Origin of the sequence: Phyllobacterium sp. 21LDTY02-6, from assembly GCF_023554255.2 — a bacterium.
GTDB lineage: Bacteria > Pseudomonadota > Alphaproteobacteria > Rhizobiales > Rhizobiaceae > Phyllobacterium.
Genome location: NZ_JAMJWD020000002.1, coordinates 56,262 through 112,715, shown reverse-complemented (window position 1 = coordinate 112,715; position 56,454 = coordinate 56,262). Strand labels below are relative to the sequence as shown.

Annotated in this window: 55 protein-coding genes (2 of these 55 running past the window's edge); 38 read left to right on the top strand and 17 right to left on the bottom strand. The window is 61.6% G+C overall.

All coding sequences use genetic code 11. The features are described 5' to 3' along the window. Together M8997_RS07030 and M8997_RS07025 are read right to left on the bottom strand one after the other, a co-directional pair. Positions 1 to 1,287, bottom strand: the 5' portion of a protein-coding gene (locus M8997_RS07030) for a phospholipase D-like domain-containing protein (RefSeq protein WP_250019217.1). The gene continues 174 nt to the left of window position 1, outside the view; the window shows 1,287 of its 1,461 coding nt (coding positions 1-1,287); it begins with the start codon at positions 1,285 to 1,287; its stop codon lies off the left edge, out of view. 73 nt (positions 1,288 to 1,360) lie between these two features. Then, positions 1,361 to 2,860, bottom strand: a complete 1,500-nt coding sequence (locus M8997_RS07025) for a HAMP domain-containing sensor histidine kinase (protein ID WP_250019216.1) — start codon at positions 2,858 to 2,860, stop codon at positions 1,361 to 1,363. Positions 2,861 to 3,110: 250 nt separating this feature from the next. Between M8997_RS07025 and rpmH the strand changes: the two genes are divergently transcribed. From rpmH to argB, 5 genes are all read left to right on the top strand, one after another. Then, positions 3,111 to 3,245 (top strand): 50S ribosomal protein L34, encoded by a 135-nt coding sequence (gene rpmH, locus M8997_RS07020; protein WP_040853797.1) that lies wholly within the window; start codon positions 3,111 to 3,113, stop codon positions 3,243 to 3,245. 37 nt (positions 3,246 to 3,282) lie between these two features. Then, a complete protein-coding gene (gene rnpA / locus M8997_RS07015; RefSeq protein WP_250019215.1) occupies positions 3,283 to 3,645 on the top strand; it encodes a ribonuclease P protein component in 363 nt (120 codons plus the stop codon). A gap of 31 nt (positions 3,646 to 3,676) precedes the next feature. After that, positions 3,677 to 5,503 (top strand): membrane protein insertase YidC, encoded by a 1,827-nt coding sequence (gene yidC, locus M8997_RS07010; RefSeq protein WP_250019214.1) that lies wholly within the window; start codon positions 3,677 to 3,679, stop codon positions 5,501 to 5,503. Between the two features lie 171 nt (positions 5,504 to 5,674). Further along, complete coding sequence (yihA, locus tag M8997_RS07005; protein ID WP_250019246.1) at positions 5,675 to 6,298, top strand: ribosome biogenesis GTP-binding protein YihA/YsxC; 624 nt, start codon at positions 5,675 to 5,677, stop codon at positions 6,296 to 6,298. Between the two features lie 112 nt (positions 6,299 to 6,410). Then, positions 6,411 to 7,313 (top strand): acetylglutamate kinase, encoded by a 903-nt coding sequence (argB, locus tag M8997_RS07000; RefSeq protein WP_250019213.1) that lies wholly within the window; start codon positions 6,411 to 6,413, stop codon positions 7,311 to 7,313. Positions 7,314 to 7,322: 9 nt separating this feature from the next. Here the strand turns inward: argB and M8997_RS06995 are convergent, their stop codons facing one another. After that, complete coding sequence (locus M8997_RS06995) at positions 7,323 to 8,078, bottom strand: GGDEF domain-containing protein (RefSeq protein ID WP_250019212.1); 756 nt, start codon at positions 8,076 to 8,078, stop codon at positions 7,323 to 7,325. Positions 8,079 to 8,234: 156 nt separating this feature from the next. Between M8997_RS06995 and M8997_RS06990 the strand changes: the two genes are divergently transcribed. Then, positions 8,235 to 8,960, top strand: a complete 726-nt coding sequence (locus M8997_RS06990; RefSeq protein WP_250019211.1) for a pyrimidine 5'-nucleotidase — start codon at positions 8,235 to 8,237, stop codon at positions 8,958 to 8,960. Beyond that, positions 8,957 to 9,844 (top strand): DUF817 family protein, encoded by an 888-nt coding sequence (locus M8997_RS06985; RefSeq protein ID WP_250019210.1) that lies wholly within the window; start codon positions 8,957 to 8,959, stop codon positions 9,842 to 9,844. The genes M8997_RS06990 and M8997_RS06985 overlap by 4 nt, the downstream gene beginning before the upstream one ends. On the opposite strand, the gene M8997_RS06980 is transcribed toward M8997_RS06985, so the two are convergent. Beyond that, on the bottom strand, positions 9,820 to 10,671 hold the full coding sequence (locus tag M8997_RS06980; protein ID WP_250019209.1) for an LOG family protein: 852 nt from the start codon (positions 10,669 to 10,671) through the stop codon (positions 9,820 to 9,822). The two genes, M8997_RS06985 and M8997_RS06980, sit on opposite strands and share 25 nt — an antisense overlap. 155 nt (positions 10,672 to 10,826) lie before the next feature. On the opposite strand from M8997_RS06980, the gene dapD reads away from it, so the two are divergent. Continuing rightward, positions 10,827 to 11,681, top strand: coding sequence for a 2,3,4,5-tetrahydropyridine-2,6-dicarboxylate N-succinyltransferase (dapD, locus tag M8997_RS06975; protein ID WP_250019208.1), 855 nt, complete (start codon positions 10,827 to 10,829; stop codon positions 11,679 to 11,681). 15 nt (positions 11,682 to 11,696) lie between these two features. Here the strand turns inward: dapD and M8997_RS06970 are convergent, their stop codons facing one another. Further along, positions 11,697 to 12,734 (bottom strand): 2-dehydropantoate 2-reductase, encoded by a 1,038-nt coding sequence (locus M8997_RS06970; RefSeq protein ID WP_250019207.1) that lies wholly within the window; start codon positions 12,732 to 12,734, stop codon positions 11,697 to 11,699. A 61-nt stretch (positions 12,735 to 12,795) separates the two neighbouring features. Between M8997_RS06970 and dapE the strand changes: the two genes are divergently transcribed. Together dapE and M8997_RS06960 are read left to right on the top strand one after the other, a co-directional pair. Next, positions 12,796 to 13,983: a succinyl-diaminopimelate desuccinylase gene (gene dapE / locus M8997_RS06965; RefSeq protein WP_250019206.1), complete on the top strand. Its 1,188-nt coding sequence runs from the start codon at positions 12,796 to 12,798 to the stop codon at positions 13,981 to 13,983. Between the two features lie 7 nt (positions 13,984 to 13,990). Beyond that, positions 13,991 to 14,611 carry a hypothetical protein gene (locus tag M8997_RS06960; RefSeq protein WP_250019205.1) on the top strand — a complete coding sequence of 207 codons (621 nt, stop codon included), beginning with the start codon at positions 13,991 to 13,993 and terminating at the stop codon, positions 14,609 to 14,611. On the opposite strand, the gene truA is transcribed toward M8997_RS06960, so the two are convergent. Genes truA through def form a run of 3 tightly spaced genes read right to left on the bottom strand, consistent with a single transcriptional unit; the run spans position 14,563 to position 16,831 of the window. Continuing rightward, positions 14,563 to 15,348 (bottom strand): tRNA pseudouridine(38-40) synthase TruA, encoded by a 786-nt coding sequence (truA, locus tag M8997_RS06955; protein ID WP_250019204.1) that lies wholly within the window; start codon positions 15,346 to 15,348, stop codon positions 14,563 to 14,565. The two genes, M8997_RS06960 and truA, sit on opposite strands and share 49 nt — an antisense overlap. Before the next feature lie 13 nt (positions 15,349 to 15,361). Continuing rightward, positions 15,362 to 16,291: a methionyl-tRNA formyltransferase gene (gene fmt / locus M8997_RS06950; RefSeq protein WP_250019245.1), complete on the bottom strand. Its 930-nt coding sequence runs from the start codon at positions 16,289 to 16,291 to the stop codon at positions 15,362 to 15,364. Positions 16,292 to 16,300: 9 nt separating this feature from the next. Continuing rightward, on the bottom strand, positions 16,301 to 16,831 hold the full coding sequence (gene def, locus M8997_RS06945) for a peptide deformylase (RefSeq protein WP_250019203.1): 531 nt from the start codon (positions 16,829 to 16,831) through the stop codon (positions 16,301 to 16,303). Between the two features lie 112 nt (positions 16,832 to 16,943). Here def and M8997_RS06940 point away from each other — a divergent pair, with 112 nt between their 5' ends. After that, on the top strand, positions 16,944 to 18,176 hold the full coding sequence (locus tag M8997_RS06940; protein WP_250019202.1) for a DNA recombination protein RmuC: 1,233 nt from the start codon (positions 16,944 to 16,946) through the stop codon (positions 18,174 to 18,176). Between the two features lie 3 nt (positions 18,177 to 18,179). On the opposite strand, the gene M8997_RS06935 is transcribed toward M8997_RS06940, so the two are convergent. Continuing rightward, a complete protein-coding gene (locus M8997_RS06935) occupies positions 18,180 to 19,142 on the bottom strand; it encodes a cation diffusion facilitator family transporter (protein ID WP_250019201.1) in 963 nt (320 codons plus the stop codon). Between the two features lie 127 nt (positions 19,143 to 19,269). Here M8997_RS06935 and M8997_RS06930 point away from each other — a divergent pair, with 127 nt between their 5' ends. The 16 genes from M8997_RS06930 (at position 19,270) to M8997_RS06855 (ending at position 37,283) form a co-directional block, all read left to right on the top strand. Beyond that, positions 19,270 to 21,282 carry a hydantoinase/oxoprolinase family protein gene (locus M8997_RS06930; protein WP_250019200.1) on the top strand — a complete coding sequence of 671 codons (2,013 nt, stop codon included), beginning with the start codon at positions 19,270 to 19,272 and terminating at the stop codon, positions 21,280 to 21,282. 97 nt (positions 21,283 to 21,379) lie between these two features. After that, entirely contained in the window at positions 21,380 to 23,566 is a 2,187-nt protein-coding gene (locus M8997_RS06925) for a malate synthase G (protein WP_250019199.1), read from the top strand. A 50-nt stretch (positions 23,567 to 23,616) separates the two neighbouring features. Continuing rightward, the gene (gene tsaB / locus M8997_RS06920) at positions 23,617 to 24,303 is read left to right on the top strand and encodes a tRNA (adenosine(37)-N6)-threonylcarbamoyltransferase complex dimerization subunit type 1 TsaB (RefSeq protein WP_250019198.1); all 687 of its coding nucleotides are present in this window, start codon (positions 23,617 to 23,619) and stop codon (positions 24,301 to 24,303) included. Continuing rightward, positions 24,303 to 24,803: a ribosomal protein S18-alanine N-acetyltransferase gene (gene rimI / locus M8997_RS06915; protein WP_371929553.1), complete on the top strand. Its 501-nt coding sequence runs from the start codon at positions 24,303 to 24,305 to the stop codon at positions 24,801 to 24,803. Before tsaB ends, rimI begins: the two co-directional genes overlap by 1 nt. 1 nt (position 24,804) lies before the next feature. Beyond that, a complete protein-coding gene (locus tag M8997_RS06910) occupies positions 24,805 to 25,653 on the top strand; it encodes a 1-acyl-sn-glycerol-3-phosphate acyltransferase (RefSeq protein WP_250019196.1) in 849 nt (282 codons plus the stop codon). Positions 25,654 to 25,662: 9 nt separating this feature from the next. Continuing rightward, positions 25,663 to 27,102 carry a tRNA (N6-isopentenyl adenosine(37)-C2)-methylthiotransferase MiaB gene (miaB, locus tag M8997_RS06905; protein ID WP_250019195.1) on the top strand — a complete coding sequence of 480 codons (1,440 nt, stop codon included), beginning with the start codon at positions 25,663 to 25,665 and terminating at the stop codon, positions 27,100 to 27,102. 25 nt (positions 27,103 to 27,127) lie between these two features. After that, on the top strand, positions 27,128 to 28,144 hold the full coding sequence (locus tag M8997_RS06900) for a PhoH family protein (protein WP_250019194.1): 1,017 nt from the start codon (positions 27,128 to 27,130) through the stop codon (positions 28,142 to 28,144). A 62-nt stretch (positions 28,145 to 28,206) separates the two neighbouring features. Next, entirely contained in the window at positions 28,207 to 28,704 is a 498-nt protein-coding gene (ybeY, locus tag M8997_RS06895) for an rRNA maturation RNase YbeY (protein WP_250019193.1), read from the top strand. Positions 28,705 to 28,709: 5 nt separating this feature from the next. Further along, a complete protein-coding gene (locus tag M8997_RS06890; protein ID WP_250019192.1) occupies positions 28,710 to 29,804 on the top strand; it encodes a hemolysin family protein in 1,095 nt (364 codons plus the stop codon). Between the two features lie 32 nt (positions 29,805 to 29,836). After that, complete coding sequence (lnt, locus tag M8997_RS06885; protein WP_250019244.1) at positions 29,837 to 31,453, top strand: apolipoprotein N-acyltransferase; 1,617 nt, start codon at positions 29,837 to 29,839, stop codon at positions 31,451 to 31,453. Between the two features lie 100 nt (positions 31,454 to 31,553). Next, a complete protein-coding gene (locus M8997_RS06880) occupies positions 31,554 to 31,970 on the top strand; it encodes a helix-turn-helix domain-containing protein (protein WP_250019191.1) in 417 nt (138 codons plus the stop codon). 136 nt (positions 31,971 to 32,106) lie between these two features. Continuing rightward, positions 32,107 to 33,372 carry a methionine adenosyltransferase gene (gene metK, locus M8997_RS06875; protein ID WP_250019190.1) on the top strand — a complete coding sequence of 422 codons (1,266 nt, stop codon included), beginning with the start codon at positions 32,107 to 32,109 and terminating at the stop codon, positions 33,370 to 33,372. Between the two features lie 19 nt (positions 33,373 to 33,391). Continuing rightward, positions 33,392 to 34,090, top strand: a complete 699-nt coding sequence (locus M8997_RS06870; RefSeq protein ID WP_250019243.1) for a tRNA (guanosine(46)-N(7))-methyltransferase TrmB — start codon at positions 33,392 to 33,394, stop codon at positions 34,088 to 34,090. 208 nt (positions 34,091 to 34,298) lie between these two features. Next, positions 34,299 to 35,249 (top strand): tripartite tricarboxylate transporter substrate binding protein, encoded by a 951-nt coding sequence (locus M8997_RS06865; RefSeq protein ID WP_250019189.1) that lies wholly within the window; start codon positions 34,299 to 34,301, stop codon positions 35,247 to 35,249. Beyond that, the gene (locus M8997_RS06860) at positions 35,246 to 35,734 is read left to right on the top strand and encodes a tripartite tricarboxylate transporter TctB family protein (RefSeq protein WP_250019188.1); all 489 of its coding nucleotides are present in this window, start codon (positions 35,246 to 35,248) and stop codon (positions 35,732 to 35,734) included. Before M8997_RS06865 ends, M8997_RS06860 begins: the two co-directional genes overlap by 4 nt. 4 nt (positions 35,735 to 35,738) lie before the next feature. Continuing rightward, on the top strand, positions 35,739 to 37,283 hold the full coding sequence (locus M8997_RS06855) for a tripartite tricarboxylate transporter permease (RefSeq protein ID WP_250019187.1): 1,545 nt from the start codon (positions 35,739 to 35,741) through the stop codon (positions 37,281 to 37,283). 18 nt (positions 37,284 to 37,301) lie between these two features. Here M8997_RS06855 and M8997_RS06850 read toward each other — a convergent pair whose 3' ends face one another. Then, positions 37,302 to 37,466, bottom strand: a complete 165-nt coding sequence (locus tag M8997_RS06850; protein WP_250019186.1) for a hypothetical protein — start codon at positions 37,464 to 37,466, stop codon at positions 37,302 to 37,304. Between the two features lie 247 nt (positions 37,467 to 37,713). Between M8997_RS06850 and rimP the strand changes: the two genes are divergently transcribed. The 9 genes from rimP to M8997_RS06805 all read left to right on the top strand — a co-directional run bounded on the left by rimP (position 37,714) and on the right by M8997_RS06805 (position 48,877). Further along, the gene (gene rimP / locus M8997_RS06845; RefSeq protein ID WP_250019185.1) at positions 37,714 to 38,352 is read left to right on the top strand and encodes a ribosome maturation factor RimP; all 639 of its coding nucleotides are present in this window, start codon (positions 37,714 to 37,716) and stop codon (positions 38,350 to 38,352) included. A 51-nt stretch (positions 38,353 to 38,403) separates the two neighbouring features. Then, positions 38,404 to 40,011: a transcription termination factor NusA gene (gene nusA / locus M8997_RS06840; RefSeq protein ID WP_250019184.1), complete on the top strand. Its 1,608-nt coding sequence runs from the start codon at positions 38,404 to 38,406 to the stop codon at positions 40,009 to 40,011. A 29-nt stretch (positions 40,012 to 40,040) separates the two neighbouring features. Further along, positions 40,041 to 40,682, top strand: a complete 642-nt coding sequence (locus M8997_RS06835) for an RNA-binding protein (protein WP_250019183.1) — start codon at positions 40,041 to 40,043, stop codon at positions 40,680 to 40,682. Continuing rightward, positions 40,679 to 43,435 carry a translation initiation factor IF-2 gene (gene infB / locus M8997_RS06830; RefSeq protein ID WP_250019182.1) on the top strand — a complete coding sequence of 919 codons (2,757 nt, stop codon included), beginning with the start codon at positions 40,679 to 40,681 and terminating at the stop codon, positions 43,433 to 43,435. Before M8997_RS06835 ends, infB begins: the two co-directional genes overlap by 4 nt. Before the next feature lie 72 nt (positions 43,436 to 43,507). Beyond that, complete coding sequence (gene rbfA / locus M8997_RS06825) at positions 43,508 to 43,963, top strand: 30S ribosome-binding factor RbfA (RefSeq protein ID WP_250019181.1); 456 nt, start codon at positions 43,508 to 43,510, stop codon at positions 43,961 to 43,963. 15 nt (positions 43,964 to 43,978) lie between these two features. After that, on the top strand, positions 43,979 to 44,944 hold the full coding sequence (truB, locus tag M8997_RS06820) for a tRNA pseudouridine(55) synthase TruB (RefSeq protein WP_250019180.1): 966 nt from the start codon (positions 43,979 to 43,981) through the stop codon (positions 44,942 to 44,944). Between the two features lie 189 nt (positions 44,945 to 45,133). Next, a complete protein-coding gene (gene rpsO, locus M8997_RS06815) occupies positions 45,134 to 45,403 on the top strand; it encodes a 30S ribosomal protein S15 (protein WP_250019179.1) in 270 nt (89 codons plus the stop codon). A 209-nt stretch (positions 45,404 to 45,612) separates the two neighbouring features. Continuing rightward, on the top strand, positions 45,613 to 47,757 hold the full coding sequence (gene pnp, locus M8997_RS06810) for a polyribonucleotide nucleotidyltransferase (RefSeq protein WP_250019178.1): 2,145 nt from the start codon (positions 45,613 to 45,615) through the stop codon (positions 47,755 to 47,757). A 103-nt stretch (positions 47,758 to 47,860) separates the two neighbouring features. Continuing rightward, positions 47,861 to 48,877, top strand: coding sequence for a class I SAM-dependent methyltransferase (locus tag M8997_RS06805; RefSeq protein WP_250019177.1), 1,017 nt, complete (start codon positions 47,861 to 47,863; stop codon positions 48,875 to 48,877). A 36-nt stretch (positions 48,878 to 48,913) separates the two neighbouring features. Here M8997_RS06805 and fabI read toward each other — a convergent pair whose 3' ends face one another. The 3 genes from fabI to fabA are packed head-to-tail and all read right to left on the bottom strand — an operon-like array spanning position 48,914 to position 51,508. After that, positions 48,914 to 49,729 carry an enoyl-ACP reductase FabI gene (gene fabI / locus M8997_RS06800; protein ID WP_250019176.1) on the bottom strand — a complete coding sequence of 272 codons (816 nt, stop codon included), beginning with the start codon at positions 49,727 to 49,729 and terminating at the stop codon, positions 48,914 to 48,916. 9 nt (positions 49,730 to 49,738) lie between these two features. Next, positions 49,739 to 50,965, bottom strand: a complete 1,227-nt coding sequence (fabB, locus tag M8997_RS06795; RefSeq protein WP_250019175.1) for a beta-ketoacyl-ACP synthase I — start codon at positions 50,963 to 50,965, stop codon at positions 49,739 to 49,741. Between the two features lie 27 nt (positions 50,966 to 50,992). Further along, positions 50,993 to 51,508: a 3-hydroxyacyl-[acyl-carrier-protein] dehydratase FabA gene (gene fabA, locus M8997_RS06790; protein WP_250019174.1), complete on the bottom strand. Its 516-nt coding sequence runs from the start codon at positions 51,506 to 51,508 to the stop codon at positions 50,993 to 50,995. A gap of 311 nt (positions 51,509 to 51,819) precedes the next feature. Between fabA and irrA the strand changes: the two genes are divergently transcribed. Further along, a complete protein-coding gene (irrA, locus tag M8997_RS06785; protein ID WP_250019241.1) occupies positions 51,820 to 52,251 on the top strand; it encodes an iron response transcriptional regulator IrrA in 432 nt (143 codons plus the stop codon). 27 nt (positions 52,252 to 52,278) lie between these two features. Here irrA and M8997_RS06780 read toward each other — a convergent pair whose 3' ends face one another. Continuing rightward, complete coding sequence (locus tag M8997_RS06780) at positions 52,279 to 52,842, bottom strand: SH3 domain-containing protein (protein ID WP_371929519.1); 564 nt, start codon at positions 52,840 to 52,842, stop codon at positions 52,279 to 52,281. Between the two features lie 178 nt (positions 52,843 to 53,020). Here M8997_RS06780 and M8997_RS06775 point away from each other — a divergent pair, with 178 nt between their 5' ends. After that, a complete protein-coding gene (locus tag M8997_RS06775; protein WP_250019239.1) occupies positions 53,021 to 54,022 on the top strand; it encodes a D-glycerate dehydrogenase in 1,002 nt (333 codons plus the stop codon). 9 nt (positions 54,023 to 54,031) lie between these two features. On the opposite strand, the gene M8997_RS06770 is transcribed toward M8997_RS06775, so the two are convergent. The 3 genes in view from M8997_RS06770 to M8997_RS06760 are tightly spaced (at most 33 nt apart) and all read right to left on the bottom strand, a layout consistent with a single transcriptional unit that may run on beyond the window. Next, positions 54,032 to 54,436: an aconitase X swivel domain-containing protein gene (locus M8997_RS06770; RefSeq protein ID WP_250019173.1), complete on the bottom strand. Its 405-nt coding sequence runs from the start codon at positions 54,434 to 54,436 to the stop codon at positions 54,032 to 54,034. Further along, positions 54,433 to 55,689 (bottom strand): aconitase X catalytic domain-containing protein, encoded by a 1,257-nt coding sequence (locus tag M8997_RS06765; RefSeq protein ID WP_250019172.1) that lies wholly within the window; start codon positions 55,687 to 55,689, stop codon positions 54,433 to 54,435. Before M8997_RS06765 ends, M8997_RS06770 begins: the two co-directional genes overlap by 4 nt. Before the next feature lie 33 nt (positions 55,690 to 55,722). Then, positions 55,723 to 56,454: the 3' portion of a molybdopterin-synthase adenylyltransferase MoeB gene (locus tag M8997_RS06760; RefSeq protein ID WP_250019171.1), read on the bottom strand. The gene runs 48 nt beyond the window's last position; the window shows 732 of its 780 coding nt (coding positions 49-780); the start codon falls outside the window, past its right edge — the gene reads right to left on this strand; it ends in the stop codon at positions 55,723 to 55,725.

Genomic DNA, 56,454 nt, shown 5'->3' with positions numbered 1-56,454 from the left:
AAGGCGCAGCGAGCGCGGGTCGAGGTTTGAGGAGCCGACATAGGCCCAGGTGCCATCCACCGCCAAAAGCTTCGAATGGTTGAAATTGCCGCTTGCGCGCCAGATCCGGCAATGGCTCTTCAATATCTGGTCGAACTGCGCCGTCATCGCCCTATCGACCAGCTTGAGATTGTTGATCGAGGGGATGACGATATCGACCTCGACTCCGCGGCGGGCGGCGGTCACGAGCGCACTGATAAGCTCGCGGTCGGGCAGGAAATAGGGCGACATGATGCGAATATGGCTCTGGGCGATGGAAAAGGCGCCCATCAGCATGCGGTGATTGGCTTCGAGGCTCTTGTCGGGGCCCGAGGGCACGGCACGGATGAAGACGCGCTCCCCCGGCTGCTTCTCCGGCGTGGCGATATGCCAGGCTTCGCCGGCAAGCCGTTCTCCAGTGGCAAAGCGCCAGTCCTCGGAAGCGATGTGGAACAGGTCGGTGATGATCGGCCCGGTCAGTTCGAAATGCGTATCGCGGGCATTGTCCTCGCCGACGATCTCCGCCGAAAATCCCGCACGGATATTCATTCCGCCGGTAAAGGCCTTCCGGCCATCGATGACGATGATCTTGCGGTGGGTGCGAAGATTGGCATAGGGGAGCCGCAGCCCCATGATGATGTTGCCATTGAAGACATCGACCCTCACGCCGCGCCTCGACAGATAGCCGACAATGCTGGGTATCGAATATCGTGCGCCGACGGCATCGATGAGCACGCGCACCTGGACGCCGCGCTTTGCTGCGGCGATCAGCGCATCGGCGAAGCGCAGCCCGATCTTGTCGCGGTCGAAAATATAGGTTTCGACCAGAATGCTGCGTTTCGCGGCATTTATCGCGTCGATCATGGCGCGATAGGCGTCATCGCCGCTTTGCAGCATGGTTATGTCATTGCCTGTCGTCAGCTTGCAGCGGCTGACGCGGTCGCCAAGGGTCTTCATCGCGGCGAAGCGCTTCTCGAACCGGTCGAGCACATTCTGCTCGCTCGCATCGTAGCGGAGGAATTGCCCCTGGCCGATTTCGTGCAGAAAGCGGCGCTGGGAGGAGATAGAGGAGCGGCGGATGCGGTTTATGCCCACCACCGCATAGATCAACGCGCCGATGACCGGCGACAGGACGATCACGCCGACCCACCCGATGGCGGCCCGCACCTCTTCCTTGGTCATGGTGGCATGGATGGCCGCCGGCACCCCCAGTACGAATGAGAGCACGAAGAGGATTTGCGGCCAGTAGGTCGGGAGGTAGTCAGACATCGATGCTCAACTCTAGAGCCTTTCACGGTTGAATAGAAGCGGCACGGTTCCGGATGGCACAGCCATGAAGGTTCTAATGCGAGGCGGTATTGCGGCGCGAGCGCCACTCCGTGAGTGACACCGGCTGGTCTGGAATCCTGATCTCGAAGCTCGTTCCGGGTCCATCGCCGTCGCGCAGTTCGATCGTGCCGCCATGGGCACGCACCAGCTCGTGCACGATGGCGAGGCCAAGCCCGGTGCCGCCGGACCGCGCCGAGCCCTTGAACGCCGTGAAGAGGTTGTCGCGTGCCTTGGCAGGCAGGCCCGGTCCCGTATCTTCCACGCCGATGATCGACGTTGCGCCGATCTGCCCCGCGGTGATCGTCAGGCGCTTGATGATGGCGGGATCGCTCCTTGTATCGGCGGCCATCGCCTCGATCGAATTGCGGCACAAATTCGAGATGACGCGGAAGAACTGGTCGGGATCGACGTCGATCTCGAAGTTTTCCGGCACGAGGTTCTTGAACTCGATATTGGACTTGGCGTCGAGATCCAGCATGTCCTCGACATCGCGCACGATGGTGTGGAGATTGACGCGCCGACGCTGTGGCGGCGCTTCCTGCGTCGCGCCATAGGCGAGGACCGCCTGCGAATAATGCACGGCGCGGTCGATGGTGCGCACCAGCTTGGGAATGAAGCGCTGAATGGCGGGATCGCTGCTATGGGCGAGGTGATCCGACATCAATTGTGCCGATGCCAATATGTTGCGCATGTCGTGATTGATCTTGGAGACGGCGAGACCGAGATCGGCGAGATGTTTCTGTTCCGCAAGCGTGCGCTGCAATTGCCGCTGCATGGAACTCAGTTCCCGCTGCGCGATCCCAAGCTCGTCCTCGCGCTCGTCCGGCGTGATGATCCTTTGCGGATCGTCCGGCGCCTGCGCGAATTCAAGCATGTTCGTCGTCATGCGCTGGATCGGCGTGATCAGCATGCGGCTGATGGCGAGGAAGACCAGCGTGGCGGTGATCACCGAGATGAACAGGGATATCAGCGCCACATTGCGGGCATAGAGCAGCATCGCATTGCGCAATGGCGTATCGGAAGTCAGGAGTTCGATGACCTTGCCGGTGTCGCCGATCGGCCCATAGACGCGGATGACGCGATTGCCGCCATTGATGAGCTCATCGAAGGCGTCGCGGATCATCGTCACCGGGTCGGTCACCGTCATGTCTATGTGCCGCGCCACTTTCGAGGGCATGTCCGCGACCGCGAGCAGCCGCGAGGCGCCTTTCTCACGCAGCGCGATCGCCTTGGTGCCGGTCGCGAGCAATACGTCGTTCTGCACCGATTGCGGCACGTCGTCGGCGTCGCTGGCAGCGAGAACCACGCTCGCCGCGGCGACGGTGTTCAGGCGGTCCGCCAGCCAGCGCATGCGCATGTCGGCGATGGTCGGAACGAAGATCATGATCTCGGCGATCAGCCCGAAAAGCAGCGTCAGGAGCAGCAGCTTGCCGGAAAGCCGCTTCAAGACGGGCAATGGACGCGCCGAAGCGGGCGTGTCGCCATTTTCCGTATGATCCTGAGTTGACGCCATTCATGCTCCATCGACCCGGATTATGTAGGTCTATTGTTTAAAGGCACAATAAATCAGTTCCGGTCTTTTGCCTATTTCGATTCGGTACTGCATCAATTGACTTATCGACCATGCGCCTCTATAAGCCGCGCACGTCCGGGTTGACCGCCCCACGAGACGCATTAGCGGTGTTCGCACCAAATGGCGGTCCTGATATGCTCCTGTCAAAGAACAGACCACAAGAAGGGCCGCACACCGCGGTATTTAACAAATGAAGCGTACTTATCAGCCATCCAAACTTGTTCGCGCACGTCGTCACGGGTTTCGCGCCCGCATGGCAACTGCTGGCGGCCGCAAGGTAATTGCTGCCCGCCGGGCTCGCGGCCGCAAGCGGCTTTCAGCCTAAGGACGGTCCGCGCACATTGCGCGGCTGGCATTAGACTATGAATAAGATCAAGCCACTCCGCCTTCGCAAGAGAGCGGAGTTTTTGGCTGTCCGAAACGGTGAAAAGCGGCGTGGCCCGTTTTTCCTCGTCGAGATCAGGGAGCGACCGGAGGCCGATGGGCCGCCCCGCGTCGGCTTCACGGTCACCAAGAAGAATGGCAATGCCGTTCTGCGCAACCGCATCAAGCGGCGCCTGAAAGAGGCGGTGCGTGTCAATGTCGCTGATGACATGGCCGATGGAACGGATTATGTCATCGTTGCTCGCCGCGATGCCCTGAATGCGCCTTTCGCGGAACTGACGCGGGAACTCGCGAAACGGGTCTCCCGGAAATCTATGACCCGGCGTTCGCCGAAGCCCTGATGGGCTCTGGAACCCGACCCAAGGACTGACAATGGAAACGAACCGTAATTTCTTTATCACCATTGCCTTGTCCATTGTGATTCTGACGCTTTGGCAGGTGTTCTACATGAACCCCCGGGTCGAAGCGCAGCGCGAACAGGCCCAGATCGAGGCCACGCGGCAAGGACAGACGCGCGTCGACGGCCAGGCAAGCACGCCTGCCGGCACCAATCCGGAAGGCACGACGGCGCCAGGCGCCAATATTCCCGGCCAGACACAGGATCCGGCGCAGGCAGGCTCGATGACGCGCGATGCAGCGCTCGGCCAGAGCAGCCGCGTGGCGCTCGATACGCCGAGCCTCAGCGGGTCCATCAGCCTGAAGGGCGCCCGCCTCGACGATTTGCAGCTGAAGCGCTACCACGAGACCGTCGACGACCGGTCGCCCAACATCCAACTGCTCAGCCCCGAGCAACTGGCCGACGGCCAGTTCGCCGAAATCGGCTTCATTCCCAACGACACGACGGGAACCGTTCCCGGGCCCGCTACCGTCTGGAGCGTCGAGGGCAATGACAGGCTGACGCCGGCCACACCGGTGACGCTGGCATTCACCAACGAAAAGGGCCTGACCTTCAAGCGCACCTATTCGGTCGACGACAATTACATGTTCAGCGTCAAGGACACCGTGACGAATGCGTCCGGCGCTCCGGTATCGCTCGCCTCCTACGGCCGGGTGACGCGCTTCTCCAAGCCCGCCCATGCCAGCACCTATGTCCTGCACGAAGGCCCGATCGGCGTCGTCGGCGAGGAAGGCCTCATCGAGTACAAGTTCTCGGCCATCGAGGACGAAAAGGAAGTTTCGCCGCCCAAATCCTCCACGGGCGGCTGGATCGGCATCACCGACAAATATTGGGCGACAACGCTCATCCCGTCGACGGCCAAGCCGTTCCAGGCACGGATTTCCTATTTCCAGGAAGGCCGCCCGCGCTACCAGAGCGACTACCTCTCCGATCCGACCACGATCGAGCCCGGTCAGTCGGCGACGATCGAGAACCTCGTCTTTGCCGGCGCGAAGGAAGTCGGGCGCATCAACACCTATGAAAAGGAACGCAACATCCGCCAGTTCGATCTCCTGATCGACTGGGGCTGGTTCTACTTCATCACCAAGCCGATGTTCTACCTGATCGATTATCTCTATAAGGCGATCGGCAATTTCGGCGTGGCGATCCTGGTCGTGACCGTCATCCTGAAGGCTTTCTTCTTCCCGCTTGCCAACAAATCATACGCCTCGATGGCGCGCATGAAGCTGGTTCAGCCGAAGATGACCGAGATCCGCGAGAAATATGCGGATGACAAGGTCAAGCAGCAGCAGGCGCTGATGGAGCTCTACAAGACCGAGAAGATCAATCCCATTGCCGGTTGCTGGCCGATCCTGATCCAGATCCCGGTATTCTTCGCGCTATACAAGGTGCTCTATGTGACGATCGAAATGCGTCACGCGCCCTTCTTCGGCTGGATTCAGGATCTGGCCGCTCCGGATCCGACCTCGATCTTCAATCTTTTCGGCCTTCTGCCCTGGGCGGTGCCGGCCTTCCTGATGATCGGCGTCTGGCCGCTCATCATGGGCGTCACCATGTTCCTGCAGATGCGGATGAACCCGACACCGCCGGATCCGACCCAGCAGATGATCTTCAACTGGATGCCGTTGATCTTCACCTTCATGCTGGCGAGCTTCCCGGCAGGCCTGGTCATCTACTGGGCATGGAACAACACGCTCTCCATCATCCAGCAGGCGATCATCATGAAGCGCCAGGGGGTGAAGGTGGAGCTCTGGGACAATCTGATCGCGATGATCCGCAAGAAGCCCAAGCCGGCCGAATAGGCCCGGCGAACCCCTCAAGCATCAGCAAGGCCCTGCCGCGGCGGGGCCTTTTGCTTGCGATGCAGGTTGACAATCGCCTGCTTATTATCGAAAGCAGGCGGATAGACCGCCGGACAGGAACAGCAAGTGAGCGAAGAACAGGCCAGGACGCAGTTGATCGAAAAGGGCCGCATGCTCTTTGCCCAAGGATGGGTTTTCATCCGCGGCGTCCCCTCGATGAAGTTCCTGCCGCCGGAGGGACCGCTCGAGATCGCCTTTGCCGGGCGCTCCAATGTCGGCAAGTCTTCGCTGATCAACGGCATTATCGGCCAGAAGAACCTCGCCCGCACATCCAATACGCCCGGCCGCACGCAGGAACTTAATTACTTCGTGCCCGAGGGCTATTCGGGGGAGGGAATGGACCTGCCGCCGCTCGCCGTGGTGGACATGCCGGGCTACGGTTTCGCCGAAGCGCCCAAGGAGCAAGTGGACGCCTGGACGAGGCTCGTATTCGACTATCTGCGCGGCCGTACCACGCTGAAGCGCGTCTACCTCCTCATCGATGCGCGCCACGGCATCAAGAAGAACGACGCGGAAGTGCTTGACCTGCTCGACAAGGCCGCCGTGTCGTATCAGGTCGTCCTGACCAAGATCGACAAGATCAAGCCGGCCGGCGTGCCGCGCCTGATGGAGGCCACTGCCGGGCTCATTCGCAAGCGCGCCGCGGCCTATCCGGAGATCATCGCGACATCCTCGGAAAAAGGCACCGGCCTCGATGAACTCAGGGCGGCCATCGCCAGATTGCTGGAAGAATAAGCACCTTTCCGGCGGCTTTTCCAAAACTTCGAATCGAGGGGAAAAGCCATTTGCCCCGAGCGGACTTTAACGCTAAGTAGCTGCATCCTCGCACGATGGAGTCGTCCCCACCATGTCATCCGCGATTGAAGCCGACCGTTCAGCCGAAGTCCAGGCAAGCCTGTTGTCGGCTGCATTGCCCTATATGCAGCGCTATGAGAACAAGACCGTCGTCGTGAAGTATGGCGGCCACGCCATGGGTGACGCTGCGCTCGGCAAGGCCTTTGCGCGCGATGTCGCGCTGCTGAAGCAATCGGGGATCAACCCCATCGTCGTCCATGGCGGCGGACCGCAGATCGCCTCGATGCTGTCGCGCATGGGCATTGAATCGAAGTTCGAAGGCGGACTGCGCGTCACCGATGCCAAGACCCTCGAAATCGTCGAGATGGTGCTGGCCGGCTCCATCAACAAGGAGATCGTCGCCCTGATCAATGCGGAGGGCGAATGGGCCATCGGGCTTTGCGGCAAGGATGGCAACATGGTCTTCGCCGAAAAGGCCAAGAAGACCATCATCGACCCGGATTCCAACATAGAGAAGATTGTCGATCTCGGTTTCGTCGGCGAGCCCATCGAGGTCGACCGGACCCTGCTCGATCTGCTGGCGCGCTCCGAAATGATCCCGGTCATCGCCCCCGTCGCCCCCGGGCGTGACGGTAACACCTATAATATCAATGCCGACACGTTTGCGGGCGCGATTGCCGGCGCCCTTGCTGCTTCACGGCTGCTGTTCCTCACCGATGTTCCGGGCGTTCTCGACAAGAACAAGGAACTGATCAAGGAACTGTCGGTCGGCCAGGCGCGGGCACTCATCAAGGACGGCACGATATCCGGCGGAATGATCCCCAAGGTCGAAACCTGCATCGATGCGATCAATCGCGGCGTCGAAGGCGTGGTCATCCTCAACGGCAAGACGCCGCACTCGGTTCTGCTCGAATTGTTCACGGAGCGCGGCGCGGGAACGCTGATCGTCCCGTAAGCGATTGCGTCACGCGGCCTTGCGGAAGTTGGCATGGATGAACACGCAATTGCGTCCGTGCCGCTTCGCCTCGTAGAGCTTCCTGTCGGCGATCTGGAAGTGGTCTGCCACCGTATCGGATGAAATATCGGCAGAACCGCCGATGCTGACGCTGAGAGCCACGGGCGTGTCGTCGGTGGTGACGAATACCAGCTGGCCGACTTCCCTGCGAATATCCTCGGCGATTGCCTCCACCGTGGATGGATTGTCGGTGAGCAGGCACACACCGAATTCCTCTCCGCCGATACGGCCCGTTATTCCATCGATGCCCATGCAATCGCATATGCAGCGCGCGATCGCCATCAGCGCGGCATCGCCGACATAATGTCCGTGAACGTCGTTGATCTTCTTGAAATGATCGACGTCGATGATCAGCAGCGAACAGGCCTGGCGGGAGCGCACATGATTGACATGGTTGAAAAACGCTTCCCTGTTGAGCATTCCCGTCATGCTGTCGCGTGTCGACTTTTCGAAAAGCTTGGCGTTCGTCGCCTCGAGTTCCTCCTTGACCAGACGCAGCGCTTCCAGCGCACGCTTCAGCTTTTCGGACTGCCAGAGGACGATGAGCGAGATCGGCGGCGATATGAGCAGGGGGCAGACCGCGGCAATGACATAGCCGATTTTGTGATAGATGCCATTGGCGGTCATGATCGTGCCGGTGATGGCCAGCGAGAAGGCCGTCGAGACGACCGCTATAATTGCGACCTTAGCAAGAATCCTGGACATCAGACCTCGACCATAGACTTTTCGTGGTATGTGGCATTGGGGAAATACCGGTTGGGAAAAATTCCAAAGTGGTCGTAGTTCGGATGCTTTTGTTCTATTTCATCCGTGATACAGAGAATTGAACGCATCTTTTGCACGACGGAAAAACAACCGCTTATGACCAATCAACCCGATCCTTTGAACTTTGCCCATATTACTGACTGGGTATTTGACCTGGACAATACACTTTACCCGCATCACTCCAATCTTTTTTCGCAGATCGACGTCAAAATGACCGACTATGTGGCGGATCTGCTCAAGCTGTCGCGCTCGGATGCGAGGACCCTGCAGAAGCAGTTCTACAAGGATTACGGCACCACGCTCAAAGGCCTGATGGATCGCTACGATATCGATTCCGACGATTTCCTGCAGAAGGTGCACGATATCGATTATTCCTGGCTGGTGCCCGATCCGTCGCTGGCTACGGCCATAAGGCAATTGCCGGGGCGCAAGTTCATATTCACCAATGGTGATCGCGGGCATGCGGAGCGGGCCGCGCGGCAGCTTGGCGTTCTCGACGAGTTCGACGACATCTTCGATATCGTCGCGGCGGAACTGAACCCGAAGCCGGCGCGCGAGACCTATGACCGCTTCCTGGCCCAGCACAGGATCGATGCCCGCGCCAGCGTGATGTTCGAGGATCTGGCGAGGAACCTGGTGGAGCCCAAGGCGCTCGGAATGACCACGGTCCTGATCGTGCCGCGCAATTTCGAGCCGACATTCTCGGAAATCTGGGAGCGCGATCCCGGCCAGACCGATCACGTCGACTATGTAACCGACAATCTCTCCTCGTTCCTCAGCGCCATCCTGCCCGGACGGGCGACCACGGATATCCCTGCGTGAAGCGATTCACCTCGGTCGAAGAGGTCATCGACCTCGCGGCCCACAGGATACTGGATCGGCTGCCCGGGTCGGGCGTCTGGGGCGGTGCGGTCGAGTTTCTGGTGTTCGGCATCAAGCAGGCCTGGGCCTGCCTCTTCGGCGGGCTGATGCTGGGCGTCATTCTCGCCACCAAGTTTTTCTGGCCGGATGATGGCGGTTTTGCCCGCTATGATTTTCTCTTCATCGCCGCGCTTCTCATCCAGCTCTCGATGCTGGCATTCAGGCTGGAAACGCTCGGCGAGGCCAAGATCATCCTGATCTTCCACGTCGTCGGCACGCTCATGGAGATATTCAAGACGCATGTCGGCTCCTGGATCTATCCGGAGCCGAGCCTGCTGCGCATTGGCGGCGTGCCGTTGTTCTCAGGTTTCATGTATGCAGCCGTCGGCTCCTACATGGCCCGGGTCAACCGCATATTCGATATCAGGCTCGAGAATTATCCGCGTCTGTGGATGACCGCCATTCTTGCCATGGCGATCTATGCCAATTTCTTCACCCACCACTATATTGCCGACCTGCGTTGGGTGCTTTTCGCCGCGACCATAGCGCTGTTCGCGCGCAGCAGCATGTATTACCGCGTTTTCCGCTCGCGGCACCACATGCCGCTGCTGCTCGCCTTCCTGCTGGTGGCGTTGTTCATATGGGGTGCCGAGAACATCGGCACATGGTCGCGTGCCTGGATCTACCCTTCGCAGGCGGAAGCCTGGTCGCCGGTATCGCTCTCCAAGCTCGGCTCCTGGTACCTGCTCATGATCATCTCGGTCGTGCTCGTCACCTGGATACATCCGCCCCGCATGCGCGACGCGCATGAGCGCATGGCTCAGGCACCCTGCGGCAGCGAATAGAACTCCTGGATCACCTTCCACGCCTCGCTGGCACTATCGACGAAAGTGATCAGCTCGCGATCCGTCGGCGATATGACGCCCTGTTCGGCCAGGAAGTCGAAATTGATGGTCTTCTCCCAGAAGGACTTGCCGAACAGCAGGAAGGGTATGCGCTCCATCCGCCCGGTCTGGATCAGGGTCAGCGCCTCGAAGGTCTCGTCCATCGTGCCGAAGCCACCCGGGAAAATCGCCATCGCCTTTGCCCGCATGAGGAAATGCATCTTGCGGATGGCGAAATAATGGAAGTTGAAGCACAGTTCGGGCGTCACATAGGCGTTGGGCGCCTGCTCGTGCGGCAATACGATGTTGAGGCCGATGGTTGGCGCGCCGACATCGGCAGCGCCGCGATTGCCGGCCTCCATGACGCCGGGGCCGCCGCCGGTCACGACGACGAATTCGCGATTATAGGTGCTGGACGAATAGGTCGAGCATAGCCGCGCGAACTCCCGCGCCTCGGCATAATAGTGGGAATTGGCCTCGAGGTTCTTCTTCTGGGTCTCGTTCTTTGCTGCCCAGGCTGCAGTACCGGGTTCGGGAATGCGCGCTCCGCCGAAGAGAACGACGGTTGAGCGGATGCCGCGCTCCGTCAGCGCCATTTCGGGCTTCAGCAGTTCGAGCTGCAGGCGGACGGCGCGCATTTCCCGGCGCGTCATGAAGTCGGGATCGGCAAAAGCAAGGCGGTACGTGTCCGATTGGGTTTGCGGCGTCTCCGGCGCGGTCTGCACACGGCGAACTGCCTCCGAGGAATGCGAAAAAGGCGTCCAGCCGTGCTTTTCGTCAGTATTCAATTTCTTTTTCTCCTTCTGCGGCGTCCGTGACGCTTACAGGCAGTCAACCCGATTCATTGTCCACCAATATGACGCTGCGATTGACCCCCTCGCAGACTTCACTTAGTAGCACCTGACAAGCCCCTCGCATGCCCGTCTAATGGAGTGATGACAAAATGTCCAAGCCTGATCTCAGCAGCCTCGAAGCAACCATCGACAAGGCGTTCGACGAACGGGACGCGATAAACACCGAGACCCGCGGTGAAGTTCGCGAGGCGGTGGAGGCATCGCTGCTTCTGCTCGATGCCGGTGAGGCCCGCGTGGCCGAAAGGCAGCCGGACGGCGAGTGGAAAGTCAATCAATGGCTCAAGAAGGCGGTGCTGCTCTCCTTCAGGCTCAATCCGATGGGATTGATCGAGGGCGGCCCTGGCGGCGCCCAATGGTGGGACAAGGTGCCGTCGAAGTTCGAAGGCTGGGGTGCGACCGAATTCGCCAAGGCCGGCATTCGCACGGTTCCGAGCGCTGTCGTCCGCCGCTCCGCCTATATAGCGCCGGGCGCGATCCTGATGCCGTCCTTCGTCAATCTCGGCGCCTATGTCGGCGAGGGCACGATGGTGGATGCCTGGGCGACCGTGGGTTCCTGCGCGCAGATCGGCAAGCATGTCCATCTTTCCGGCGGTGTCGGCATTGGCGGCGTGCTTGAACCCATGCAGGCCGGACCGACGATCATCGAAGACAATTGCTTCATCGGCGCCCGCTCCGAGGTAGTCGAGGGCTGCATCGTCCGCGAGGGCGCAGTCCTCGGCATGGGCGTCTTCATAGGCAAGTCGACGAAGATCGTCGATCGCACCACGGGCGAGATCTTCTATGGTGAAGTGCCGGCATATTCCGTTGTCGTCGCCGGCTCGCTGCCTGGCAAGTCCTTCCCCAACAATGAGCCGGGACCGAGCCTCTATTGCGCGGTTATCGTGAAGCGGGTGGACGAGAAGACACGCTCGAAAACCTCCATCAACGAATTGCTGCGCGACTGAGCCGAAACCGGCAGATCAGCGGCCGTTGCGGATTTCATCCACCGTGTGAGGCCGCACCGGTTTGCCTTCCGCCGCCTTGATACATGCGCTGATGCGCGCCGCGAGCGGGGCGGCCATGTTGCTGGCTTTGGCGAGGTCGATGATCGTGCCCTGCAGATAATCGATCTCGGTGGCGCGCCCATTTGCCAGGTCCTGCCACATGGAAGAGCGCGCATGCGGGTCGATGGCCAGCATCCTGCGGGCGACGATGCGGAAAAGAGCATCGGGCAGGCGGAGAAGCCACGGCAGGACAGTCGGCGGCGCGCCCTGTATCGTGATGGGCGCAATGCCGTTCGCCCTCATGATACGCAGTCCCTCGCTCATCTGGTCGGCGGCCAGTTTTCGCCAGCTTCGATCCGTGAGCTGCTGTGCAAGAGGCAGGTCGGACAGGGCGTTGAGCGCATTGTTGAGGTTCATCAGCAGCTTGCTCCACTGGACGCAGTGCATGTCCGGATGGGTTGCGACTGAAAAGCCCGGCACGGAAAGAAACGATGCCAGCCCATCCACGTCCGTCCCGATCAGCACCGTTCCGGGCATCGTGCGCCGGACGCTGATGCGACCCTGCCCGTCCTCGGTCTGGACCACGTTGAACGGTACCATCCCGGGCACGACCGGCCTGTGCGGACCAAGTGCCGCACGGAGGATTTCCGCATTGCCAACGCCGTTTTGCAGGCTGACCACGATGCAATGCGGCGGTGCATGGCGGGCTATGAGTTCCGCGAGCTCCGCGGTCGCGCCGCTCTTCACTGCGAGCAGGATAATGTCGGCTGTGGCCAATATCGTCGCCGGGCTGCTATCCAGCGACAGGCTGTCTCCGTCCAGGACATGCTCGGCATCGCCGAGATCAATGACATGAAGACCGTTGCCGCGCAGCGCGGCTTCGGTCCTCGGACGCGCAAGGAAGGCGACGTTGCGTCCAGCCGCGGCAAGGCAGCCGCCGGCATAGCACCCGATGGAACCGGCGCCGGCGATGACGATGCGGGCATCTCGATCGATGACGGTATTTTTCTCCATAGCCTGAACCTTATGTGAAAAGCCGATGACAGGATCGCGCTTTTGGACTATCGCATTAGCCATGATATCCTCGACCGATCCAATTCAAAACCTCGCCAAACTCATTGCCTGCCCCTCGGTGACTCCGCTGGAAGGTGGGGCATTGCAAGTGCTGCAATCCTTGCTCGAACCTCTCGGTTTCAGCGTCGAACGCCCGGTCTTCAGCGAAGACGGTACGCCGGACGTCGAAAATCTCTATGCCCGGCGTTCCGGCAATGGCCCGCATTTGATGTTCGCCGGCCACACGGACGTCGTTCCCGTGGGGGACGAGGCCGCGTGGACCTTTCCGCCTTTTTCGGCGAAGATCCATAATGGCCAGATGTACGGTCGCGGCGCCGTCGACATGAAGGGCGGGATCGCCTGCTTTCTTGCCGCTGTCGCCCGCCACATCGGCAAACATCGGGACCTGCGTGGCTCTGTCTCCTTCCTGATCACGGGAGACGAGGAGGGACCATCGATCAACGGCACCGGCAAATTGCTGGAATGGGCGAAGCAGAAGGGCGAAAGCTGGGACGCCTCGATCGTCGGCGAACCGACCAATCCCGAACGGCTCGGCGACATGATCAAGATCGGCCGCCGCGGCTCGCTGTCGGGAACGATCGTCGTTCACGGCGTCCAGGGCCACGTCGCCTATCCGCACCTTGCCGATAATCCCGTGCGAGGTTTGACCAGTCTGGTCGAAAGCCTGCTCTACCCGGCATTCGACCAGGGCACGGAGGATTTTCAGGCGACCAATCTCGAGGTGACGACCATCGACGTCGGCAATCCCGCTGTCAATGTGATCCCTGCGCGTGCCACGGCAACCTTCAATGTGCGGTTCAATGACAGCTGGACCGACGAGACGCTGATGGCGGAGATTCATAACCGGCTCGACCGGGCTGCGGCCCGCGGCAAGCTGCGTCCCGGCAAGGCTGATCCGGTCAATTACGAGATCGTCTGGCGTGATCGGCCGAGCCATGTTTTCCTGACCCGCGACGAGAAACTGCTCGGCGCGCTGTCCTCGTCCGTCGAAGCGGTGACCGGCAAGCGGCCGCAGCTCTCGACCTCGGGCGGCACCTCCGATGCGCGCTTCATCAAGGATTACTGCCCCGTGGTGGAGTTCGGGCTTGTCGGACAGACGATGCACATGGTGGATGAACGCGTCGCTATTGCCGATCTCGAGACCCTGACCCAGATCTACGAGCGCTTCATTGCGGATTTCTTTGCGTGAGCAGCGAATGAACGACATACCCGACTGGAACGAAATTCAGGACTACCTTTTCGGCGCCTGGCGCATGATGACCGGCCATGCGGACGGGCTCGAGCGGCTGGATATTTCCGAGGACGGGTTCTGGAAGTCCTTTCACGCCATTACGATTTCATTGCCGCCGCTGATCCTCAGCTGGATCATCTTCGCCAATGACCTCATTGCGGCGCGGCCGGAGGCCGGCAGCCGCCTTTCCATCATGGGGCGCGTCGCCTTTGTCGATCTCACCGCCTGGGTGCTGCCTCTGGTGCTGCTCGCGCTCGTGGCGCGCCCGCTGGGCATCAGCAAGCGATATAGTCCCTATGTGGTCGCGACCAACTGGGGAACGGTCATCGCCGCCTGGATGATGGCGCCGGCCACCGTGCTTCGCACCCTGCTGCCGGGCTGGCCGGCAGTCACGGCGGCGCTGGGCCTTGCGCTCTACGCCATGATCATGGTGCTGACCTACAGGCTGACGCACATCGTGCTGAAGAAGTCCTATGCCTATTCGGCGGCGTTCTTCATCGCCTTGATGGTCGGTTCGCTGTTTCTGATGCTGCTGCTTCAGACCGCATTGGACATATCGGCGCCGGAAGCGGTGACCATCGGATAATCCACGCCGATGAGATAGAGCCCATAGGGCGGCGCGACCGGGCCACATGCCTTCCGGTTCCTGGCTTCGAGCGCCGCCGTCACGTCGTCTGCGCTCCAGCGCCCGCATCCGACTTCGTGCAGGGTGCCTGCAAATGATCGTATCTGATTGTGCAGGAAGGATCGCGCCGACGCTCTTATTTCGACGATTTCGCCATGTCGCTCAACCGTCAGAAGGTCGAGTGTCTTGACCGGGCTCTTTGCCTGGCACTGCGTGGCGCGGAACGTGGTGAAATCATGCGTGCCCACCAGCCGCTGGGCGGCTTCGTGCATCGCCGCCTCATCGAGTGGCTTCTTCACCCACCAGGCGCGGTTGGCTTCGAGCGGCGCGGGCGGGCGCCGGTTGATCATCCGGTAGAGATAGTGCCGCCCGAGCGCCGAGAATCGCGAATCGAAGCTTGCCGGCACCCGCTCCACATTGATGATGCTGACGGCCTCGCCGGCGACGACGAGATGCGCATTCAGCGCCTCGCGCACCTTGGAGGCGCTCCAGTCCCTGGAAAGGTCCATATGCGCCACCTGCGCGGTAGCGTGGACGCCTGAATCCGTGCGGCCGGCCGCGCCGATGGAGAGTTTCTCGCCGCAGAACCTGAAAACGGCGAGTTCGATCGCTGCCTGCACCGTATAGCCGTTTTCCTGGCGCTGCCAGCCGGCATAGGGCGTGCCGTCATACTCGACCGTGAGCTTGTAGCGCGGCATGGCGATCAGCGGTTCATGGGAGCCGCGTCCCCTGTGCGATCTTCGCCCCGCGCTGAAACTCCTGGCTGTCCATGACCTTGCCGCCGGCGCGCTGCAACGAACGCAGCCGGACCGCGCCTTCGCCGCAGGCGATGCGCAGTTCGGCGTCGAGGACAGTGCCGGGTGCTCCGACGCCCGTCGCCAGTACCGAACGCAGCAGTTTCACGCGTTCGAGATCGTCGCCGATCTCCATCTCGCACCAGGCGCCCGGAAAGGGCGCAAGGCCGCGAATGCGATTATGGATATCGATGGCGGGCTGGCTCCAGTCGATCCGGGTTTCGACCTTGGTGATCTTGGCGGCGTAGGTAACGCCATCTTCGTCTTGCGGCGTCAGCGTCAGGCTGTCGCGCTCCAGCGCCGCGACGGCGCGCACCATGAGATCGGCGCCGGACATGCTCAACTGGTCGTGCAATTCCCCCGCCGTCATGTCGGCGGTGATCTTGAGCTTTTCGGCCATGGCGACCGGCCCCGTGTCGAGGCCCTCATCCATCTTCATCACCATGATGCCGGTTTCGCTGTCTCCGGCCATGATGGCGCGCTGGATGGGAGCGGCGCCGCGCCAACGCGGCAAAAGCGAGGCATGGGCATTGTAGCAACCCAGTCTAGTGCCTTCGAGAATCGGCTTCGGCAGGATCAGCCCATAGGCGACGACGATCGCCACGTCCGCGCCGAGATCGGCGAAGGCCTGCTGCTCCTCCGGGTCCTTCAGGCTTTTCGGCGTGCGAACCTCGATGCCGAACTGTTCGGCATTGCGATGGACCGGGGAGGGGGTGAGCTCAAGCCCACGGCGCCCCGCCGGTCGCGGCGGCTGGCTGTAAACCGCAACGATTTCATGACCCTGGCCGATAAGGGCGTTGAGGATGGGAACGGCGAAATCCGGCGTTCCCATGAAGACGATACGCAAGCTCATCGCCTATACCGCCAACTTGCTCGGCGGACGGTCCTTGGCCAGCTTCCTGAATTTCTTGACCACCATCTCGCGCTTCAGCCGGGATATGTGATCGATGAACAGCACGCCGTTCAGATGGTCCATCTCGTGCTGCAGGCAGGTGGCGAGAAGGTCATCCGCCTCCACCTCGTGCTTCTTCCCGTCAAGATCGAGATAGCTGACGCGAACCTGCTTCGGCCTTTCGACCTCGGCATAATAATCGGGAATCGACAGGCAGCCCTCCTCATAGACATTGCGTTCGTCGCTGGAGGAGAGCACTTCCGGATTGATGAATATCTGCGGCGCCTTCGGCTCGTCTTCCTTGGCGAGGTCGATAACGAGCATCCTCAGCGGCACGCCGACCTGGATCGCCGCGAGCCCGATTCCCGGCGCGTCATACATCGTGTCGAGCATATCCTGCGAAAACTTGCGCAGGTCCGCATCGAAATGCTCCACCGGCTTGGACGTCTGGCGCAACAGCGGGTCGGGCAGGATTATGAGTGGTTTGATAGACATGTCATTCACCTAATATCTGGACTTTGGCGCGTCAATCCGAGGCAAGCGGCAATTGCGAAAATGTTCTTGTTTTGATCTCACAATTGCCGGCCGAATCGTATAGTCTCAAGCGATGGAACCATCGAACGCTTTGAATCAGACCTTTTTTCAGCTGGGGGCGACATCCGTTTCCGTGGGCGCGGCGCTGGTCGCGGCCGCGGCGGTCATGCTGCTCGTCATCATCATAGCCTGTGTCATCGTTCAGCGATCGGCAAAGGCCAGGCTTATCGCCGAAATACAGGCCGAGGACCGTGCGCGCGACGCCGAGGCCAGGATGAGCGAAATACTCAAGAGCCAGGCGGAAATGCAGGGCCGGATGCAGACGATGGCCGAGCTTTTCGGCTCGCGACAATCCGAATTGAACCAGTCCATCCGCGAAAGGCTCGACGGGATGACCGTGCGCATCGGCAATACCATGACGGAGCAGACCAAATCGACCCACGAGAATCTCGCCCGGCTGCAGGAGCGTCTGGCCGTCATCGACACGGCGCAGAACAATATCCAGTCGCTGGCGGGGCAGGTGGTGCAGTTGCAGGCGATCCTCGCCAACAAGCAGACCCGCGGTGCTTTCGGCCAGGCGCGCATGGAGGCGATCATCGCCGATGGCCTGCCGCAGGGCGCCTATGAGTTCCAGGCGACGCTGAGCAATGGCAGCAGGCCGGATTGCCTGGTGCGCATGCCCAATGGAGCGCCGAGCCTCGTCATCGATGCGAAGTTTCCGCTGGAGGCCTGGAACGCCATCCGGGCAGCTGAATCCGCCGAGGAGAAGCGCGATGCGGCGAGCCGGTTCAAGCGCGACCTCGAGGTTCACATTCGCGATGTCGCCGACAAATATCTTCTGAACGGCGAGACGCAGGACACTGCCTTTCTGTTCGTGCCCTCGGAATCGATATTCGGCGAAATCCATGAGAATTTCGAAGCGATCGTGCAGCGGGCGCATCGCTCGCGGATCGTCATCGTTTCGCCCTCCCTGCTGATGCTGTCGATCCAGGTGATCCAGGCCGTGTTGAAGGATGTGCGGATGCGCGAACAGGCGCATCTCATCCAGAAGGAGGTCGTCAGGCTGATGGAGGATGTTGGCCGGCTCGACGATCGGGTGCGCAAGCTGCAGGGGCATTTCGGCCAGGCGAGCAAGGATATAGACGATATTCTCGTCTCTTCCAGCAAGGTGACGAAGCGCGGCCAGAAGATCGAGGCACTGGAGCTGGCCGAAGCGCCAGCCGACAGTGCCGCGGTCGAAACATCGCGATCGGCCGCTTCGGCGACAGGCCAGCTGAGGCTGCGCGTGGTCGAGGGCGACGACTGATTACTATCCGGCTTCGATGATCTTGCGGCGGCTCTCCCAGGTGCCCGTCGTTTGCGGCTTCACGAACAGCGTGACGATATCCGGATTGGCGGTTCTCAGCGCGGTCTCGATCCTTTGGACGCAGGCCTCGATTTCCGGCGCCGGCATGTGATCCTCGAACTCGACGCTCAGGCCGGCAACGATCTGCCGCGGCCCCATATGGACGGTCAGCACGCCGTTCGCCGTCTGCACGGCGGGATCGCGGTTCGCTATGTCGAGTATCTGCTGCTCCACCTCCGGGAGCGCGGCTTCGCCCATGAGCAGGCCCTTGGTCTCGCGTGCAAGGAAGATCGCCGTAGCGGCCAGTATGATCGAGATGGCCACGGATGCGACGCCGTCGAGTTCGGGCATGTTCAGAAGCTGAGCAGCCGAAATGCCGATGAAGGCGACGATCAACCCCAGCAGGGCGGCCGTATCCTCGAACAGGACGGTGAAAACGCTCGGGTCCTTGCTCTCGCGCACTGCCTCGACATAGCCGAGATCGCCCTTCGCCTGCCTGAATTCCTTCAGGGCGATATACCAGGAAGTGCCCTCGAAGAGCATCGCAAATCCCAGCACCACATAATTGATCAAGGGGTTCTCGACCGGCTCCGGCTCGAGAATATGCATGAGCCCCTCATAGAAGGACACACCGGCGCCGACAGCGAATACCAGCAGCGCCACGACGAAGCTCCAGAAATAGAGTTCACGCCCATGCCCCAGCGGATGCGACGTGTCGGCCGGTTTCGCCGCGCGCCTCAGGCCATAGAGCAGCAATCCGCCATTGCCGGTATCGACGAGCGAATGCACGCCCTCCGAAAGCATGGCGGAACTGCCGGTGAAGAGAGCGGCGATGAATTTGGTGGCGGCAATGAGCAGGTTGCCGAGGATCGCCGCATAGATGACTTTCCTGGAACCGGCATGTGCCGCTGCTGATCGTGATGCCATGTGAGGTCCCCCTGCTTGCTGTTGTGAACGCCGTGTCTGCGACAAGGTTCCGGCAGATTAGCCTGTTCGCGACCTAGCGGGGCGACGGCCCATAGGCTAATCCTGCAATAAAAAAACGCAGGTCACCATGATTCAATCTCCCCAAGAAGAAGCAATCTTTCTCGGCATTGATACGGGCGGCACCTATACCGATGCGGTGCTCTGGTCCCAGGCGCTCGGTGTGATCGCCAAGGCGAAGGCATTGACGACCCGCCATGACCTGAGCGTCGGCATATCCGGTGCGGTGGATCGCATCATGGCGGAAGCTTCGGTAGATCCCGCGGATATCAGGCTTGTTTCCATGTCGACCACCCTTGCGACCAATGCCCTCGTCGAAGGGCAGGGCGGGCGGATTTGCCTCATCATGGTCGGGTTTTCGCAATCGGACCTCGAAAAAGCCGATCTGAAATCGGCGCTCGGCTCCGATCCTGTCATCTTCGTGCCGGGCGGCCATGACGTCTATGGCAGGCCCCGGCCGTTCGATTGTTCGGAACTCGAAAAACTGCTGCCATCGTTGAGCCAGGAGGTCACCGGCTTTGCCGTCTGCGCCTATTTCGCGGTGCGCAATCCGGAGCATGAGGTGGCTGTCCGCTCTCTCGTCCACTCGGTGACGGGCCTGCCCGTTACCTGCAGCCATGAACTTTCGGCCAAGCTGAACGGACCCCGCCGCGCGCTGACGACAGTGCTCAATGCCCGGCTGATCGCCATGATCGACAGGCTCGTCACGGCCACCGAAGGTTTTCTGGTCCAGCGCAATATCCATGCGCCGCTCATGGTGGTGCGGGGCGATGGCGCGCTGGTCTCGGCAGCATTTGCCCGGCATCGGCCGATCGAGACGATCCTGTCGGGTCCGGCCGCCAGTCTTGTCGGCGCCCGCCACATGACGGGCCTCGACAATGCGTTGATATCGGATATCGGCGGCACGACCACGGATGTGGCGGTACTCGAGCAGGGCAGGCCGCGGCTCGATCCCGATGGCGCCACGGTCGGCGGATTCCGGACGATGGTCGAGGCCGTCGCCATGCGCACGTTCGGCCTTGGAGGCGATTCGGAAGTTTCGCTGGACGATAATGCCATGAAGCCCGGCATCAAGCTCGGGCCGCGCCGGCTCGTACCGCTGTCGCTGCTTGCTGCCGATCATGGCGAAGTTCGGGAGCATCTGCTCCGCCAGGTGAAGGCCGCAAATGCCGGCAGGCAGGATGGTCGCTTTGCGCTGCGCACCGGCATTCCCGCGCGCATGGCGTCTGGCCTGAGCAGAAGCGAGGCGGAGCTCTTCGAGCGGATCACCAGTGAGCCGCAGCCCCTCGACAGGCTGCTCAACTCCGTGTCGCAGACCGCGGGCATCAACAGGCTGGTGGCCCGCGGGCTGATCCACCTTGCAGGTTTCACGCCATCCGATGCGTGCCATGTGCTCGGCCTCCAGGCGAATTGGGATGCCGAAGCGGCCAGATACGGCGCGATCCTCTTCGCCCGGCGCAAGGATGGTGCAGGAAGGCCGTTCTGCGACACGCCCGAAGAACTGTCGGAGCGTACCTATCGTGCTTTGGTGCGCCGCTCGTCCGAGGTGGTGCTGGAGACGGCCTTTGCCGAAGATGGCCATGAGGGCGCGGAGGTGGTTTCGCATCTGCTCGTCCAGAACGCGCTGGAGCGCCGGCACGGCATCGCCGGCATCAAGCTCGAGATCGACCGTCCACTGGTCGGCCTCGGTGCATCGGCCCCCGTCTATTACCCCGCCGTGGGCGAGGAACTCGGCATCGCCGCCATCGTACCCGCCGATACCGACGTCGCCAATGCACTCGGCGCCGTTGTCGGCCAGGTGCGCGTCGCGGTCGAGGCGCTTGTCAGCCAGCCCACGGAGGGCTTGTTTCGTGTCTCGGCCGGCAATGTGCTTGCCGATTTTGCCGATGAGGACGAAGCCCTGGGCTTTGCCGAAACTGCGCTGCGCGAACAGGTCATGCTGCTTTCGCAGGAGGCAGGCACGGATGAGGCGCAGATCGGCATCCGGCGGGACATCAAGGCGGCGACGGTGGAGGACCAGCGCAAATTCATCGAGGCGGTGATCATCGCGACGGCGACCGGTCGCCCCCGCATAGCGCACTAGGCGGCCTCATTTAATCGATACAGGTTTGATGAGCGCGTTGACTGCATCGCGCTCAGCGTGTTCAAGGAAGACGAGCAACAATCAGGAGTTGGCACACATGAGCGAGCGCATCGAGATCAGCGGTTTGAAAGTGGCGCAGGAACTTTACGACTTTGTCGAGAAGGAAGCTGCGCCGGGAACCGGTGTCGATGTGCAGAAATTCTGGCATGGCCTCGCCGGCATCATCGAAGAACTCGGCCCGCGCAATCGGGCATTGCTCGAAAAGCGCGACCTGTTTCAGGAGAAGCTCGACCAGTTCTACCGCGACCGGCGGGAGAGCGGCTATGGCGACCAGGAATACGAGGCATTCCTGCGCGAGATAGGTTATCTCTTGCCGGAGGGCGGCGAATTCTCCGTCTCCACGACCAATGTCGATCCGGAAATAGCCACCACGGCGGGGCCCCAGCTGGTCGTGCCGGTGATGAATGCGCGCTATGCGCTGAACGCCGCCAATGCAAGGTGGGGCTCGCTCTACGACGCCCTTTACGGAACCGATGCGATTTCCGAGGATGGCGGCGCCGAAAAGGGAACATCCTTCAATCCGCAGCGCGGCGCCAAGGTCATTGAATGGGCGCGGAAATTTCTTGACGAGAGTGCGCCGCTGGAAAGCGGCAGCTGGTCCGGTGTGACCGGCCTCCAAGTCAAGGACGGCGCTCTCGCGATCGTTCTCGGCGACCGCGATGTCGGGTTGGCCGAGCCGGCGCAATTTGTTGGTTATCGCGGTGACGCATCGGCGCCGTCCGCCGTCGTTCTGGCCAGGAATGGGCTGCATACGGAGATCGTCGTCGATGCCGGACATCCGATCGGCAAGACCGATGCCGCGCATATCGCCGACGTCATTCTTGAATCCGCCCTGACCACGATACAGGATTGCGAAGATTCCGTTGCTGCCGTCGATGCGGAAGACAAGGTCGTCGTCTACCGCAACTGGCTCGGGCTGATGAAGGGCGATCTGGAAGACAGTTTCGAGAAGGGCGGCAAGACGGTCACCCGCAAGCTCAACCCCGACCGTACCTATACCGGTCGCGATGGCAAGCCACTCACTTTGCCTGGCCGCTCGCTGATGCTGGTGCGCAATGTCGGTCACCTGATGACGAATCCGGCCATTCTGGACAGCAAGGGGGAAGAAGTCCCGGAAGGCATCATGGACGCGGCGGTGACGGCGCTGGCGGCTCTGCACGATATCGGCGCTGGCGGCAGGCATGCGAATTCCCGTGCCGGCTCCATGTATGTGGTAAAGCCGAAAATGCACGGGCCCGAAGAGGTCGCCTTTGCATCGGAACTGTTCGCGCGCGTCGAGAAAATTCTCGGAATGGCCCCGAATACCATGAAGATGGGCATCATGGACGAGGAACGGCGCACCACGGTCAATCTCAAGGAGTGCATTCGCGCCGCAAGAGAGCGGGTGGTCTTCATCAATACCGGCTTCCTGGACCGCACTGGCGATGAAATCCACACCTCCATGGAAGCCGGCCCGATGATCCGCAAGGGCGACATGAAACAGGCCGCCTGGATCGGCGCCTATGAGAACTGGAACGTGGATATAGGCCTCGAATGCGGCCTTTCCGGCCACGCGCAGATCGGCAAGGGCATGTGGGCCATGCCCGACCTGATGGCCGCCATGCTCGAACAGAAGATCGGCCACCCGAAGGCAGGCGCGAACACGGCCTGGGTTCCCTCGCCGACGGCCGCCACGCTGCATGCCACCCATTATCACAGGGTGAACGTCGCCGAGGTGCAGGCCGGCCTGAAGCAGCGGTCGCGCGCCAAGCTCGGCGATATCCTGTCGATTCCCGTCGCAAGCCGGCCGAACTGGACGCCGGAGGACGTCCAGCGCGAACTCGACAACAATGCGCAAGGCATTCTCGGCTATGTCGTCCGCTGGATCGACCAGGGCGTGGGCTGTTCGAAAGTGCCTGACATCAACAATGTCGGGCTCATGGAAGATCGGGCGACGCTGCGCATTTCCGCCCAGCACATCGCCAATTGGCTGCATCACGGCGTGACGAACGAGACCCAGGTGCTCGAAACGATGAGGCGCATGGCAGCCGTCGTCGACAGGCAGAACGAAGGCGATCCATATTACCGGCCGATGTCGCCTGATTTCGACGGCTCCGTTGCATTCCAGGCCGCCTGTGATCTCGTGTTCAAGGGGCGCGAGCAGCCGAACGGCTATACCGAACCGGTGCTTCACCGCCGCCGCCAGGAATTGAAGGCCAAGCTCGCCGGTGAAACCGGGCAATAGCCGGCGCAAGCTACTTGTTTGCCGCCGCAATCTTGTTTAGGCGGTAGCAAATGAAATTGCTCGCGCTCGACACTGCCGCAAATCTCTGTTCTGCCGCTCTCCTCGACATGGAGAGCAGCACCCTGCTATCCGAGGTCAGCCATGATATCGGCAAGGGCCATGCGGAACAGCTGATGGCCGTGCTCGACGAGACCTTGCGAGGGAGCGGTCATTCCATCTCCGACATTGCCAAGATCGCCGTCAGCGTCGGGCCCGGTTCGTTCACGGGCGTCCGCGTCGGGGTTTCGACGGCGCGTGGCCTCGCCCTTGCCCTCAAATGCCCTGTCGTCGGCGTAAGCACCCTGGAAGCGCTGGCATGGGATGCACGGCAGGAGGCGCCCGGCAGGGCCGTCCTTTCGATCATCGATGCGCGGCGCGACGAACTCTATTCGCAGTTCTTTTCCGAGGCTGGCGAGCCGCTGTCGGCACCGGCCGTCAATGCGCTGCCCGCCATCATGGAAAAACTGCAGGTTATGGGGCCAGTGGTCCTGTCGGGCTCTGGCGCGGCGCTCGTCAATGCGCAGCTCGGGCAGGCGTTGGAAATTGCGTCGCATCGGGCCACCGGCTCGGCCGAAGCTTTCGCCCGTCTGGGTGCTTCACGCACTGCCGCCGGCGTGCCGAGCCCGCTCTACCTGCGCGGTCTCGACGTGAAGCCGCAACAGGGCTTTGTCCTCAAGCGGCAGGAGGACGCCCAATGATGGGATTTCCCTTCGATAGCCTGCGGCAGCGGCCCTTCGTCATCGAACCATTGACGCGCGAGGATGCGCGGCACGTCGCGCCGATACATGCAGCGACATTCTTCCAGCCGTGGAGCGAGGACGATATCGAAGCCATGCTGCGCGACTCAAGGACCTTCGGCTTCATCGCTCGCGAGGAAGGAAACCGCAAAGCGCCGCCCGGCGGTTTCGTGCTTGCCCGGCAGATACTGGACGAGGCCGAGATATTGACCATAGGCGTCGCGCCCGCCTCGCAGCGGCAGGGATTGGGCTATGCCTTGATGGATGCCACCCTGCGGCACCTGCACAATGCCAGGGCTGGAATGCTTTTCCTGGAGGTCGATGAATTGAATGCCGCCGCCATTGCCCTTTATCGCCGGCTCGGCTTCAAGCAGGTCGGCAGGCGGCCGGGTTACTACGAGACGGCCGCGGGGCGTGTCGCCGCCCTGACCATGCGGCGCGACCTGACGGCTGGCCGCTGACATGATCGCACGCATCAGGCTGGTCCTGGCATCGCTGGCCTTCGCCCTTGTGGTCCTTCTCCTGGTTCCGATCCAGTTCGTGCTCGTCAAGGCCGGCCTGGGGCTGCGCCGCAAGCTGCCACTGCTGTTTCACCGGTCGATGTTGCGTATTCTCGGCGTGCGCGTTCATGTCCACGGTGTGCCGGCGCAGGGGCGTCCGCTCCTGCTGGCGGCAAATCATTCCTCATGGAGCGATATCGTCGTGCTCGCTTCGCTGTTCGAGATGTCGTTCATCGCCAAGGCCGAGGTGGCGCAATGGCCGCTGTTCGGACTATTGTCGAAGCTGCAGGATACGGTCTTCGTCGAACGCAACAGGCCCGGAAAGACCCGCGCCCAGGCCAGCGAAATCGCGCGCCGCTTGGCTGCCGGCGATGTCATGGTCCTGTTTGCGGAGGGCACGACCTCGGACGGCAACAGGATATTGCCGTTCAAATCCTCCCTGTTCGGCGCCGCGCAGCTCGCCACGAAGGAGACCGAGGCAAAACAGGTCGTCATCCAGCCGGTGGCCATCGCCTATACCCGCGTTCATGGTATTCCGATGGGGCGCTTCCATCGCCCGATCATTGCCTGGCCGGGCGATGTGGAACTGGGGCCGAGCCTTCTCGGCATGCTGCGCGAGGGCGCCTTCGATGTCGATGTGCGCTTTGGCGAACCGGTGACCATCGACGAGGCCAGCGACCGCAAGGCGCTGACCCGCGTCATGGAGGATCGCGTGCGCCGGATGATGCAGACATCCCTGATGGGCCGTGAATTCGGCGAAGCCGACGACGAAGGCAACTCGGCTATTCTCAAACCGGCCAAAAACCGGTAGAAGCCGCGCATGGACGATATCAGCAGCATCAAGGAACTGGACGATCAGTCCGGAGCATCCACGCATGAAGCCCCGCGCGGCAATGCGCGCAAGGTCTATGTGAAGACCTATGGGTGCCAGATGAATGTCTATGACAGCCAGCGCATGGCGGACAGCCTGGCGGCGGAGGGCTATAGCCCGACCGACACCGCCGAGGATGCCGACCTCGTCCTGATCAATACCTGCCATATCCGTGAAAAGGCGTCGGAAAAGCTCTATTCCGCCCTTGGTCGGCTGCGGAAGATGAAGGATGCGCGGGCCAAGGAGGGTCGCGAGCTGACTGTCGGCGTCGCCGGCTGTGTCGCGCAGGCCGAAGGTGACGAGATCACGCGGCGCGCGCCGGTGGTCGATCTCGTCGTTGGCCCGCAGACCTATCATCGGCTGCCGCAGGCCTTGCAGCGCGTGCGGCAGGGCGAGCGCGTGGTCGAGACCGAATACGCCATCGAAGACAAGTTCGAACATCTTCCGTCGCCGCCAAAGGAGCAGACGAGAAGCCGTGGAGTCACCGCCTTCCTCACAGTGCAGGAAGGCTGCGACAAGTTCTGCACGTTCTGTGTCGTACCCTATACGCGTGGTGCCGAAGTCTCGCGGCCGGTGAGCCAGATACTCAAGGAAGCCGAAAAGCTCGTCGATGCGGGTGTAAGGGAACTGACGCTGCTCGGGCAGAACGTCAATGCCTGGCACGGCAAGGGCGATGATGGCCGCGAATGGGGCCTGGCGGAACTTCTTTACAGGCTCGCCGAAATCCCCGGCCTCGCGCGGCTGCGCTACGTCACCAGCCACCCGCGCGACATGGAGGATGCGTTGATCGAGGCGCATCGCGACCTGCGCATGCTGATGCCCTATCTCCATCTGCCCGTTCAGGCCGGTTCCGACCGTATTCTCAAGGCGATGAACCGCAAGCATACGGGCAGCGACTATGTGCGTCTTATCGAGAAGATCCGCAATGCCCGTTCGGACATAGCGCTGTCCGGCGATTTCATCGTCGGCTTTCCGGGGGAGACGGAGGCGGATTTCGAGGCGACGATGCAGCTTGCGCGCGATGTGACCTATGCGGCCGCCTATTCGTTCAAATATTCACCCCGGCCGGGTACTCCCGGTGCCGATATGGCCGATCATGTCGCCGAGGAAATCAAGGACAGCAGGCTCCAGCGGCTGCAGGCCTTGCTCAGTGAACAGCAATATGCGTTCCAGCGCAGCCTCATCGGCAAGACCATGGATGTGCTGATCGAAAAGGCCGGCCGGCAGCCCGGACAGATGGTCGGACGCTCTCCCTGGTTACAACCTGTAATTATCGATGTACACGGCGGTGGAATCGGCGACATTATCAATGTACGAATCATCGATACCGGAACCAACAGCCTTATCGGCATTCGGGAGATGGATTCGGCAGGCAGCAGGGTTATATAAAGGCTGAGAACTTTAGGAGAGCCGTTTGAACGCCACCGAGAAGCTGAAACCCGCTCCGAAAGGAGCCTCAGATCTGGCGCATATCGTACTGACCTTTGACAACAATCGACTGGCGAGCGCCTTGTTCGGCCAATTCGATGAAAATCTCGCCCGAATCGAGAAGAAACTCGGCGTCGATGTACGCTCCAAGGGCAACCAGCTTGCGATCCGCGGCGAGCCGGGTGCGACCGAGCAGGCAAGGCGCGCCCTCGACCAGCTTTACGAACTGCTGCAGAAGGGCCATGACATTTCGGCATCCGACGTCGATGGTGCATTGCGAATGGCCGTCGCTGCCGATGACCAGCTGTCGCTGCCAACAATGGAAAAGAGCAAAATGGCGGTCGCACAGATTTCCACCCGCAAGAAGACGATCTTTGCCCGCACGCCGACCCAGGACGCCTACATGCGGGCGCTCGATCGGGCCGAGCTCGTTTTCGGCGTCGGCCCGGCCGGTACCGGCAAGACCTATCTTGCCGTCGCCCATGCGGCCATGTTGCTGGAACGCGGCCTGGTGGATCGCATCATTCTTTCGCGTCCCGCCGTCGAAGCCGGCGAGCGGCTCGGCTTCCTGCCGGGCGACATGAAGGAGAAGGTCGATCCCTATCTGCGCCCGCTCTACGATGCGCTCTACGACATGATGCCTGCCGACAAGGTCGAGCGGGCGATTGCGGCGGGCGTGATCGAGATCGCGCCATTGGCCTTCATGCGCGGGCGCACGCTTGCCCATTCGGCGATCATTCTCGACGAGGCGCAGAATACCACCTCGATGCAGATGAAGATGTTCCTGACGCGTCTCGGCGAGAATGCGCGCATGATCATCACCGGCGATCCGAGCCAGATCGACCTGCCGCCCGGTCAGAAATCCGGCCTGGTCGAGGCGTTGAAGATACTGGACGACGTGCCGGGGATCGTCACCGTGCGCTTCACCGATGTGGACGTCGTACGCCATCCGCTGGTTGCGGCCATCGTCCGGGCCTATGACAAGGAAGGCGCCAGGCCCTGACCGGGTCTGGCGTGCCCGCCAGTGGCGGTCGCCGACGCTAGCGAGGGATAAAGGTTTCGACCGTGATCGATATCGACATATTGATTGAAAGCGACGGCTGGTACGAGGCGGCGCAGCTTGAAGCATTGGCACGGCGTGCCGTCGCCGCCGTCTGGGACGAGTTGGACGCCGGCCGGCAACCGGAGAGCGAGCTCAGCCTCGTTTTTACCGACGACGCGCAGATCCGGGAGCTCAACAGCGACTGGCGCGAAAAGGACAAGGCGACGAACGTGCTGTCATTCCCGGCCTTCCCGGTGAAACGGGGGCAGAAGCCCGGACCCATGCTCGGCGATATCGTCATCGCGCGGGAAACGGTCGAGAGGGAAGCACTGACCGAGCACAAGCCTTTCGACCACCATCTGACGCATCTCATCGTGCACGGCCTGCTCCATTTGCTCGGATATGACCATCTGGAGACCGAGGAGGCGGAAGAAATGGAGCAGCTGGAGCGCAACGTGCTCGCGCGGCTTGCCATCCCGGACCCATATGCGCTATCGGTCATTGACGATCAACACGATTGAGGACCATGTCTGACACGTCGCACCAGAACGATCCGGCCGCAGCAGCCAAGAGCTCCAGCGGTCAGGAGAGTGATGCCGAAGGGCAAAGTACGCCCAGAGCGCCCATCCCCGAAAAGCGCTCGCTTCTTTCAACGATCTTTCCGTTCCTACGCAACCGTGCGGGCAATACCCTGCGCGAGGATATCGACGCCGCGCTGGCTGAGGAACATCATGACGATTCCGCCTTTTCGCCGGAAGAAAGGGCCATGCTTCACAACATCCTGCGCCTGCGCGAATTGCGCGTGGAGGATGTGATGATTCCGCGGGCGGACATCGAGGCCGTCGAAATCTCCACATCGCTGGGCGATCTGCTCGAAATGTTCGAGAAATCCGGACATTCGCGCATGCCGGTCTTCGCCGAGACGCTGGATGACCCGCGCGGCATGGTGCATATCCGCGACGTCGTCAATCATATCACCAAGGTGTCGCGGCCGAAGGCGGCTCGCCGGACCGCGCGCAGCGCCAAGACGACCGCCGGCGCCAAGCTCGATTTCTCCAATGTCGACCTGACGAAATCCGTGGCCGACCTGAACCTGATGCGGCCGGTGCTGTTCGTGCCGCCATCGATGCTTGCAAACGAGCTCATGGCGCGCATGCAGGCCCAGCGTATCCAGATAGCGCTGGTAATCGACGAGTATGGCGGTACCGATGGACTGGTTTCGCTGGAGGACGTCGTCGAGATGGTCGTCGGCGACATCGAGGACGAGCATGATGATGACGAGGTCATGATCACTGCCGAGGCCGATGGCAGCTTTATCGCCGATGCCCGCGCCGAACTCGAGGAAATCGCTGAAGCGATCGGTCCTGCCTTCATTGTCGGCGAGCACGGGGAGGACGTGGACACCGTCGGCGGCCTCATTTTCTCGATCCTCGGCCGGATTCCGGTGCGGGGCGAAACCGTGCAGGCCGTGCCAGGCTACGAGTTCCATGTTTTGGAGGTCGATCCACGCCGCATCCGCAAGGTGCGCATAGCGCCTGTGCGGCATGGCGAACGGCGCACCAGCCGGCCCGATGCGCGCGACGAGGTCCCGCAAGACCAGTCCGCGCAAGAGCGGGAATGACCATTTCGTCGCTGCAATTGCGCCAGAAGCGGATGGACGGCCCGCAGCGGGAGAAAAGCGCGTTTCAGCTTTGGATAGGCAAGCTTGCGCTGCTGTCGGGCTGGAAGCGCGCTCTTGCGGCGTTCCTTGCCGGTGGGTGCGCCAGTTTCGCGCTTCCGCCCTACGATTTCATCGCGGCCGCCTTCATGGCATTTCCTGTGCTGGTCTGGCTCATCGACGGAGCGACTGGCGGGCCTGATCGAGGGGGCATATGGCGGCTCCTGCCCGCAGCCCTCACCGGATGGTGGTTCGGCTTCGGATATTTCGTCCTGGGGCTCTGGTGGATCGGAAATGCGCTGTTGGTGGACGCGCAGAATTTCGCCTGGGCCATTCCCTTCGCCATACTTGGCCTGCCGGCCTTCCTCGCACTGTTCTATGGGCTCGGCGCCGCCATTGCCCGCCTCGTGTGGAGCGATGGGCTAGGCCGCATCTTCGCGCTCGCCTTCGGGCTCGGGTTGGCGGAGTGGCTTCGGTCATTCCTGTTGACCGGCTTTCCTTGGAATGCCATCGGCTATGCGGCCATGCCCGTGCCACTGCTCATGCAGTCTTCGGCGGCTATCGGCCTGTTGGCGATGAATGTGCTCGCGGTGATCGTATTCGCCATGCCGGCGCTCGTTTCCGATCGCCTCCACCGCCTTGCGGGTGCGGCGCTGGCAATCGTCCTGATCGGTTTGCATGTGGGGTACGGAGCACTCCGCCTGTCCAACGCGACGATCGTCGACGATGGACCGCAGGTGCGTATCGTCCAGCCGTCCATTGCGCAGGATATGAAGTGGGATGCCGACGCGCGGCGTGACATCCTCGACAAATACCTCGACCTGACGCGTCAGCCACCGGCAGCGGGCGCCGCCAGTCCCCAGATAATCGTCTGGCCGGAAACTGCCGTACCCTACCTCCTGACGAAATCCCCCGACGCGATGAAGGCGATCACGGAGACGCTCGGCGACGGGCAGACGCTCCTGGCGGGCGCGATAAGGCTGGAAGAGCCGGGCGGCGAGGCGGAGCCCGCTTATTACAATTCGATCTATGTGATCGATGGCAAGAACGGAATAACCGGTGCGGCCGACAAGGTGCACCTCGTCCCCTTCGGCGAATATCTGCCGCTGGAGCATATATTGCGGCGGCTCGGCCTCACCGAGGTAGTCGAGATGCCGGGCGGGTTCACACCGGCGGCAAGCCGGCGTTCGCTTCCCGTATTGCCGGGTTTCGCGGTGCTGCCGCTCATCTGCTATGAGGCCATCTTCCCCGGCGAGATGGATTATGCAGGCTCGCCAGCCAATGCCATCGTCAATGTCACCAACGATGCCTGGTATGGCGATACACCCGGCCCGTACCAGCACTTCCGCCAGGCGCAGTTGCGGGCGGTGGAGCTCGGCCTGCCTCTTATCCGGGCTGCCAATAATGGGCTCTCCGCCGTGGTCGATCCCTATGGACGAATCATCGATGGGCTGGCGCTGAATGCGGTCGGCGTATCGGATGTCCGGTTGCCGGCCAGGATACGGCCACCTATGAGCGAGGCGACGCGCAATGCTCAATTCTGGGTTGTTATTCTAGCCGTACTGGTTGCAACAATGACGTATTTTTTGCGTCACAGGAGAAGGTTCGGTTGACATTTGAGCACCGACCTGTCGAATAAGGGCCTTATTTGGTCCGTTGATACATTGATGATAAAATTAATACTCAGCCCCATTTCATACGAATGAGATTTTCATGTCCGATAATAAAAAGAGCCCGAATCCCGTTGACCTTCATGTTGGCGCAAGAATTAGACTACGCCGCAATATGATTGGCTTGAGCCAGGAGAAACTTGGCGAAAGTCTTGGCATTACATTCCAGCAGATCCAGAAATACGAGAAGGGGACCAATCGCGTCGGCGCCAGCCGATTGCAGGCGATTGCGAATATTCTCAATGTTCCCGTCACCTTCTTCTTCGACGACATGCCCGGTCAGGCGGAACGATCGAAGGGCTTCGACGAGGAGAGTGAAACGACCTATGTCGTCGGATTTCTCAACAGTTCCGAGGGTATTCAGCTTGCTCGCGCCTTCGCCAGGATCGGCGACCCCAAGATAAGGCGCAAGGTGCTCGATCTGGTGCGTACGCTCGGTCAGGAGGACGACGTCGGCTGAAGCCTCCGACGTTCTGCGAAAAATAAAATCCCTGCACGGCCACAAGTTTGAAAATGAAAGCGATTGACGGAATGTCTTTGACTTGGCAAAGACTATGCGCCTTTTGGCATTTGCTAGCTTTCAAGAGGGGTTTCCCGTGACGCGCAGTTCCTACCTTTTTACAAGTGAATCCGTATCGGAAGGTCATCCGGACAAGGTCTGTGACCGGATTTCCGACGAAATCGTCGACATGATTTATAAAGAAGCCCGCAAGACGGGCGTCGATCCGTGGAGCGTGCGTGTCGGGTGCGAAACCCTCGCCACGACCAATCGCGTTGTCATCGCCGGCGAGGTCCGGGTGCCTGATACGCTGTTGAAGAAGGACAAGGACGGCAAGACGGTAAAGGATGCACAGGGCAATCCTGTCATCAACCCATCGCGTTTTCGCGCCGCGGCGCGGCGTGCCATCCGCGCCATTGGCTATGAACAGGACGGCTTCAACTGGAAGACCGCCAAGATCGACGTGCTTCTCCACCCGCAATCGGCGGACATCGCGCAGGGCGTGGACAATGCCGCCGACCGGCAGGGCGAAGAGGGAGCCGGCGACCAGGGCATCATGTTCGGCTATGCCTGCCGCGAAACGCCAGACCTCATGCCCGCACCGATCTATTATTCCCACAAGATCCTCGAACTGCTTTCCATTGCCCGCCACAAGGGCGAGGGCGATGTCGGCAAGCTTGGACCGGATGCGAAGAGCCAGGTGACCGTGCGCTATGTCGACGGCGTTGCCAAGGAAGCGACGCAGATCGTGCTCTCGACCCAGCATCTCGATGCAAGCTGGGACTCGAAGAAGGTGCGCAAGGTAGTCGAGCCCTATATTCTCGAGGCGCTCGGTGATCTGAAGGTCGCGGATGACTGCATCTGGTACATCAATCCCACCGGTCGGTTCGTCATCGGCGGACCCGACGGTGATGCCGGGCTGACCGGGCGCAAGATCATCGTCGATACCTATGGTGGCGCAGCGCCGCATGGCGGCGGTGCTTTCTCCGGCAAGGATACGACGAAGGTCGATCGTTCGGCCGCCTATGCCGCGCGTTACCTTGCCAAGAACGTCGTTGCCGCTGGTCTCGCCGACCGCTGCACGATCCAGCTTTCCTACGCTATCGGCGTAGCACAGCCGCTGTCTGTCTATGTCGATCTTCATGGCACGGGCAAGGTCAGGGAAGATGCCGTCGAGCGGGCGCTGCGAAGCGTCATGGACCTGTCGCCGACAGGCATCCGCAAGCATCTCGACCTCAACAAGCCGATCTATGCCAAGACGTCCGCCTATGGCCACTTTGGCCGCAAGCCGGGCCGGGATGGTTCGTTCTCCTGGGAGAAGACCGATCTCGTCAAGCAGTTGAAGAGCGCCGTGGCCGCCTGAGCGGCCACGCGTGAAAATCATGACGGAGGCGAGGCGGGCAAGGTCCACGGAAGCTTTTTTCGGCAGGCGAGCGGGCAAGACACTGCGTCCGCTGCAACGTTCGATCCGGGATGAGCTTCTGCCGGTCCTGAAACTCGACCTCGACCAGCCCGCGCCGGCAGATCTGCGTTCGCTGTTTTCGGCGGAGGTCGGCGCGGTACGGCTGGAAATCGGCTTCGGCGGCGGCGAGCATCTGCTGCATGAGGCGGCGCGCTGCCCCATGGCCGGGTTCATCGGCGTCGAGCCATTCGTCAACAGTATGGCAAAGCTGGTGGTCGATCTCCATGCCAATCCGCTTCAGAACATCCGGCTTTACGACGATGACGCAACGCAGGTGCTGGATTGGCTGCCCGAGGCTTCGCTGGACGGGATAGACCTGTTCTATCCTGATCCCTGGCCCAAGAAGAAGCACTGGAAGCGCCGGTTCGTCAGCGGGAAAAATCTCGATCGCTTCGCCCGCGTACTCAAGCCGGGTGCGCGCTTTCGCTTTGCTTCCGACATAGATACCTATGTGAACTGGACGCTGCAGCATTGCGATGCGCATCCCGATTTCGACTGGCAGGCGGCAAGTCCGGCGGATTGGCATACGCCCTATGAAGGCTGGCCCGGTACCCGCTACGAGCAGAAGGCCCACCGCGAAGGCCGCGTTGGTGCTTACCTCACTTTCCGGCGGATCTAGTTGCCGCGAACGGGCCGCGCATTTCGCGTGACAGCTTCCTGACAGTTTTCTAGTATCATTTTCAGGGTGAGGAGGCTGCTGGGAGGCTGTCCGTCGCAATCACATGAGAGATCAGATCCGGTGCACATCCGGATATGAGCGGCATCTTCCAGAACTTCGAGATCAATGAAGGATAGGCGGCGCCCACGCCGCCATGGGAGGATTTCGCATGCGTAAGATGTTGCTTGCCTTTGTCGCCGCCGGAGCCGTGCTGCTTTCCGGCCAGGCCTTTGCCGCCGATTACAAGATCATGGCGCCCGCCGCGCCCGGCGGTGGTTGGGACCAGACGGCCCGCACGCTCCAGACCGTACTGCAGGAAGAGAAGATTTCCGGCAATGTCCAGGTGGTGAATGTCACCGGCGCCGGCGGCACGATCGGCCTCGCGCAATTCGTCAATTCGGGCAAGGGCGACCCGTCGCAGCTGATCGTCGGCGGCTATGTCATGGTCGGCGCCATCCTGACCAATGCGTCGCCCGTGACGCTCGACCAGGTAACGCCGATCGCCCGCCTCACTGGCGAATACGAGGCCGTCGTCGTGCCGGCCAGCTCGCCGATCCAGAGCATGAAGGATCTCGTCGAGAAGCTGAAGGCCGACCCGGGTTCCGTTTCCTGGGGTGGCGGTTCCGCCGGTGGTACGGACCACATCACGGCCGGCCTCATTGCAAAGGCCGCCGGGGTCGATCCGACCAAGGTCAATTACATCGCCTTCTCGGGCGGCGGCGAGGCCCTGGCTGCCATATTGGGCGGGCAGGTGACCGTCGGCATTTCCGGCTATGGCGAGTTCGAATCGCAGATCAAGGCCGGTACCTTGCGCATCATCGGCATTTCCAGCGACGCCAAGCTGGAAGGCATCGACGCGCCGACCTTCAAGGAAGCCGGTGTCGATGTTTCGATCCAGAACTGGCGCATGGTCGCCGCAGCGCCGGGCATCACGCCCGAACAGGAAGCTGCCATCGGTGCCGATATCGAGAAGCTGGTGAAGTCCAAGGGCTGGCAGGAGCAGCTGAAGGCCAAGGGCTGGGCCGATACCTATCTGGCCGGTGATGCCTTCAAGGCGCAGCTTGCCAAGGATACCGAGGCCACGGCCGCAATCCTGAAAGATATCGGCCTCGTCAAATGAGCCAGCAGCGCACCGGAAACACGCGCCGCCCCGATCGGGCGGCGCTGGTCATAGCAGCGTTTCTCGCCCTGCTGGCAGCCATTATCGCCTATAGCACCGCGACGGCCCATGGCGGCAGCGCCACGCTCATAGGCCCGGCTGTATTCCCCTATGCCATTGCCGGCGCGCTGTTCATTCTTTCCCTGTGGACGGTAGCGGAGGCGCTCAGGGGCGACTTCCCGGAACGCGAAGCGCAACAGGCGGGACCTGTGGTCTGGATCGTCGGCGGTCTCTCGGCGCAGATGCTCCTGCTGAACTTCGTCGGATTCTCGATTGCCACCGGCCTGCTCTTCGCAGCCACCGCGCGCGCCTTCGGCAAGAAGAAACTATGGCTGACCGTGCCGGTCGGCATCATCCTCTCTTTCGTCGTCTGGGTCCTGTTCTCGAAGGGGCTGCAATTGTCGCTCCCGGCAGGCCCGATCGAGCGGCTGGCATTCGGAGGCTGAGAGCATGGACACCTTTGCGTTGCTCATCCAGGGCTTCACCGTTGCGATGGAGCCGATCAACCTGCTCTATGCCTTGATCGGCGTCACCCTCGGCACAGCCGTCGGCGTATTGCCCGGCATTGGCCCGGCGCTGACCGTCGCCCTGTTGCTGCCCGTCACCTACAAGCTTGACCCCGCAGGCTCGCTCATCATGTTCGCGGGCATCTATTATGGCGGCATGTATGGCGGATCGACCACCTCCATCCTGCTCAACACGCCCGGGGAGAGCGCGTCGATCGTCACGGCGCTCGAAGGCAACAAGATGGCCCGGGCAGGGCGGGGCGGGCCAGCGCTTGCCACTGCCGCCATCGGCTCTTTCGTGGCGGGCCTCATCGCCACCATCGGGCTCGCACTCATCGCGCCATGGATCGTGAAGTTCGCGCTTTCCTTTGGACCGGCCGAATATTTCGCTCTCATGGTGCTCGCATTCATGACCGTTTCCGCCGCTTTCGGCGATTCCACCTTGCGCGGGCTGACGGCACTGTTCATCGGGCTCGCACTCGGCCTTGTCGGCCAGGATCAATTGACCGGGCAGGCGCGCCTCGCCTTCGGCATTCCGGACCTGCTCGACGGTATCGAGGTCACCACGCTCGCGGTCGCCCTGTTCGCCATCGGCGAGACGTTGAGCGTCGCGGCTTCGCGCCTCGCTGCCGATGAAAAGGTGGAAGCGGTCAGGGGATCGATCTGGATGACGAAGGAAGACTGGTCGCGCTCGTGGAAGCCGTGGCTGCGCGGCACCTTCATCGGCTTCCCCATCGGCGCCATGCCGGCGGGCGGCGCGGAAATCGGCACGTTTCTGTCCTATTCGGTGGAAAAACAGATGGCAAAGCGGCCGGAAGAGTTCGGTCATGGCGCCATCGAGGGCGTCGCGGGTCCCGAAGCGGCCAATAATGCCTCTGCCGCGGGTACGCTGGTGCCGCTCCTGACGCTCGGCCTGCCGACGACGGCAACGGCGGCAATCATGCTCGCCGGCTTCCAGCAGTTCGGGCTTCAGCCCGGTCCGCTCTTGTTTGCGACGAACCCGGCCATCGTCTGGGGATTGATCGCCAGCCTGCTCGTTGCGAACTTCATGCTGCTCGTGCTGAACCTGCCCCTGATCGGCCTCTGGGTACGCCTGCTGTCGATCCCCAAGCCGTGGCTCTATGCCGGCATCCTGGTTTTCGCGACGCTGGGGACGATCGGCGCCAATTCGGCAATATTCCAGCTGGGCTGGCTGGCATTCTCGTTCGAGCTTGCCATGCTGATCCTGTTCGGGCTGTTCGGCTACTTCCTGCGCCAGTTCGGCTACCCCATCGCTCCCGTGGTCGTCGGATTGATCCTTGGGCCGATGGCGGAGACGCAGCTCCGGCGCGCCATCCAGATCAGCCAGGGCGATTTCACGGTTCTGGTCGGCTCGCCGATCGCTGTCGCCCTGCTGGTTCTCGCGGTCTGCGCCGTCGTCGTGCCGCTGATCATGCGGGCTCGCGGCAAGGGCAAGGTGCTCGCCGCCCTGGCAGCCAACGAGGACTGAGCGGTCGGTTCGGCAGACTTAAAGGCGTGTGATGGTGCGGAACTGTACCGGATCGATCCCGAGCGCACGCAGGTCCGACGGCGCGGGTTGATAGCCCGTGCGCGTGGCGGAAGCGGCAGCCACGGCGCTGCCGAATACGCTCAGCATGCGGGAAATGGCCTTGGGTGTGTATGCGGGCTTCATTGCATCCTCTTTGAGGTTGTTGCGTTGCAGCAAACATAGGTAGCGGCCCGGCCTTTGATAAGTGCCGGGGACGCAGGGCAGCCATGCGCCACGAGCGACGCTGCTGTCCATCGCAGGAAATCGCCGCTTGAAACACGCGCATGATTTCGGTATATAAGGCTCATATTCTTGGTCGGTTCGAACAGGGGTGGGTCCACACAGGTCCCGCTCTTTTTTGTTTCTTAAGGCCAAAACAGGGAAAATCTGCGTGACGACAAGCGTCAATAACGAACAATCACCGACACTGCCGGAAGGCACGGATGAGCGCATAATCACCGAGACGGGCGTCGATGCCCGTATTGCCGGCATTGTGGAGCCAGTATTGGAGTCGATCGGTTTCAGGCTCGTTCGCGTGCGCCTGACCGGCCTCAATGGTCTGACATTGCAGATCATGGCGGAGCGCAACGACGGCACGATGACCGTCGAGGATTGCGAACTCGTCAGCCGTACCCTGTCGCCGGTGCTGGACGTCGAAGATCCGATCGACAGGAATTACCATCTGGAAGTTTCGTCGCCCGGTATCGACCGGCCATTGGTGCGAAAGTCCGATTTTTCCAACTGGACCGGGCATATCGTCAAGGTCGACACCTCGGCCATGCTCGAAGGGCGCAAGAAATTCCGCGGCCGCATTGCCGCGATTTCCGCCGATACGGTGACTGTGGAGGCGGACCAGGCGACCTATGGCGATCAGCCTGCCGTGGCCATTCCATTCGAAATGATTTCCGACGCGCGCCTCATTCTCACGGACGATCTCATTCGTGATGCGCTGCGCCGCGACAAGGATTTGCGTGAAGGCCGTATTCCCAGCGAGGAAGACGCCGATCAGCAAGATACGGACCAGAATTAGATTATTTCAACGCCCGCCGAGGAGCGTGGCGATGAACTCAAGGAGAAGAACATGGCAGTCAGTGCAAACAGGCTAGAACTTCTGCAGATCGCCGATGCGGTGGCCCGGGAAAAATCCATCGACCGCGAGATCGTTATCGCAGCAATGGCCGACGCCATCCAGAAGGCGGCACGCTCGCGCTACGGCCAGGAGACCAATATCCGCGCCGACATCAACGCCAAGACCGGCGAGATCAAGCTGCAGCGGCTCCTCGAAGTGGTCGAAGACGTCGAGGATCCGGTTACGCAGATCGGCATGGATGCGGCCCGCGACCGCAACCCCGATGCACGCCCGGGCGACTTCCTCGCCGACCAGCTTCCACCCATGGATTTCGGCCGCATCGCCGCGCAGTCGGCCAAGCAGGTCATCGTGCAGAAGGTGCGCGAGGCCGAGCGCGACCGGCAGTATGATGAATACAAGGATCGCGTTGGCGAGATCGTCAATGGCAGCGTCAAGCGCGTCGAATACGGCAATGTCATCGTCGATCTCGGCCGCGGCGAAGCCATCATCCGCCGCGACGAGTTGATCCCGCGCGAGACGTTCCGCTATGGTGACCGCGTGCGCGCCTATGTCTATGACGTGCGCCGCGAGCAGCGCGGGCCGCAGATATTCCTCAGCCGCACCCATCCGCAGTTCATGGCGAAGCTCTTCACCATGGAAGTGCCGGAAATCTATGACGGGATCATCGAGATCAAGTCCGTCGCCCGCGACCCCGGTTCCCGCGCCAAGATCGCCGTGATTTCGAGGGATTCCTCGATCGATCCGGTCGGCGCCTGCGTCGGTATGCGCGGCTCCCGCGTCCAGGCGGTGGTCGGCGAATTGCAGGGCGAGAAGATCGACATCATCCCGTGGTCGCCGGAGCCGGCTTCGTTCATCGTCAATGCGCTCCAGCCTGCGGAAGTTTCCAAGGTCGTGCTCGATGAAGATGCCGAGCGTATTGAAGTTGTGGTCCCGGATGACCAACTATCTCTTGCGATCGGTCGCCGTGGCCAGAACGTCCGGCTCGCATCGCAGCTCACGGGCTGGGATATCGATATCCTGACCGAGCAGGAAGAATCGGAACGCCGCCAGAAGGAATTCGTCGAGCGGTCCAATCTCTTCATGGATGCGCTGGACGTCGACGAGATGGTCGGCCAGGTCCTCGCTTCCGAAGGCTTCGCCAGCGTCGAGGAAATCGCCTATGTCGACAGCGACGACATTTCCTCGATCGATGGTTTCGACGAAGAGACGGCTGCGGAAATCCAGCAGCGCGCCCAGGAATATCTCGGACGCATCGAAGAAGAGCGTGATGCCCGCCGCAAGGAGCTCGGCGTTTCGGACGAACTTCGCGATCTGCCCGGCATGACCAATGCGATCCTTGTCGCGGTCGGCGAAGATGGCGTGAAGACCGTCGAGGATTTCGCTGGCTACGCGGTCGACGAGTTGACCGGCTGGCGCGAGCGCAAGGATGGTGAAACCATCGCCCATGCGGGTATCCTGTCGGCGTTCGAAGTCAGCAGGGCCGATGCGGAGCAGATGGTTCTGGCGGCTCGCCTGAAGGCCGGCTGGATCACGGAAGACGATCTGGCGACCGAGGCCGACGCTGAAGCCGAGGTGGCCGACGAAGAGGCCGCCGTCTGATCCGAGGCGGCCCGGGCGTGGTTGAGAACATGAACGACAGGACGTGCATCGTTACGCGCGAGGCGGGTTCTGCCGAGGACATGATCCGCTTCGTCGCCGGGCCCGATGGTGTGGTTGTACCGGACCTTAAGCACAATCTTCCCGGCAGGGGGTGTTGGATTAAGGCGCAACGGCGCTATATTGATGAGGCGGTAAAGCGGAAGCTGTTTCCGCGCGCCCTGAAAACCAATGTGATCGTGCCGGATGATTTCGGCCAGATTGTCGACCGAATGCTGGTAAAATCGGCTTTGGGCAGTTTTGGGTTGGCGCGCAAGGCCGGTGTTGTGATAACAGGGGCCGCAAAAGTGGATGCCGCCATACGCAATGGCACAGCCGGATTGGTGCTTCATGCGTCCGAGGCCGCCGAAGATGGCGTCCGCAAGCTTGACCAGGCCCGCCGTTCGGTTGTTTATGCGGGCGGGCCGGAAATACCCGCTCTTTCATTGTTCGAAAGCAATGAAATGGATTTGGCATTGGGCGGGGTAAATGTGATACATGCTGCCGTGCTCAAGGGAACGGCAGCTGCCGGGTTCACGAAGCGAGCCTGGCTGCTACAGCATTTTCGCGATGGTCTTGACAGCAAGGCTGACGCTAAGGCGGCGACTGTCGCGAAGGAAACGGAAACGGAATGAGCGATACAAAATCGACCGACGACAAGACGCTTGGCGTCAATAAGAAAACCCTGACCTTGAAGCGGCCCGGTGTAGAACAGAGCACAGTGCGGCAGAATTTCAGTCACGGCCGCACGAAGTCTGTTGTCGTGGAAACGAAGAAGCGCAAGTTCAATATACCGGACCAGAAGCCGGAGCCTGCACCCGCCGCTGCCGCCGCACCAGCGCCCGCTCCAGCACCTGCGCCGGCGCCGACAGTGCAGCCCGCAGCGCCGCAGACGGCTGCCGCGACCCCGGCGCCGCGCCCGGCGGCACCTGCTGCGCCGAGCCAGCCGGCCCAGGCCGCGCAACCCGCGCAGCCCTCGCAACCGGCAACGCGTGCCCCGGCAGCGCCATCGCGTGGCCAGCCGCCGCAGCGTCCCGCGCAGCAGCCCTACCGGCCATCCGGCCAGCGCTCCAATGAGCGCTCGGGCATGGTCTTGAACACGCTTTCGGCTGCCGAGATCGAAGCGCGCCGCAAGGCGCTCGAAGGTTCCAAGGCACGCGACCTCGAAGATCGGGCCAAGGCCGCCATCGAAGCGAGCCGCCGCGCCGAGGAAGAGGCCTTGCGGGCGAAGGAGCGTGAGGAATCCGCACGCCGCCAGGCCGAGGAAGAAGAACGTCTGCGCCGCGAAGCCGAGGCAAAGAAGCGCGCCGAGGAAGAATCCCGCAAGCGCCAGCCTGATGCCAAGGTCGAGGACGCCAGCGCCAAGCCTGTCCAGCGCCGGCCGAACGCCGCCGAAGAGGATGAGAGCCGGCGCGGGCCGAGCGGCGCACGCCGCAGCGGTCCTGGCGTTGCAGCCAAGCCCGAAGTGCGTGCACCGAAGGTCGTCAAGGGCGAGGACGAACGTCGCCGTGGCAAGCTCACGCTCGGTTCGGCGCTCAACGAGGAAGGGCGCAGCCGCTCCCTGTCCGCAATGCGTCGTCGCCAGGAGAAGTTCAAGCGCGGCATGCAGCAGGAAACGCGCGAGAAGATCGCCCGTGAGGTTATCCTGCCTGAAACGATCACGATCCAGGAACTGGCCCAGCGTATGGCTGAGCGTTCGGTCGACGTCATCAAGTTCCTCATGAAGGAAGGTCAGATGATGAAGCCGGGCGATCTGATCGACGCCGATACGGCACAGCTGATCGCCGAGGAATTCGGCCATACGGTTCGCCGCGTCGCCGAGTCGGATGTCGAGGAAGGCATCTTCAATGTCGAGGACGATGCGGAAGCTTTTGTTTCGCGGCCTCCCGTCGTCACGATCATGGGTCACGTCGATCACGGCAAGACCTCGCTGCTCGACGCCATCCGCAAGGCGAACGTCGTTTCGGGCGAAGCCGGCGGCATCACGCAGCATATCGGCGCCTATCAGGTCGAGCAGAATGGTCAGAAGATCACCTTCATCGACACGCCGGGCCACGCCGCCTTTACCGCGATGCGTGCACGCGGCGCACAGGCGACGGATATTGCGATCCTCGTGGTTGCGGCGGATGACAGCGTCATGCCGCAGACCATCGAATCGATCAATCATGCCAAGGCTGCCGGCGTGCCGATCATCGTTGCCATCAACAAGGTCGACAAGCCTTCCGCTGATCCGCAAAAGGTCCGCAACGGCCTGCTGCAGCACGAAGTCTTCGTGGAATCCATGGGCGGCGAGACGCTGGACGTGGAAGTTTCCGCCAAGACCGGAGCCGGTCTGGACAAGCTTCTGGAAGCCATCCTGCTTCAGGCGGAAATTCTCGATCTCAAGGCAGACCCGAGCCGCACGGCGGAAGGCGTGGTCGTCGAAGCCAAGCTCGAGCGCGGGCGGGGTTCCGTCGCGACCGTTCTCGTGCAGAAGGGTACGCTTCATCCTGGCGATATCATCGTTGCCGGCAGCGAATGGGGCCGTGTCCGCGCCCTGGTCAATGACCGCGGCGAGAACATGAAGGAAGCTGCGCCGGCAACGCCGGTCGAGGTGCTCGGCCTGCAGGGGCCGCCCCAGGCAGGCGACCGTTTCGCCGTTGTGGAGAATGAGGCAAAGGCGCGCGAGATTTCCGAATATCGCACCCGTCTCGCCCGTGAAAAGGTCGTGGCCCGCCAGGCCGGTTCACGCGGTTCGCTGGAACAGATGATGTCCCAGCTGCAGGTCACCGGGCAGAAAGAATTCCCGCTGCTCATCAAGGGCGACGTGCAGGGTTCGATCGAAGCCATCGCCGGTTCGCTCGACAAGCTTGGCACCGACGAGGTTCGTGCGCGGATCATCCATTCGGGCGCCGGCGGAATCACCGAGAGCGACATCGCGCTGGCGGAGGCCTCCAATGCCGCCATCATCGGCTTCAACGTGCGTGCCAACAAGCAGGCGCGTGATGCAGCCGAGCGGGCCGGTATCGAAATCCGCTATTACAACATCATCTACGATCTGGTGGATGACGTTAAGGCGGCCATGTCGGGACTTCTTTCGCCGGAACGGCGCGAAACCTTCCTCGGCAATGCCGAAATCCTGGAGGTGTTCAACATCACCAAGGTGGGCAAGGTCGCCGGTTGCCGTGTTACCGAAGGCAAGGTCGAACGTGGCGCCGGCGTGCGCCTCATCCGCGACAATGTCGTCATTCACGAGGGCAAGCTCAAGACGCTCAAGCGCTTCAAGGATGAAGTGTCCGAAGTGCCGGCTGGCCAGGAATGCGGCATGGCGTTCGAGAACTATGATGACATTCGCGCAGGCGATGTGATCGAGGCCTTCCGCGTCGAACATGTAACCCGTACGCTGTAATCATAGCGTTCGCATAGAAAATACGAGGATCGCCGGGCTCACCGGCGGTCCTCGTCTGCATGGAATATAATCATGGCCCGCTTTTCAACAGGATCTGGTCCCTCACAACGCCAGCTGCGCGTGAGCGAGCAGGTTCGTCACGCCGTTTCGCAGGTGCTGCAGCGCGGCGACGTGCGTGACGCGACGCTCGACAACGCCGTTGTCGCCATTTCGGAAGTGCGCATGTCGCCGGACCTGAAGATCGCAACCTGCTTCGTCTCGCCCATCGGCGCGGCCAATTCCGACGCGGTTATCGAAGCGTTGAACAAGCATGCGAAATTCATCCGCGGCAGGGCGGCAACCCATCTGCGGCAGATGAAATACATGCCGGAATTCCGCTTCCGCATCGATACCAGCTTCGACAATTACGCCAAGATCGATGCCTTGCTGCGCAAGCCGGAAGTCACGCGCGATCTCGAGGATGATCAGGACGATGATGATGGCGGCGCTCCCAATCCGGGCGACGTACCGGGCCATGGCGATAATTGAGGCGGCAACGGGCAGATGACACGTCAGCGCAAGAAGAAGGGCCGTCCGGTTTCGGGCTGGCTGGTGTTCGACAAGCCGAAGGGCATGGGCTCGACCGACGCCGTTTCGAAGATAAAATGGCTGTTCAAGGCAGAAAAGGCCGGCCACGCGGGGACGCTTGATCCGCTGGCGTCGGGCATGTTGCCCATTGCGCTTGGCGAGGCGACAAAAACCGTACCCTATGTCATGGACGGCGCCAAAATATACCGGTTCACCGTCGCCTGGGGCGCCGAGCGCACCACGGACGATCTCGAGGGCGAGGTTACGCTCACCTCGGACCAGCGCCCGGACGAAACCGCGATCAAGGCGCTGCTCCCGAAATATACCGGCGTGATCATGCAGACACCGCCGAAGTTCTCGGCGATCAAGATTGCCGGCGAGCGCGCCTATGACCTGGCGCGGGGCGGCGAGGAAATCGAGATACCGGCGCGCGAGGTCGAGATCGACCGGCTCGACCTTCTGGAATTGCCGGACGCGAACAGTGCCGTCTTTGAAGTCGAGTGCGGCAAGGGCACCTATGTCCGGTCTCTCGCCCGCGACCTGGGCCGCGACCTCGGCTGCTACGGCCACGTGACCGACCTGCGCCGTGTCGAAGTGGCGCCTTTCGGTGAAGCGGACCTCGTAACGCTGGAGGAGCTGGAGGCCGCTCATCCGGCCGCCCCGGCAGAGGATGCCGACAATTCCTATGCCGCCATTGCGGAACGCTTTTCCGTCATGGACGAGTTCCTGATCGATACGGTCGCCGCTCTGGAAGACCTGCCGCAGCTGGCCGTCTCCGAGGATCAGGCGCACAGGATACGCATGGGCAATCCCATCATCCTGCGCGGCCGCGATGCCCCTGTGGAGGCGGACGAGGCCTGTATCACCATTCGCGGCAAGCTCCTGGCGATCGGCTTTATCGAAAACGGCCAGTTCAACCCCAAGCGGGTGTTTACCGCCTGACGCGGGCGAGGGCGAAGATCGTGACCGCTGAGGCGCTGTCGGCCGCAGAAACATTTGCGGCTGGTAATTTGCGGCGTTTTCGACTATATGCGGCCCAGCGGCAATTGGTTTGCTGCCTAAACCGGCCCCCGCTGGACGACATCCCGGCCGTGGGCATCCCCTTTTCCTCTTCTCTAGAAAGGATATACGATGTCGGTTACCGCTGAACGCAAGCAGGCGATCATCACCGAATATGCAACCAAGCCAGGCGATACCGGTTCTCCGGAAGTCCAGGTGGCAGTTCTGACGGAACGTATCGTCAACCTGACCGAGCACTTCAAGGACCACAAGAAGGATAACCATTCCCGCCGTGGCCTGCTCAAGCTGGTTTCAACGCGCCGCAGTCTTCTTGATTATCTCAAGAAGATTGACGAAGGCCGCTACCAGACCTTGATCGGAAAGCTCGGCCTGCGCCGCTAACGCATTTGACCGGCGGTAGCGCTTCTGCGTTGCCGCCGGTTTCCCTATCGCCTCGGCGGTAGTATAAACCATGAGACAGGTCATGGGGCAGGATTGCAGGCAACTCGTGAACGGGAGTTGCGCGTTGTCTTGCCCGTGATTGGTCTGAACGAAACGGAAGGAATGCGCCCGCCAAGGGGCGGCCCGCTTTCTTCACTCAAGGACAAGATATGTTTAATCAACACAAAGTTGAAATCGAATGGGGCGGTCGTCCGCTCATTCTCGAGACAGGCAAGATCGCCCGTCAGGCTGACGGCGCGGTTCTCGCCACCTATGGCGAGACTGTCGTTCTCGCCACCGTGGTCTCCGCCAAGGAGCCGAAGCCCGGCCAGGATTTCTTCCCGCTGACCGTCAACTACCAGGAAAAGACCTATGCCGCCGGCAAGATCCCGGGTGGTTACTTCAAGCGTGAAGGTCGCCCGAGCGAAAACGAGACGCTTGTTTCGCGCCTGATCGACCGTCCGATCCGTCCGCTTTTCGCCGACGGCTACAAGAACGACACGCAGGTCGTCCTGACCGTCATCCAGCACGACCTCGAAAACAATCCCGACATCGTCTCGATGATCGGTGCTTCTGCTGCTCTCACGCTGTCGGGCGTGCCCTTCATGGGCCCCATCGGCGGCGCGCGCGTCGGCTATATCGGCGGCGAGTACAAGCTCAATCCGACCGTCGACGAGATGGTGGAATCGAGCCTCGACCTCGTTGTTGCCGGTACGGGCGACGCGGTCCTGATGGTCGAGTCGGAAGCCAAGGAACTGGCCGAAGACGTGATGCTCGGCGCCGTGATGTTCGGCCACAAGAGCTTCCAGCCCGTCATCGATGCGATCATCAAGCTCGCCGAAGTCGCCGCCAAGGAGCCGCGCGAATTCGCTGCCGAGGATCTTTCCGCAGTGGAAACCGCGGTGCTCAAGGTCGTCGAAGCCGATCTGCGCGAAGCCTACAAGATCATCGACAAGCAGAAGCGCTACGCTGCGGTCGACGCTGCCAAGGCCAAGGTCAAGGCGCATTTCTTCCCCGAGGGCGTCGAGGAACCCGAATATTCGCAGGAGCAGATTGCGACCGTATTCAAGTCGGTTCAGGCGAAGATCGTTCGCTGGAACATTCTCGACACCGGCTCCCGCATCGATGGCCGCGATCTGAAGACCGTTCGTCCGATCGTTTCGGAAGTTGGCCTTCTGCCCCGCACGCACGGTTCGGCCCTGTTCACGCGCGGCGAGACGCAGGCGATCGTGGTTGCCACGCTCGGAACCGGCGAAGACGAGCAATATGTCGACTCGCTGACCGGCATGTACAAAGAAACCTTCATGCTCCACTACAATTTCCCGCCCTTCTCGGTCGGTGAAACGGGTCGCATGGGTTCGCCGGGACGTCGTGAGATCGGTCATGGCAAGCTCGCATGGCGCGCCATCCATCCGGTCCTGCCGGCCAAGGAACAGTTCCCCTACACGTTGCGTGCCGTTTCCGATATTACCGAGTCGAACGGTTCGTCGTCGATGGCGACTGTCTGCGGCACCTCGCTGGCACTGATGGATGCCGGCGTTCCGCTGCTCCGCCCGGTTGCCGGCATTGCCATGGGCCTCATCCTCGAAGGCGAGAAGTTTGCCGTATTGTCCGATATTCTCGGCGATGAGGATCATCTCGGCGACATGGACTTCAAGGTTGCCGGTACCGATAGCGGCATCACCGCACTGCAGATGGACATCAAGATCGACGGTATCACCGAAGAGATCATGAAGGTCGCCCTGGCGCAGGCCAAGGACGGACGCGTTCATATTCTCGGCGAGATGTCCAAGGCGATCACCGAGGGCCGTTCGGAACTCGGCGAATTCGCTCCGCGCATCGAGGTCATGAACATCCCGACCGACAAGATCCGTGACGTCATCGGTTCCGGCGGCAAGGTCATCCGCGAGATCGTCGAGAAGACGGGCGCGAAGATCAACATCGAGGATGACGGTACGGTCAAGATCGCGTCGTCGTCGGCCAAGGAAATCGAAGCGGCCCGCAAGTGGATCCATTCGATCGTGGCAGAACCCGAAGTTGGTGAAATCTACGAAGGAACGGTCGTCAAGACCGCCGATTTCGGCGCTTTCGTCAATTTCTTCGGCCCGCGCGACGGTCTGGTCCATATTTCCCAGCTCGCATCCGAGCGCGTCGCCAAGACGTCGGACGTGGTCAAGGAAGGCCAGAAGGTCTGGGTCAAGCTGATGGGCTTCGACGAACGCGGCAAGGTCCGCCTGTCCATGAAGGTCGTGGACCAGGAGACCGGCAAGGAAATCGTCCAGGAAAAGAAGGCCGTCGAAGAAGACGCCGAATAATTCCCTGGCTCAATGACAAGAAAGAGCGCGCCCCATGGCGCGCTTTTTCCGTTGGAACGTCCGGCAAGACCGGAAACAGCTTCTATGATGGATTGGCCCGAGAATGACCGCTGGCGCGTTGCAGACATTGTTTCTACCCTTCCGCGAAGGCAATCTGCTTGCCCCCGCCAGCAGCGAGCAATGGCTGTTTCTGGGCGCTGCGGCGAGCGCTTCCATCGATGCAGACTGGATCGGCCACCTGACCTGCGTCCAGCCTTTCCGGCCGGACTATCTCGCCCTTAGGGCGGCCGGGCTTGCCGTTGAGCCGCGACCGGCACCGGGCAAGCTGTTCGATGGCGCGCTGCTGCTGATCGGGAAGCACCGGGGCCGGAACGAGGACTGGCTTGCCGAGGCATTGCGGCAGGTGAAACCCGGCGGCATGATCGTCATCTGCGGTCACAAGAAGCTCGGCATCGAGAGCCTGCGCAAGACGGCGAAGGCGATTGCGCCGATAGGGGACAGCCTGTCGAAGAACCATGCGGTGGTCTTCTGGTTCCGCCGCCCCGAAGCGGTCGATCCGGCCGCGCTCGATGCGCTGGCGCTCAAGGAAGGGCTGCTGGATGGGCGCTTCGTCACTGCACCCGGCATGTTCTCGCATTCTGCCATCGACAAGGGCTCAGCCATGCTGGTCAGGCACTTTGCCGGTCGCATTGCCGGCCATGTCGCGGATTTCGGCGCGGCCTGGGGCTATCTCGGCTCCGAGGTCCTGAACGAAGCGGGCAAGCTGAAATCGCTGTCGCTCTACGAGGCGGATTTCGAAGCGCTCGAAGCGGCAAAGAGGAATGTCGGAACGGCAGGCGTTCCCGTCAACTACCACTGGCATGACGTCATCGGCGAGCCGATAACGGAAACCTTCGATACGATCGTCATGAACCCGCCATTCCATGCCGGCCGTGGCGCCGATCCATCGCTTGGCCAGGCCTTCATCGCGGCGGCGGCGAAGCGGCTGAAGCCCGGTGGGCGGCTATTGCTGGTCGCCAATCGGCAGATGCCCTATGAAACCGGGCTGAAAGCCCAGTTCAGGTCTGTGCAATCGCTTGAAGACAATTCGGGTTACAAGGTGATGGAAGCCCGGAAATAACGCATCGCCGAGCTTCTTTTCGGCCGGGTTCTGCCCTTATTCCTTGCCGTCGTCGGAGCTTTTGAGCTCCTCGAGGGTCGGCATCGATACGATATTGTAGCCGGAATCGACGTAGTGAATCTCTCCGGTCACGCCGTTCGACAGGTCGGAAAGCAGATAGAGCGCCGAGCGGCCGACATCCTCGATATCGACGGTGCGGCGAAGCGGTGCATTGCGCTTCTGGTAGGAGAAGATGGCGCGGGCATCGCCGATACCGGCACCGGCCAGGGTGCGGACGGGACCAGCTGAAATCGCGTTGACGCGGATTTTCTCGGGGCCGTAATCGGCCGCAAGATAACGCACCATGGCCTCCAGTGCGGCTTTCGCCACGCCCATGACGTTGTAATTGGGCATTACGCGCGTCGATCCGCCATAGGTCAGCGTCAGGATCGAGCCGCCATTCTTCATCAGCCTGTATGCGCGCTGCGATACTTCGGTGAAGGAAAAGGCGGAAATCACCATCGTGCGGCTGAAATTGTCACGCGTGGTGACATCGGCGTAGCGGCCCTTGAGCTGCGACTTGTCCGAGAAACCAATGGCGTGGACGACGAAATCGATCGATCCCCACTCCTTCTCCAGCGTATCGAACACCGCATCCACGGTCGATATGTCCTCGACATCGCAAGGCAGCAGCAGCTTCGAGCCGAGTTGCGCCGCGAGCGGGGCAACGCGCTTGCCAAAGGCCTCGCCCTGATAGGTGAACGCAAGTTCGGCGCCATTGGCAGCCAGTTCCTTGGCGATACCCCAGGCAATCGAATGGCTGTTCGCGACCCCCATGATGAGACCGCGCTTGCCCTTCATCAATTCACCCATGTTTTCCCCTCAACCCTCGTAACGCTGAAAAACCAGCGAAGCATTCGTGCCGCCGAAACCGAAAGAATTGGTCAGGACGGTATTCAATTTGACGTTGTCGATCCGCTTGCGCACGATTGGCATATCCTCGAATGCCGGATCGAGCTCTTCGATATTCGCGCTTTCCGCGATGAAATCATTATTGAGCATCAGCAGGGAATAGATCGATTCATGCACTCCGGTCGCGCCCTGCGAATGACCGGTCAGCGACTTCGTCGCCGAGATAGGCGGGCAGGCGTCGCCGGTGCCGAAGACTTCACGGATAGCCTCTATCTCCTTCAGATCGCCGACCGGCGTCGAAGTGGCGTGCGGGTTGATATAGTCCACCTTGCCGGCGACATTGGCGAGCGCCATCCGCATGCAGCGGGCCGCGCCTTCGCCGCTCGGAGCAACCATGTCCGCGCCGTCGGAGGTAACGCCGTAGCCGACCACCTCGCCATAAATCCTGGCCCCGCGCGCCTTGGCGTGTTCCAGTTCCTCGAGAACGAGGACGCCGGCGCCGCCGGAAATGACGAAGCCATCGCGGTTCTTGTCATAGGCGCGCGACGCGACGGCCGGGCGATCGTTGAATTTGGAGGACATGGCGCCCATTCCGTCGAAGAGTACGGAGAGGGTCCAGTCGAGATCCTCGCAGCCGCCCGCGAACATCAGGTCCTGCTTGCCATACTGGATCATCTCATAGGCATTGCCGACGCAATGGTTCGACGTGGCGCAGGCGGACGATATGGAATAGTTGACGCCCTTGATCTTGAACCAGGTCGCGAGCGTTGCTGAAGCCGTGGAGGACATGGCCTTCGGCACGGCAAAGGGCCCGACCTTCTTGCTGGAGCCGGATTCCTTGGTCTTTTCCGAGGCTTCGACGATGGTGCGGGTGGACGATCCGCCCGATCCCATGATGATGCCGGTGCGCTCGTTCGAAATGAGTTCTTCCCCGAGCCCGGCATCGGCTATGGCCTGTTCCATCGCCACATGGTTCCATGCGGTGCCGCCGCCATGGAAACGCATGGCGCGGCGATCGACAACGGTCGAAGGATCGAGCGTGGGCGCGCCTTTTACCTGGCTGCGAAACCCGAGAGCCGCATATTCTTCAGCGAAAACGACGCCGGATTTAGCCTCGCGCAGAGATTGCAAGACTTCCTGCACATTATTGCCGATAGAGGACACGATGCCCATGCCCGTCACAACCACTCGCCGCATTGCGATCTCCCTGAAGGCGCCCGAAACTCAGGCGGCGCTTTCCTTGAACAAGCCGACACGCAGGTCGGTTGCCTTATAGATAGTTTCTCCGTCGGCCTTTAACCAGCCGTCGGCGATGCCAAGCACCAGCCGACCGCGCATGACGCGCTTGAAGTCGATGCCATATTCAACGAGTTTCGTCTTCGGCGTCACCATTCCGGTGAACTTGACCTCGCCGGTGGAAAGGGCGCGGCCCTTGCCGGGCTCGCCGAGCCAGCCGAGATAGAAGCCGGTAAGCTGCCACATGGCGTCGAGCCCCAGGCAGCCCGGCATGACCGGGTCGCCGATGAAGTGGCAGGGGAAGAACCAGAGGTCCGGTTTGATATCGAATTCGGCGCGGATATAGCCCTTGCCATTCTCGCCGCCGGTTTCGGATATTTCGGTGATGCGATCGAACATCAGCATGGGTGGCGCAGGCAGCTGGGCATTGCCTTGGCCGAACATTTCTCCCCGAGCACAGGCCAGGAGCTCATCATACCCGTAGCTTGATTTCTGTTCTGGCATTCTTTCTCCCATCGGTAACTTCAATCCCGCACATGGTGCCGGAGCCCAGGCGCGAGACCCTATCACAGAGTGTTTCCGCCTGAAAACGCTTCCTAGAGCAAAGCGGGGGCAAATGGAACCCTTGCTTTGCATGGGAGACCTGCACGTTCCCATGGGCGAATTGCACCCTCGGACCGCCCTTTTGCCCGGACCGGCCCCGTAATTGCAGCCTATTGATCGATTCCGCAAGACCGCATATATGAATGATAAGTTTGAGTGGGTGAAATCGACGCTGGACTTGAGAAACTGGTTAACGGAGTGGCATGAGCGCCATGCATATATCGTACCAAATCGATGAGGATGTGCCGCTGGAGGAGCGCCTGCGCTTTGCCGGGCTGCGGCCGACCCGCCAGCGTATCGCACTTGCCAATCTGATCTTTTCAAAAGGCGACAGGCATCTTTCGGCTGAAGAGCTGCACGAGGAAGCGCTGGGCGCCGACGTCCCGGTTTCCCTGGCGACCGTCTACAACACGCTGCACCAGTTCACCCAGGCCGGGATGCTGCGCATTCTGGCGGTCGAGGGTGCGAAGACCTATTTCGACACCAATGTCTCCGATCATCATCACTTCTTCGTCGAAGGCGAAAATGAAGTGATCGACATTCCCGATGGCGCTGCCATGGTTGGCAATCTGCCGCCGGTGCCCGAGGGAATGGAGATCGTGAACGTCGATATCGTGATCCGCCTGCGCAAGAAGCGCAGCTGATCTTTCGCGTCGGCTGCGGCCAATATCTCAGTCTTCGAATTTTTCGCCGGGATAGGCGCCCCAGATATCCGTCTGGCGCATCCAGCCGCTCGTGCCGCTGAAGACCACGCGGCAGAAATCGCCATCGCAGGTCTTGAGGGTGCCGAGCACGCCGGGCTGGACCTTGGCGACGACGGGCGCCTTGTCATCCGCGTTTCGGTAGACGTTCAGCATGAAGCCGTCCTTGTCGCGCTGCCAGGGCGCGGTCAGCGCGGTGCGCTTGCCCGAGAGCAGGGATTGGTAAACCCAGCCCTCCGTGCCCTCTGAATCGCGTATGCGCCGCCAGTTGTCATATTCCTGGATGATCTCGACGGGCAGGCCGGACTTGAGGAATAGCCAGGTCACAGCGTAGTCCCGTCCCGGACCGACCCGGAGATTGACGCGCCCGGGCTTCAGGCTGACGAAACGGGGCAGGGGCAGGCCGCTCGGTCCCACCTGGCCCGCGGCCATCGCGCTGGTGGCGCCTGGCACGCCAATGGCCGAAGCGGGCAGGAGTGCAGTCGCTATTGCGGCGGCAAGGAGGAACGGGCGGAGTATCTTGGCAGTCAACAATGTCAGTCCTTCATCGCCGTCCTGGCCACGACTCCATGGGTCGATTTGACGGCGATCCTGTTTTTCTTTGTCTTTGATGCGCCGCCTTGGTAGACATTTGAACGGACGGCGCAACAGCATTGCAGTTTGCAACGACTTGGTTAAAGAGGTCTCAATAGGCTCGCTGAAAGGGAGGGGAATATTGGTTAACAAAAAGCCTCTGGTCGTCATCACCCGCAAATTGCCGGACCCGATCGAGACCCGCATGCGCGAGCTTTTCGAAGCGCGCCTCAATGTCGACGACAGGCGGCTATCAAAGGCGGAACTCGTCGAGGCCGTCGCCCATGCCAATGTTCTCGTGCCCGCCGTGACGGATCGCATCGACGCGGAGATCATCAATGCAGCCGGTCCCAACCTTAAGCTGATCGCCAATTTCGGCAATGGAACGGACAATATCGATGTCGGCGCGGCTGCGGCCCGCGGCATTACGGTAACCAATACGCCGAATGTCCTCACCGAAGATACGGCGGACATGACGATGGCCCTGATGCTGGCGGTACCGCGCCGCCTTGTGGAAGGCGCCTCCATCCTGCTCGACGACGGAAAATGGGAAGGCTGGGGCCCGACATGGATGCTAGGCCGCCGTATATGGGGCAAAAGGCTCGGCATTGTCGGCATGGGGCGGATCGGCACGGCGGTCGCGCGCCGCGCCAAGGCATTCGGCCTGTCGATCCACTACCACAATCGCAAGCCCGTAAGCCCGAAGACCGAGGAAGAGCTGGAAGCCACCTATTGGGACAGTCTCGACCAGATGCTGGCGCGGATGGACATCATTTCGGTGAATTGTCCTTCGACGCCTGCCACTTTTCATCTCCTGTCGGCACGCCGCATCGCGCTGATGCAGCCGAGCGCATTCATCGTCAATACTGCGCGCGGCCAGATCATCGATGAGCAGGCGCTGATCGAACAATTGGAAAACGGCAAGCTCTCCGGAGCTGCGCTCGATGTGTTCGAACACGAGCCCGCTGTGAACTCCAAGCTGCGCAAGCTCGCCAAGGAAGGGAAGGTCGTCATCCTGCCGCATATGGGATCGGCGACGCTCGAAGGCCGCATCGACATGGGCGAGAAGGTCATCATCAACATTCGCACCTTCATCGACGGCCACCGCCCGCCGGACCGGGTCCTGCCGAACAGGGCTTGATGGGTCTCGCTATTCGGCCGACAGCGTCCCGTCAGCGGCGATGGTGATCATCCGGCCGGCAAGATCGGCATATCCGCTGCGGTCCATCTGAATGGCGATGGGCGTCGAATGCCCCATCTCCTGCGCCACGATCAGCCCGAGGAGCAATATCGCGTCCGGCTCATGCAGGACGAGGGCCGCCGGGGCGATATCCATCGAGACAAGTTCAAGCAATATGGCCGCCGCCGACGACGAGCCGATCGTGCCGGGCAGGAACAAGACCTTGCCGCTGATCGAGAGGCCATGTTGCGGATGCCTGACATCGGCAACCATCGCCGTTTTCGGGTTGATTCCGCCCCAGAAGCTGATCGGAGCGGTGAAAACCAGGGCCGGCGCGCGGGCCGGAGTGCCGGAAACGAGGATTTTCCCGTTCATGCCGCCGCCTCGAAGACCGGCTCCCCTGCCATGGCGCTTGCGACACATTCGGCGAGGGAGCCGTAAATGACGCCATATCCGGTGTTTCCGGGGGCATAATGGGCGAATTTGCCCGAATTTGTCATCAGAACCGCGTCTTTCTTGTCCGGCAGGATGGGCGTCACCACCACGCAGGTATCGGCGACGATGACGACGCCGCATCTTTCCAGCGCAGCGCGGCGCCCGTCACGATCCAGCGCGGCCAGGGCATGCCGCCCGGTGCAGGCATAGAGCGGGACCTTCAGGCGGCGTCCGGCGACCAATACCTCCAGCCGCTCGAACTCTTCGATCGAAAGGTGCGGACTGCCGATGGCAACCGCATCGATGCGATTGGCACCGAGCGCGGTGGAAAGCCGCGTGCGCGAGTCGGCGACCATTTCCATGGTGACGTCGAGCCGCATGCGCGGTTCCTGGCCTTGCAGCGCTGCCGCGACGGTCGGAGCTTCGGGTGTCACGCCCGCCACATGAAACAGGCCTACCGCACCGGCCGATGCCGATGCCGCGCCGAAAGCCTTCAGCGCATCCTCGCCGGGATGACGGGCGATGCCTTCGACGACGCCGATAGCAGCGCCCACCTCGCGGCCATAGAGGCTGCCGAGTATCGGCCAGGCGCTTTCCGAGGCAAGAAAGTCCGGATTCAATCCCGATACGTCGAAAATGATCTCCGCCCGGCGATTTTCGGGGCGGTGCAAGCCATAAAAGGGCGCAACGCCCGCTATGGCGCAGGCTATGTCGAGAAAATCCCCATAGCGATTGGTCCGCGCGCCCAGTACGGAGTTGCAGAAGACGACGGCATTGGACTCGCCCCAGGCAACGTCGGTGCCGGCAGCCGGCCGGTGCCCCGCCTGATACGGCGCACAGGTCCAGCTCGGCTCGCAGCCAAGCTTGCGATAGGCATCCATCATCCGGCGCGCCATCTCCCGCTCATGCGGCGGCAGCCGATTGGCGGAGCAGGCGGCAAGATCGAGCGAGCCGACATTGAGCGTGGACCGCACGCTGACGCGGGCGCCGCAATCGACCAGCCGCTCCGCGAACAAGGTGCCGGAATCGCCGTGGTACAGCGCGCCGTCGATATGGGCCGAGGCGATCGGGATCAGCGACGGTGCGCCCATCAGTTCTGCTGTTGCGGCAACGATGCGCATGGCCATCGCTGCGCCTTCGCCGCTGCCGCCGTTGGCGATAGCGCGTTGTTCCGCGGTAAGCTCTAGCGCCATGGTTGCAATGCCCGGTCAATAGACGTGGGATGATCACGCTGCCGCATTGGTCTTTCCCGCCTTGTAGCGGATCGTCTCGAAGCGGGAGGTGAGGGCATCATAGAGCAGCAGCCGCCCGATGAGAGGTTCGCCGATGCCGGTGATGAGCTTGACCACTTCGGCAGCTTGCAGCGAGCCGATCACCCCCGGCAATACGCCGAGAACACCCGCTTCGGCACAGGCAGGCACGAGCCCGGCGGGCGGCGGGGTCGGAAAAAGATCGCGATAGGTTGGGTTGGGCGCGCCGTCTGCGCCATCGGCATAGGGCATGAGCGTCGTCAGGGAGCCGTCGAAACGGCCGAGGGCAGCCGAGACCAGCGGGCGCCTTTCGGCCAGGCACGTATCGGCGAGCAGGTAGCGCGTATCGAAATTGTCGGAACCATCGACGATGATGTCGTAGCGCCGCACGAGATCGGCGGCATTGTCGGCAGACAAGCGGAGTTCGTGGCTTTCCACGGTGACATGAGGATTGATCGCGGCGATGGCGCGCGCGGCGCTCTCGACTTTCGGCGAACCGACGAGGTCGCTCGAATGAATGATCTGACGCTGCAGATTGCTCAGGGACACGCGATCATCATCGATGATACCGAGCGTCCCGACACCGGAAGCCGCGAGATATTGCAGGACCGGAGCACCGAGCCCGCCGGCGCCGATGACGAGGACACGGGCGCGTTTCAGCTTCTGCTGGCCGGGTCCGCCGATCTCGCCAAGGATGATATGGCGCGC

Coding starts and splice junctions, on each gene's coding strand:
- M8997_RS07025 (WP_250019216.1), bottom strand. CDS start 2,860: ATGGCGTCAACTCAGGATCATACGGAAAATGGCGACACGCCCGCTTCG.
- rpmH (WP_040853797.1), top strand. CDS start 3,111: ATGAAGCGTACTTATCAGCCATCCAAACTTGTTCGCGCACGTCGTCAC.
- rnpA (WP_250019215.1), top strand. CDS start 3,283: ATGAATAAGATCAAGCCACTCCGCCTTCGCAAGAGAGCGGAGTTTTTG.
- yidC (WP_250019214.1), top strand. CDS start 3,677: ATGGAAACGAACCGTAATTTCTTTATCACCATTGCCTTGTCCATTGTG.
- yihA (WP_250019246.1), top strand. CDS start 5,675: ATGCTCTTTGCCCAAGGATGGGTTTTCATCCGCGGCGTCCCCTCGATG.
- argB (WP_250019213.1), top strand. CDS start 6,411: ATGTCATCCGCGATTGAAGCCGACCGTTCAGCCGAAGTCCAGGCAAGC.
- M8997_RS06995 (WP_250019212.1), bottom strand. CDS start 8,078: ATGTCCAGGATTCTTGCTAAGGTCGCAATTATAGCGGTCGTCTCGACG.
- M8997_RS06990 (WP_250019211.1), top strand. CDS start 8,235: ATGACCAATCAACCCGATCCTTTGAACTTTGCCCATATTACTGACTGG.
- dapD (WP_250019208.1), top strand. CDS start 10,827: ATGTCCAAGCCTGATCTCAGCAGCCTCGAAGCAACCATCGACAAGGCG.
- M8997_RS06970 (WP_250019207.1), bottom strand. CDS start 12,734: ATGGAGAAAAATACCGTCATCGATCGAGATGCCCGCATCGTCATCGCC.
- dapE (WP_250019206.1), top strand. CDS start 12,796: ATGATATCCTCGACCGATCCAATTCAAAACCTCGCCAAACTCATTGCC.
- M8997_RS06960 (WP_250019205.1), top strand. CDS start 13,991: ATGAACGACATACCCGACTGGAACGAAATTCAGGACTACCTTTTCGGC.
- truA (WP_250019204.1), bottom strand. CDS start 15,348: ATGCCGCGCTACAAGCTCACGGTCGAGTATGACGGCACGCCCTATGCC.
- def (WP_250019203.1), bottom strand. CDS start 16,831: ATGTCTATCAAACCACTCATAATCCTGCCCGACCCGCTGTTGCGCCAG.
- M8997_RS06940 (WP_250019202.1), top strand. CDS start 16,944: ATGGAACCATCGAACGCTTTGAATCAGACCTTTTTTCAGCTGGGGGCG.
- M8997_RS06935 (WP_250019201.1), bottom strand. CDS start 19,142: ATGGCATCACGATCAGCAGCGGCACATGCCGGTTCCAGGAAAGTCATC.
- M8997_RS06930 (WP_250019200.1), top strand. CDS start 19,270: ATGATTCAATCTCCCCAAGAAGAAGCAATCTTTCTCGGCATTGATACG.
- M8997_RS06925 (WP_250019199.1), top strand. CDS start 21,380: ATGAGCGAGCGCATCGAGATCAGCGGTTTGAAAGTGGCGCAGGAACTT.
- tsaB (WP_250019198.1), top strand. CDS start 23,617: ATGAAATTGCTCGCGCTCGACACTGCCGCAAATCTCTGTTCTGCCGCT.
- rimI (WP_371929553.1), top strand. CDS start 24,303: ATGGGATTTCCCTTCGATAGCCTGCGGCAGCGGCCCTTCGTCATCGAA.
- M8997_RS06910 (WP_250019196.1), top strand. CDS start 24,805: ATGATCGCACGCATCAGGCTGGTCCTGGCATCGCTGGCCTTCGCCCTT.
- miaB (WP_250019195.1), top strand. CDS start 25,663: ATGGACGATATCAGCAGCATCAAGGAACTGGACGATCAGTCCGGAGCA.
- M8997_RS06890 (WP_250019192.1), top strand. CDS start 28,710: ATGTCTGACACGTCGCACCAGAACGATCCGGCCGCAGCAGCCAAGAGC.
- lnt (WP_250019244.1), top strand. CDS start 29,837: ATGGACGGCCCGCAGCGGGAGAAAAGCGCGTTTCAGCTTTGGATAGGC.
- M8997_RS06880 (WP_250019191.1), top strand. CDS start 31,554: ATGTCCGATAATAAAAAGAGCCCGAATCCCGTTGACCTTCATGTTGGC.
- M8997_RS06870 (WP_250019243.1), top strand. CDS start 33,392: ATGACGGAGGCGAGGCGGGCAAGGTCCACGGAAGCTTTTTTCGGCAGG.
- M8997_RS06865 (WP_250019189.1), top strand. CDS start 34,299: ATGCGTAAGATGTTGCTTGCCTTTGTCGCCGCCGGAGCCGTGCTGCTT.
- M8997_RS06860 (WP_250019188.1), top strand. CDS start 35,246: ATGAGCCAGCAGCGCACCGGAAACACGCGCCGCCCCGATCGGGCGGCG.
- M8997_RS06855 (WP_250019187.1), top strand. CDS start 35,739: ATGGACACCTTTGCGTTGCTCATCCAGGGCTTCACCGTTGCGATGGAG.
- M8997_RS06850 (WP_250019186.1), bottom strand. CDS start 37,466: ATGAAGCCCGCATACACACCCAAGGCCATTTCCCGCATGCTGAGCGTA.
- nusA (WP_250019184.1), top strand. CDS start 38,404: ATGGCAGTCAGTGCAAACAGGCTAGAACTTCTGCAGATCGCCGATGCG.
- M8997_RS06835 (WP_250019183.1), top strand. CDS start 40,041: ATGAACGACAGGACGTGCATCGTTACGCGCGAGGCGGGTTCTGCCGAG.
- infB (WP_250019182.1), top strand. CDS start 40,679: ATGAGCGATACAAAATCGACCGACGACAAGACGCTTGGCGTCAATAAG.
- rbfA (WP_250019181.1), top strand. CDS start 43,508: ATGGCCCGCTTTTCAACAGGATCTGGTCCCTCACAACGCCAGCTGCGC.
- truB (WP_250019180.1), top strand. CDS start 43,979: ATGACACGTCAGCGCAAGAAGAAGGGCCGTCCGGTTTCGGGCTGGCTG.
- rpsO (WP_250019179.1), top strand. CDS start 45,134: ATGTCGGTTACCGCTGAACGCAAGCAGGCGATCATCACCGAATATGCA.
- pnp (WP_250019178.1), top strand. CDS start 45,613: ATGTTTAATCAACACAAAGTTGAAATCGAATGGGGCGGTCGTCCGCTC.
- M8997_RS06805 (WP_250019177.1), top strand. CDS start 47,861: ATGACCGCTGGCGCGTTGCAGACATTGTTTCTACCCTTCCGCGAAGGC.
- fabI (WP_250019176.1), bottom strand. CDS start 49,729: ATGGGTGAATTGATGAAGGGCAAGCGCGGTCTCATCATGGGGGTCGCG.
- fabB (WP_250019175.1), bottom strand. CDS start 50,965: ATGCGGCGAGTGGTTGTGACGGGCATGGGCATCGTGTCCTCTATCGGC.
- fabA (WP_250019174.1), bottom strand. CDS start 51,508: ATGCCAGAACAGAAATCAAGCTACGGGTATGATGAGCTCCTGGCCTGT.
- irrA (WP_250019241.1), top strand. CDS start 51,820: ATGCATATATCGTACCAAATCGATGAGGATGTGCCGCTGGAGGAGCGC.
- M8997_RS06770 (WP_250019173.1), bottom strand. CDS start 54,436: ATGAACGGGAAAATCCTCGTTTCCGGCACTCCGGCCCGCGCGCCGGCC.
- M8997_RS06765 (WP_250019172.1), bottom strand. CDS start 55,689: ATGGCGCTAGAGCTTACCGCGGAACAACGCGCTATCGCCAACGGCGGC.